The sequence below is a fragment of the Enterococcus sp. DIV0901a genome, from assembly GCF_051711525.1.
In the GTDB taxonomy this organism is placed as follows: Bacteria; Bacillota; Bacilli; order Lactobacillales; family Enterococcaceae; genus Enterococcus_B; species Enterococcus_B faecium.
In genome coordinates, this window is sequence record NZ_JBIOMW010000001.1 from 959043 (window position 1) to 1016713 (window position 57671).

General features: G+C 37.2%; 57 protein-coding genes, 1 other RNA gene and 1 pseudogene (2 of these 59 cut by a window edge). 43 read left to right on the top strand and 16 right to left on the bottom strand.

The annotated features are described in order from the left end of the window. The 5 genes from IGL70_RS04505 to IGL70_RS04525 form a co-directional block, all read left to right on the top strand. On the top strand, positions 1–266 hold the 3' portion of the coding sequence (locus IGL70_RS04505; RefSeq protein WP_002332509.1) for a WxL domain-containing protein. 394 nt of this gene lie to the left of the window's left edge; only the last 266 of its 660 coding nucleotides appear in the window; its start codon lies off the left edge, out of view; it ends in the stop codon at positions 264–266. A 41-nt stretch (positions 267–307) separates the two neighbouring features. Further along, the gene (locus IGL70_RS04510) at positions 308–1018 is read left to right on the top strand and encodes a WxL domain-containing protein (RefSeq protein WP_002306293.1); all 711 of its coding nucleotides are present in this window, start codon (positions 308–310) and stop codon (positions 1016–1018) included. A gap of 13 nt (positions 1019–1031) precedes the next feature. Then, a complete protein-coding gene (locus IGL70_RS04515) occupies positions 1032–2048 on the top strand; it encodes a DUF916 and DUF3324 domain-containing protein (protein ID WP_002331508.1) in 1017 nt (338 codons plus the stop codon). 13 nt (positions 2049–2061) lie between these two features. After that, positions 2062–3789 (top strand): hypothetical protein, encoded by a 1728-nt coding sequence (locus tag IGL70_RS04520; protein WP_104873887.1) that lies wholly within the window; start codon positions 2062–2064, stop codon positions 3787–3789. Between the two features lie 75 nt (positions 3790–3864). After that, positions 3865–4632 carry a hypothetical protein gene (locus tag IGL70_RS04525; protein WP_240187443.1) on the top strand — a complete coding sequence of 256 codons (768 nt, stop codon included), beginning with the start codon at positions 3865–3867 and terminating at the stop codon, positions 4630–4632. 187 nt (positions 4633–4819) lie between these two features. Here IGL70_RS04525 and IGL70_RS04530 read toward each other — a convergent pair whose 3' ends face one another. Continuing rightward, the gene (locus tag IGL70_RS04530; protein WP_104873965.1) at positions 4820–6139 is read right to left on the bottom strand and encodes an IS1380-like element IS1678 family transposase; all 1320 of its coding nucleotides are present in this window, start codon (positions 6137–6139) and stop codon (positions 4820–4822) included. Between the two features lie 123 nt (positions 6140–6262). Between IGL70_RS04530 and IGL70_RS04535 the strand changes: the two genes are divergently transcribed. After that, entirely contained in the window at positions 6263–6808 is a 546-nt protein-coding gene (locus IGL70_RS04535; protein WP_240187444.1) for a GHKL domain-containing protein, read from the top strand. Positions 6809–6891: 83 nt separating this feature from the next. On the opposite strand, the gene IGL70_RS04540 is transcribed toward IGL70_RS04535, so the two are convergent. Together IGL70_RS04540 and IGL70_RS04545 are read right to left on the bottom strand one after the other, a co-directional pair. Continuing rightward, complete coding sequence (locus IGL70_RS04540; protein ID WP_002306297.1) at positions 6892–7641, bottom strand: LytR/AlgR family response regulator transcription factor; 750 nt, start codon at positions 7639–7641, stop codon at positions 6892–6894. 119 nt (positions 7642–7760) lie between these two features. Further along, positions 7761–8906 carry a helix-turn-helix transcriptional regulator gene (locus IGL70_RS04545; RefSeq protein ID WP_002306298.1) on the bottom strand — a complete coding sequence of 382 codons (1146 nt, stop codon included), beginning with the start codon at positions 8904–8906 and terminating at the stop codon, positions 7761–7763. 206 nt (positions 8907–9112) lie between these two features. Here IGL70_RS04545 and IGL70_RS04550 point away from each other — a divergent pair, with 206 nt between their 5' ends. From IGL70_RS04550 to IGL70_RS04665, 24 genes are all read left to right on the top strand, one after another. Then, on the top strand, positions 9113–11317 hold the full coding sequence (locus IGL70_RS04550) for a glycoside hydrolase family 3 N-terminal domain-containing protein (protein WP_104874016.1): 2205 nt from the start codon (positions 9113–9115) through the stop codon (positions 11315–11317). A gap of 15 nt (positions 11318–11332) precedes the next feature. Then, entirely contained in the window at positions 11333–12679 is a 1347-nt protein-coding gene (locus IGL70_RS04555; RefSeq protein WP_002302944.1) for a PTS sugar transporter subunit IIC, read from the top strand. Further along, positions 12679–13593 (top strand): ROK family protein, encoded by a 915-nt coding sequence (locus IGL70_RS04560; RefSeq protein ID WP_104874017.1) that lies wholly within the window; start codon positions 12679–12681, stop codon positions 13591–13593. The genes IGL70_RS04555 and IGL70_RS04560 overlap by 1 nt, the downstream gene beginning before the upstream one ends. Next, entirely contained in the window at positions 13577–14944 is a 1368-nt protein-coding gene (locus IGL70_RS04565; RefSeq protein WP_002332499.1) for a glycoside hydrolase family 1 protein, read from the top strand. Before IGL70_RS04560 ends, IGL70_RS04565 begins: the two co-directional genes overlap by 17 nt. A gap of 4 nt (positions 14945–14948) precedes the next feature. After that, a complete protein-coding gene (locus IGL70_RS04570) occupies positions 14949–15914 on the top strand; it encodes an alpha/beta hydrolase (RefSeq protein WP_104874018.1) in 966 nt (321 codons plus the stop codon). Between the two features lie 37 nt (positions 15915–15951). Next, entirely contained in the window at positions 15952–17508 is a 1557-nt protein-coding gene (locus tag IGL70_RS04575; RefSeq protein ID WP_104874019.1) for a DUF5597 domain-containing protein, read from the top strand. After that, positions 17477–19189 (top strand): DUF4091 domain-containing protein, encoded by a 1713-nt coding sequence (locus tag IGL70_RS04580; RefSeq protein WP_010728268.1) that lies wholly within the window; start codon positions 17477–17479, stop codon positions 19187–19189. The genes IGL70_RS04575 and IGL70_RS04580 overlap by 32 nt, the downstream gene beginning before the upstream one ends. Positions 19190–19508: 319 nt before the next feature. Then, positions 19509–20546, top strand: a complete 1038-nt coding sequence (locus IGL70_RS04585) for a phosphate/phosphite/phosphonate ABC transporter substrate-binding protein (protein WP_002306305.1) — start codon at positions 19509–19511, stop codon at positions 20544–20546. Positions 20547–20570: 24 nt separating this feature from the next. Further along, entirely contained in the window at positions 20571–21323 is a 753-nt protein-coding gene (phnC, locus tag IGL70_RS04590; protein WP_002302937.1) for a phosphonate ABC transporter ATP-binding protein, read from the top strand. Between the two features lie 11 nt (positions 21324–21334). Beyond that, positions 21335–22132 carry a phosphate/phosphonate ABC transporter permease gene (locus tag IGL70_RS04595; RefSeq protein ID WP_081156825.1) on the top strand — a complete coding sequence of 266 codons (798 nt, stop codon included), beginning with the start codon at positions 21335–21337 and terminating at the stop codon, positions 22130–22132. After that, a complete protein-coding gene (locus IGL70_RS04600) occupies positions 22132–23019 on the top strand; it encodes a PhnE/PtxC family ABC transporter permease (protein WP_002331497.1) in 888 nt (295 codons plus the stop codon). The genes IGL70_RS04595 and IGL70_RS04600 overlap by 1 nt, the downstream gene beginning before the upstream one ends. 26 nt (positions 23020–23045) lie before the next feature. Continuing rightward, positions 23046–23861 carry a PHP domain-containing protein gene (locus IGL70_RS04605; RefSeq protein ID WP_002306310.1) on the top strand — a complete coding sequence of 272 codons (816 nt, stop codon included), beginning with the start codon at positions 23046–23048 and terminating at the stop codon, positions 23859–23861. Positions 23862–23955: 94 nt separating this feature from the next. Continuing rightward, on the top strand, positions 23956–24450 hold the full coding sequence (locus IGL70_RS04610) for a GNAT family N-acetyltransferase (RefSeq protein ID WP_010728272.1): 495 nt from the start codon (positions 23956–23958) through the stop codon (positions 24448–24450). A 367-nt stretch (positions 24451–24817) separates the two neighbouring features. Further along, positions 24818–25705 carry a polysaccharide deacetylase family protein gene (locus tag IGL70_RS04615; RefSeq protein ID WP_113809447.1) on the top strand — a complete coding sequence of 296 codons (888 nt, stop codon included), beginning with the start codon at positions 24818–24820 and terminating at the stop codon, positions 25703–25705. 162 nt (positions 25706–25867) lie between these two features. Continuing rightward, positions 25868–26758, top strand: a complete 891-nt coding sequence (locus IGL70_RS04620) for an LCP family protein (protein ID WP_104873903.1) — start codon at positions 25868–25870, stop codon at positions 26756–26758. A 16-nt stretch (positions 26759–26774) separates the two neighbouring features. Beyond that, entirely contained in the window at positions 26775–27626 is an 852-nt protein-coding gene (locus IGL70_RS04625) for a polysaccharide deacetylase family protein (RefSeq protein WP_010728274.1), read from the top strand. Between the two features lie 22 nt (positions 27627–27648). After that, positions 27649–28347 carry a DUF1361 domain-containing protein gene (locus IGL70_RS04630; protein ID WP_010727571.1) on the top strand — a complete coding sequence of 233 codons (699 nt, stop codon included), beginning with the start codon at positions 27649–27651 and terminating at the stop codon, positions 28345–28347. After that, positions 28322–28978 (top strand): response regulator transcription factor, encoded by a 657-nt coding sequence (locus tag IGL70_RS04635; protein ID WP_104859065.1) that lies wholly within the window; start codon positions 28322–28324, stop codon positions 28976–28978. The genes IGL70_RS04630 and IGL70_RS04635 overlap by 26 nt, the downstream gene beginning before the upstream one ends. Beyond that, entirely contained in the window at positions 28975–30363 is a 1389-nt protein-coding gene (locus tag IGL70_RS04640; RefSeq protein WP_240186779.1) for a HAMP domain-containing sensor histidine kinase, read from the top strand. The genes IGL70_RS04635 and IGL70_RS04640 overlap by 4 nt, the downstream gene beginning before the upstream one ends. After that, positions 30353–30949 (top strand): hypothetical protein, encoded by a 597-nt coding sequence (locus IGL70_RS04645; protein ID WP_002302581.1) that lies wholly within the window; start codon positions 30353–30355, stop codon positions 30947–30949. Before IGL70_RS04640 ends, IGL70_RS04645 begins: the two co-directional genes overlap by 11 nt. 211 nt (positions 30950–31160) lie before the next feature. Continuing rightward, positions 31161–32825: an acetolactate synthase AlsS gene (gene alsS, locus IGL70_RS04650; protein WP_002297645.1), complete on the top strand. Its 1665-nt coding sequence runs from the start codon at positions 31161–31163 to the stop codon at positions 32823–32825. A gap of 12 nt (positions 32826–32837) precedes the next feature. Beyond that, entirely contained in the window at positions 32838–33548 is a 711-nt protein-coding gene (gene budA / locus IGL70_RS04655; RefSeq protein ID WP_002289619.1) for an acetolactate decarboxylase, read from the top strand. Positions 33549–33677: 129 nt separating this feature from the next. Continuing rightward, positions 33678–34175, top strand: a complete 498-nt coding sequence (locus IGL70_RS04660) for a GAF domain-containing protein (RefSeq protein WP_010728277.1) — start codon at positions 33678–33680, stop codon at positions 34173–34175. A gap of 185 nt (positions 34176–34360) precedes the next feature. Further along, positions 34361–34621 (top strand): hypothetical protein, encoded by a 261-nt coding sequence (locus IGL70_RS04665; RefSeq protein WP_002289617.1) that lies wholly within the window; start codon positions 34361–34363, stop codon positions 34619–34621. Positions 34622–34797: 176 nt separating this feature from the next. Here the strand turns inward: IGL70_RS04665 and IGL70_RS04670 are convergent, their stop codons facing one another. Both IGL70_RS04670 and IGL70_RS04675 read right to left on the bottom strand, forming a co-directional pair. Further along, entirely contained in the window at positions 34798–34926 is a 129-nt protein-coding gene (locus IGL70_RS04670; protein WP_002293948.1) for a hypothetical protein, read from the bottom strand. Between the two features lie 56 nt (positions 34927–34982). Then, a complete protein-coding gene (locus IGL70_RS04675; RefSeq protein WP_002321266.1) occupies positions 34983–35222 on the bottom strand; it encodes a hypothetical protein in 240 nt (79 codons plus the stop codon). A 284-nt stretch (positions 35223–35506) separates the two neighbouring features. Between IGL70_RS04675 and IGL70_RS04680 the strand changes: the two genes are divergently transcribed. Beyond that, positions 35507–35821, top strand: a complete 315-nt coding sequence (locus tag IGL70_RS04680) for a hypothetical protein (protein WP_010728278.1) — start codon at positions 35507–35509, stop codon at positions 35819–35821. Positions 35822–36255: 434 nt separating this feature from the next. Here the strand turns inward: IGL70_RS04680 and ssrA are convergent. Both ssrA and IGL70_RS04690 read right to left on the bottom strand, forming a co-directional pair. Beyond that, positions 36256–36622: a transfer-messenger RNA gene (ssrA, locus tag IGL70_RS04685) on the bottom strand. Between the two features lie 170 nt (positions 36623–36792). After that, positions 36793–37566, bottom strand: a complete 774-nt coding sequence (locus IGL70_RS04690; protein WP_002288592.1) for a Cof-type HAD-IIB family hydrolase — start codon at positions 37564–37566, stop codon at positions 36793–36795. 159 nt (positions 37567–37725) lie between these two features. Here IGL70_RS04690 and IGL70_RS04695 point away from each other — a divergent pair, with 159 nt between their 5' ends. Genes IGL70_RS04695 through IGL70_RS04705 form a run of 3 tightly spaced genes read left to right on the top strand, consistent with a single transcriptional unit; the run spans position 37726 to position 40206 of the window. After that, the gene (locus IGL70_RS04695; protein ID WP_104873901.1) at positions 37726–38061 is read left to right on the top strand and encodes an SdpI family protein; all 336 of its coding nucleotides are present in this window, start codon (positions 37726–37728) and stop codon (positions 38059–38061) included. Beyond that, positions 38042–38758 carry a response regulator transcription factor gene (locus tag IGL70_RS04700; protein WP_002293942.1) on the top strand — a complete coding sequence of 239 codons (717 nt, stop codon included), beginning with the start codon at positions 38042–38044 and terminating at the stop codon, positions 38756–38758. The genes IGL70_RS04695 and IGL70_RS04700 overlap by 20 nt, the downstream gene beginning before the upstream one ends. Next, positions 38758–40206, top strand: coding sequence for a sensor histidine kinase (locus IGL70_RS04705; RefSeq protein ID WP_104765341.1), 1449 nt, complete (start codon positions 38758–38760; stop codon positions 40204–40206). Before IGL70_RS04700 ends, IGL70_RS04705 begins: the two co-directional genes overlap by 1 nt. 69 nt (positions 40207–40275) lie before the next feature. On the opposite strand, the gene IGL70_RS04710 is transcribed toward IGL70_RS04705, so the two are convergent. The 3 genes from IGL70_RS04710 to IGL70_RS04720 all read right to left on the bottom strand — a co-directional run bounded on the left by IGL70_RS04710 (position 40276) and on the right by IGL70_RS04720 (position 43843). Continuing rightward, positions 40276–40785 (bottom strand): hypothetical protein, encoded by a 510-nt coding sequence (locus IGL70_RS04710; protein WP_104765342.1) that lies wholly within the window; start codon positions 40783–40785, stop codon positions 40276–40278. Continuing rightward, positions 40775–41500, bottom strand: coding sequence for a hypothetical protein (locus tag IGL70_RS04715; RefSeq protein ID WP_002293939.1), 726 nt, complete (start codon positions 41498–41500; stop codon positions 40775–40777). Before IGL70_RS04715 ends, IGL70_RS04710 begins: the two co-directional genes overlap by 11 nt. Before the next feature lie 222 nt (positions 41501–41722). Beyond that, positions 41723–43843, bottom strand: coding sequence for an LTA synthase family protein (locus tag IGL70_RS04720; protein WP_010727578.1), 2121 nt, complete (start codon positions 43841–43843; stop codon positions 41723–41725). Between the two features lie 229 nt (positions 43844–44072). Here IGL70_RS04720 and IGL70_RS04725 point away from each other — a divergent pair, with 229 nt between their 5' ends. The 3 genes from IGL70_RS04725 to ybaK are packed head-to-tail and all read left to right on the top strand — an operon-like array spanning position 44073 to position 46533. Then, the gene (locus tag IGL70_RS04725; protein ID WP_002293936.1) at positions 44073–45251 is read left to right on the top strand and encodes a class I SAM-dependent rRNA methyltransferase; all 1179 of its coding nucleotides are present in this window, start codon (positions 44073–44075) and stop codon (positions 45249–45251) included. 15 nt (positions 45252–45266) lie between these two features. Then, positions 45267–46025: a type I 3-dehydroquinate dehydratase gene (gene aroD / locus IGL70_RS04730; protein ID WP_104873900.1), complete on the top strand. Its 759-nt coding sequence runs from the start codon at positions 45267–45269 to the stop codon at positions 46023–46025. A 22-nt stretch (positions 46026–46047) separates the two neighbouring features. After that, entirely contained in the window at positions 46048–46533 is a 486-nt protein-coding gene (ybaK, locus tag IGL70_RS04735; RefSeq protein ID WP_104765344.1) for a Cys-tRNA(Pro) deacylase, read from the top strand. Between the two features lie 70 nt (positions 46534–46603). On the opposite strand, the gene IGL70_RS04740 is transcribed toward ybaK, so the two are convergent. Beyond that, positions 46604–47857 carry an NAD(P)/FAD-dependent oxidoreductase gene (locus tag IGL70_RS04740; RefSeq protein WP_010727580.1) on the bottom strand — a complete coding sequence of 418 codons (1254 nt, stop codon included), beginning with the start codon at positions 47855–47857 and terminating at the stop codon, positions 46604–46606. Positions 47858–47973: 116 nt separating this feature from the next. Between IGL70_RS04740 and gdhA the strand changes: the two genes are divergently transcribed. Together gdhA and IGL70_RS04750 are read left to right on the top strand one after the other, a co-directional pair. Beyond that, a complete protein-coding gene (gene gdhA / locus IGL70_RS04745; protein WP_002306402.1) occupies positions 47974–49323 on the top strand; it encodes an NADP-specific glutamate dehydrogenase in 1350 nt (449 codons plus the stop codon). Between the two features lie 111 nt (positions 49324–49434). Continuing rightward, positions 49435–50781, top strand: a complete 1347-nt coding sequence (locus IGL70_RS04750; protein ID WP_002288574.1) for a glucose-6-phosphate isomerase — start codon at positions 49435–49437, stop codon at positions 50779–50781. Between the two features lie 103 nt (positions 50782–50884). On the opposite strand, the pseudogene IGL70_RS04755 reads toward IGL70_RS04750, so the two are convergent. The 3 genes and pseudogenes from IGL70_RS04755 to IGL70_RS04765 form a co-directional block, all read right to left on the bottom strand. Beyond that, a pseudogene (locus IGL70_RS04755) lies at positions 50885–51028 on the bottom strand (integrase); the annotation flags it as partial. 111 nt (positions 51029–51139) lie between these two features. Further along, complete coding sequence (locus IGL70_RS04760) at positions 51140–51526, bottom strand: YxeA family protein (protein WP_104765345.1); 387 nt, start codon at positions 51524–51526, stop codon at positions 51140–51142. A gap of 267 nt (positions 51527–51793) precedes the next feature. Continuing rightward, positions 51794–51943: a hypothetical protein gene (locus tag IGL70_RS04765; protein ID WP_002293931.1), complete on the bottom strand. Its 150-nt coding sequence runs from the start codon at positions 51941–51943 to the stop codon at positions 51794–51796. A 460-nt stretch (positions 51944–52403) separates the two neighbouring features. Between IGL70_RS04765 and IGL70_RS04770 the strand changes: the two genes are divergently transcribed. Together IGL70_RS04770 and IGL70_RS04775 are read left to right on the top strand one after the other, a co-directional pair. Continuing rightward, positions 52404–52616, top strand: a complete 213-nt coding sequence (locus tag IGL70_RS04770) for a hypothetical protein (protein ID WP_002297633.1) — start codon at positions 52404–52406, stop codon at positions 52614–52616. A gap of 367 nt (positions 52617–52983) precedes the next feature. Further along, positions 52984–54300 carry an ISL3 family transposase gene (locus IGL70_RS04775; protein ID WP_104770650.1) on the top strand — a complete coding sequence of 439 codons (1317 nt, stop codon included), beginning with the start codon at positions 52984–52986 and terminating at the stop codon, positions 54298–54300. A 118-nt stretch (positions 54301–54418) separates the two neighbouring features. On the opposite strand, the gene IGL70_RS04780 is transcribed toward IGL70_RS04775, so the two are convergent. Together IGL70_RS04780 and IGL70_RS04785 are read right to left on the bottom strand one after the other, a co-directional pair. After that, the gene (locus IGL70_RS04780) at positions 54419–56218 is read right to left on the bottom strand and encodes a glycerophosphoryl diester phosphodiesterase membrane domain-containing protein (RefSeq protein ID WP_002293929.1); all 1800 of its coding nucleotides are present in this window, start codon (positions 56216–56218) and stop codon (positions 54419–54421) included. 123 nt (positions 56219–56341) lie between these two features. Next, a complete protein-coding gene (locus tag IGL70_RS04785) occupies positions 56342–56938 on the bottom strand; it encodes a TVP38/TMEM64 family protein (RefSeq protein WP_002287776.1) in 597 nt (198 codons plus the stop codon). Between the two features lie 350 nt (positions 56939–57288). Between IGL70_RS04785 and IGL70_RS04790 the strand changes: the two genes are divergently transcribed. Then, positions 57289–57633, top strand: a complete 345-nt coding sequence (locus tag IGL70_RS04790) for a carboxymuconolactone decarboxylase family protein (RefSeq protein ID WP_002293927.1) — start codon at positions 57289–57291, stop codon at positions 57631–57633. Continuing rightward, positions 57634–57671 carry the 5' portion of a cupin domain-containing protein gene (locus tag IGL70_RS04795; RefSeq protein WP_002306407.1) on the top strand. Its footprint extends 382 nt past the window's final position, so only the first 38 of its 420 coding nucleotides appear in the window; the start codon lies at positions 57634–57636; its stop codon lies off the right edge, out of view. It begins immediately after the preceding gene.

The following is a 57671-nucleotide window of genomic DNA, read 5'->3' on the forward strand; positions in this document are numbered from 1 at the left end:
ATAAAACATTGAGTGGTGCAGAACTAACATTACCTAGCGGAACTGCTAAAAGTGTTGCAGATAACAAGGCTACACCTCCTGCTACAAGCGAAGTAGTAGTTAATGATGCCGCACAAAACATTATGACAGCGGCTGCGAATACAGGATTAGGGACATGGGCAGATGAAATGGACACAGCAAATGTTTCGCTTAAAGTCCCATCAGGTAACTTAGTGGGTGATTACACAGCTACGCTTGTCTGGACTTTATCAGACGCACCAGCTTAATGAAACATTTATCATGAACGAATAAGGAGAGAAGAACAACGATGAAAAAACAAGTATTCTACACATTAGCAGCGACAGTATTGCTATCAAGCTCATTATTAAGCGCATTGAACGTACAAGCAGATGAAACAGAGCCGGCAAAAGATTCTACCACTTCGACAGCAAAGATCACATTTACAGGAGATAACACTGATCCTGTAGATCCAGTAAACCCAGATGATCCTGATAATCCAGTGAATCCAGTAGATCCGGACGACCCAGATAACCACGGGACTGGAGATAACGGACCTTTGTCAATTGACTATGTCTCAAATATTACATTTGGCACACAAGATATCTCAACGACTAGCCAAGTATACAACGCTGAAAATGCAGAGCCACATGTTCAGATCACTGATAAACGTGGAGTAGAAGGTGGTTGGACATTGACAGCCGCAGCTACAAAATTTGTTGCTAGTGACCATTCAGAGTTAAAAGGTGCAGAATTATCATTTAAAAATGGGGTAGCAGAAAAAACTTCGGATAATACAAGTGAAGCACCCGCAACAAGTGATTTGATTTTTAACAATACTGAAGCAAAAACAGTCATGACAGCTGATAGTTTGAAAGGTCAAGGGACATGGTTGGATGTCTTTAAAGGAGAAGAAGGAAACAATACAAATGTTCAATTATCAGTCCCTTCAGGATCTGCGCAAGCAAAAGAATACACAGCAACGATCACTTGGACACTAACAGCAGGGCCAACTGTTTAGGATGGAGAGAAAAATGAACAAACTTCAATCATTGTTTGTTGCTGCTCTTAGTTTATTAAGTGTTGTAGTCGTGCCACTGACGACATACGCTGATTCGAATGAATCAGCGTACAGCGTCAGTGCGAATATTCCCGACTTTCAAAAAAATAAGAACGTTTCTTATTTTGATTTGCAATTAGGTCTAGATCAAAAAGAAGAGATTTCGATCCATTTAGCAAATTCAGCAAAAGAAAAAGCAACTTTTAGCGTAGACGTTAATAATGCTGCCACAAACAGTAATGGGGTCATTGATTACGGACAAACAGATCTAAAGAAGGACTCTTCTGCTAAATATGTATTGAATCAGCTCGTTACTCCTAAAAATCAAGAAATCGAATTACAAGCTGGTGAATCCAAAGATGTGACTTTCCAAGTTCACATGCCAAAAAATCGTTTCAAAGGAATTATCCTTGGCGGAATACACATCAGCAAAAAAGATAATGTCAGTGAAAAAGTAGACGGGACAGCTATCCGCAATAAATATGCATACGTGATCGGTGTAAAATTGCAAAACGATACAGATGCTGTCACACCTGATTTGAAGCTGAACTCAGCAAAAGCAGGTCTACAAAATTCATATACGACTGTGTTTGCTAATGTACAAAACCCTACACCTGGAATTATCAGCAAAGTCAAATTCGATGCAAAGATCACAAAAAAAGGATCAAAAGATGTTCTTTATGAAACAAAAAAAGAGAACATGTCGATCGCTCCTAATACGAACTTCGACTTTCCGATCAGCTTGAATAAGGAGAAGATCGAAGCTGGAGATTACACGGTAACAATCGATGCCAGCGAAGGCAACACAGATAAAACATGGCATTTGACAACTGATTTTACGATCCAGTCAGAAAAAGCCAAAAAGATCAATCAAGAAGCAGTGACAGAAGATAAAGGAATCCCGTATCTCACAGCTATCATTACAGTCGGAATTTTGTTATTATTGATCATCGCATTTTTAAGTTACAAATTACTTAAACAAAAAAAGTAGGTGAGTCTTTCAAGTGAAATTGAATCAGCCACTAAATAAGTTATATATATTAAGTTTGTTTTTTATTTGTGTTTTAGGAAGTATCTTTTTTCATTCTATTGAGGTTTCAGCAGCAGATTATACAGAAGTGAGTGAGGGGCCGATTCTTGGAGGACATGTTGAAGCATCGATTTCTTACAAAAAAGATCATTCCCCTCATTATACGGCTGTTGGAGATACGGTGACGGTTACGACCACTTTAGAAAAGTTAGATGATGGTGCTTTGCCCGATCAGTATAAACAATCTTCTGTTCTTATGTTGTTCCCTGATAAGACACAAGGCTTAGAATTACAAGGAGAGCCTGAATTTAAATATGAGATAGCAGGGATACAAGATACGGGGAGATTTGTTGAAATAACCAAATCATTACACATTTATCTATTGATGATGTTTAATGCATCGGCCAATTTAGAACACGGTGACCCGCTGACTTACGATGGCCGAATGACAGAGATTCCAATCACCACTGAATATGACGATGGCCCATATGAGGATGGATATGCCTTATCGAATTTATTAGCTCTAAAAGGTTCTAAAGTCATTTTAAGCTATAAAGCGACCGTGACAGAAGAAGCATTGAAGAACGATAAATTTATGCTTCATGCCGCTGTTTATGACAGTAAGGCTGGTAATTTTGACTGGGATCATTTTCTAACAGCATCTATGCCAAGCATTCAAGATCTAAGAGTCTCTTTTGATGAAGCAACTAAAAACAAAAAGATCGATATCAAAGACGATTCTTCTTACCAAACTACTTTAACCGGTTTTTGGGCAGGGGCAAAAGATGATATCCATCCTGTGCTGACAGTAGATGGTAAAGAATTACCTATACCAGATGGTAGTTTTAAAGAGGACGGGACATTCGCGATTCCGATTGATCTGAAAAATGTGGGGAATATCGGAACGAACAATATCCATATCAAGCTTTCTGATAGTAATGGCCAAGTCGCGGAAGACGATGCAGTCATTACACTTGCCCAACCATTTGTTCCACCACAAATCAAACTTTCTGATTCTTTGGCAAATGCTACTGTCAATGTTTTTCCAACAGATCAGTCATTGACGATCAATGGGGAATGGAAGGATAAAGACAGTAATACGGTTACATTGTTTTATAAACTAAATGGTCAAGAAAGAGTCTTACAAGACAACGTTAGCAATACAGCAAAAGACTCATGGCTTCCTTTTTCACAAGATATATCTCTTACAGATTTGAAACTTGGCGATAATCAAGTAGAAGTTTATGCTAAAGATGCAGAAGGTCAGCTATCTAATCACGAAAGTTTTAAAATCATATTGAATCAAGGAAAGGTAAGCTTTAAATCGATCGATCCGGAGATCCAATTTCAAAATATGGTTATTTCTGGTAGCACTGTTTATTCTTCACCACAAGCAACTGTTGGGGTAGTTGTAGAAGATACGACAGGAATTACGAAAGATTGGCAGCTTAAAGTCAAACAGACCTCCTCTTTTTCTGACGGAACAAGAGAGTTGCCTGCGCAATTAACTTATCTAAATGGCGAAGAAAAATTGCCAATAACGAATAGTTCAGCAATAGAATTACCAGTAGTCCAAAACAATACGACAGATTATTCTTTGCATCAAGATGCGAACCATCAATTCCAGTTAGCTGTTTTACCAGGTGCTTATGCTGGTGAATATCAGTCACAGTTGGAATGGACGATCGAAACAGCGCCATAATAATAAGAAGGGGAAACGCGGCTGTTTTTCCTTCTTATTTTTGTTATGATAAGGACGAAAGGGTGGGGTTAGTTGATGGAGTCAATCATGTTTGTTCTTATTGCTTATTTAAATTTGTTTATTTGGATGAGTATGTTATTTAAAGGGACGTCAAAATGGCGATTCATCTTATTATATTTGGGGTTGATGATGGCTAATATGTTCTTTGTTCCATATACGTCATTTTTCTTTGCAATCGCTTATATTGTGACATGCTGGTTCTTGTATCTTTTGGTAGAAAATATTTTTTTATCGGTCCTGCTACAGAATTTTCTATTGAATGTGATAGGTATTTCCTTTTTCTTAGCAATCGATATTCCAAGATATTTGGGATTTTATACAAGTTATTTGGACCTTTCAGTAGAGCTAGCGTTAGCAGCTTGCTTATTTTCGATCATCAGAAAAGCAGATCAAAAATATGATATATTCGATTATTTCAGCGGTTACACGAAAAAACTGAAAGGACTGACAGTTTTATCCGTTGTTATTTATGTGCTGATTTACATCTTTCATTTAGGTATTAGTTTTTATTCATTGGATTACATCCTTACTTCGATCATCACACTTTTATATAGTATTTTTTATACGGCTTTTTTTATTGTTTTTATTATATACAAGAAAAAGTTCCAAGTGATCGAACTTTATTTGAAAGACAATCAGGAGACAAAAGACTACTACGAGAAATTGGATGATTTCCGTCATGATTATTTGAATTATATTTCTGCATTGGAATACAGCTTGAAGAATGACAGTCAGGAGAATTCTATCAAGCTATTGACACATTTAAACCTGAATAATTCATAGCTTTAATTCTTTGGCACATTTTATTGAAATATGTATCACTAATATCCCTATCAACTGATTTTGACTAAAAAGTTACTTCAAACATTCACTGTTCAAAAATATTGAGGAATAAATTTTGGGTGTAAGGCATTTTGAGCATACTTCTCCCTGGATAACTTCCCAGTAAAAAAATCGTTAGATTGTTGGATTAGATCCATTGACTGGCTCGCCTCAGGCGAGCAAAGACCCTGTAGAATTCATTCTGATACACATGATAACTAGATAATTTGAGATAGACTCGTCTACCCGTTTGGACTAATTTCCCAGCAACTTTCAGAAACTTCAATCGAATAGAATGAATGGTCATTCCCTTTTGGACTTCTTCAAAGCCAATCGTTCTTAAGAAGTTGACTAAGTTGTAAGCTATCAAGCTGAGCATCATTCGGACATGATTCTCCAAAAAGCGAGGACTGTCTGTTTTGTCAAAGTAAAAGCCAGCTTTCGCTTCTTTAATGAAGTTCTCCATTGTGCCACGTTTGGCATAGATAGAAAAGATGGTATCAGGAGAAACATTTTCTGATAGATTCGTCACGATAAATTCATGTCGAAAGAGTAGTTCGCCCGCTTCACGTGTTGAGCGTATACACACGCGACGACTTTGTGACCAGGATTGTGCTTGATAAGTGGTCGAGAAGTACTGAACTTCTCGTTCTTCCCACTTTTGATTATCGCCATAAAGTACTGATTTCTCAGCTATTTGACCTAGTCTACGATTATTCTTCAGTCGAATAACATAATGACTCTTTTTTGATTCACACGAATCATACACACCAGGTGTAGCGAACCCGCTGTCTCCACGAACCAAGATGTCAGTGTTTGGTAGAGAGTGATTATAGTGCTCTAATAAAGGTGTGAAAAACTCCTTTACGCCTTTTGATGTATATTGATTTCCTGAACGTAGTTCAGCTTTTAAGAAGTCACCAGTCAATCCGTCAAAAGCTACCAATGGATGGTAACCATAGGTTTGGTAGTGTGTATTATAATCCGTTTGTTCTTGGTGACCAAATGTATCTGAATGGGTCGAATCTAAATCAATGATTAACTCCGTATCATTACGGATGAGGCGTGCTTTATCGATAAGTTCTTGGTTCAAAGCTTGAAGTTCATGGATATTCTCCTCAGATAGTCGATCTAAAAATCGGGAAAGTGAAGATTGAGAAGCGAGTTCTTTCCTATCTAAAACAGCTTTAAACACAGGATCTTGTCTCAGGAGATTAGCTGCAGAATCAGCTGAGTAACCAGCAATTAATTGCATAATGAACTGCTCAAGTATGGATAAGTTGTCATGAGTAAAATACGCTCGTTCGTCTTCAATGTGAATGTGTTGCTTAGCTAGTTCAGAAAAACCAAAGATGTTCATTAGCTCTTTCACTAGGACGAGACCCGAATCACTCGATAATTGACCACCTGTATGAGAAATAGTGATATTTGAATTGAATTTTACTTGGTTTTTGTGTAAGCTAGTCATGAAAAGAACTCCTTTCTTTTGGTTGGTTTAGTCACTTTAACCATAGCAGAAAGGGGTTCTTTTTTCATCACTTAACGGGTGAAGATGAAAAAGTAATTGTAAGCTGCCGTGAGGCAGTTTCACATGGTTTTAATTAAAAGTATGAATTATTCAGGTTTAAAGGATTATTCTTTAGAAGCGATCGATGATGCCAGGCATAATCCTCTGAAGCGAATCGGCGATCCAGCGGTACGCGGGCTTTTTTATCATTTTATGGAAAAAGCAAATCAATCAGGTGTTTCTTATGATATCCAAGTTCTAAATATCATCAATAATATCAAAGCAGATTACATCGATGTTCTTCGTCTTTTATCTATCGCACTGAATAATGCCATTGAACATTGTGATAAAACAAGAAAAGAAGTGCCCGTCAGTATCACGATCAATCAAACAAACGAACGGTTTTATTTCAAAATCGAGAATCCAGCTGATATGTCATCAACAAGTTTATCTAAGTTGATGAAAAGAGGAAGCTCAATGAAAAAAAATGGGGGGCTCGGTCTTTATAACTTCTCGAAAATCACGGATAAATATCTAAACGCCAATTACGGGATCAAATATTTAAAGCGCACGAAAATGTTTGTCTTGGAATTAGCAATCTATGAGAAATCTATCAGTAAAATTGTTTGAATAGCTAGTAAAGTAGCCTATTGAAGTTAAAACGGGTAGGACATCTCTGTCCTGCCCGTTTTGATGTTTGAAAAAAGGAATCGTCAGCTGTTCGTTTGTTTCAGCTGGTCAATATGGCGCAATAGTTTTTTTACACTAGAAGAACTTAAAAAAAGCGTATCTTTATTTTTGAAATGGACTTCCATCATTTGTTTATCTACTTCTTTGATATTGAACGGGTTGATAGAAAAACTTTTCAGGTCATTAAAGAAATGATAATTTTGAAATTTTTGTTTGATATTTTTCATTTTATCATGAATAACGAAGTTCTCGTTTGTTCCATAAAATTCTAATGTGGAGCGAGAACCATTAATCGTTGAAATATAATTGACTTCGTCTGGCGCAATCAAAAAGACTTTTGCGGCACCTTGCAGTTCAATGATAGAGGACGATTGTTTATGAGCTTCCAGTTTTTCTAAGAGAAGTTGTTTCAATGTTTGCGCAACTTCATCTAGGTTCGTTTTATCAAGGTAACAATCGGGACGAATCTGCTGATTAATGATTTCTAATCCGCGTGTATTATCATTTGATAGGAAGATAATGGAGCATTCTGGGTTTTTGTTCCGTATTTTTTTAGCAAAATCAATACCGCTATGCAATGTCTTCAGATCAATGTCAATAATAAACAAATCAGAAGAAGAAAAGACCAGTGTATCTAAGCGCTTATAAATCGTTTCCAACTCATTGTTCGGGAATATTTGAAGAGAGATGACACTCAGCTCTTGATGTTTCATTAATTCTTTCTTAAATAGTTCCTGATGAAACAAGTTATCTTCAATGTAGTAGATTTTCATGATTCGATTCCCCTAAGACAGATTTCATTACGGTTAGTATAACAGATTTTTTCTATAAATTTCATCATATAATTGATATTTGTTTTTTTATTAATTAGAGAATATATCATTTTATCTTTTTAATGGACGGAATAAGCATAATGTTGATCGCGATATTCTCTTGGCGTAAGGGAAGTTGTTTTTTTAAAGACTTGAATAAAATGGCTTTGACTCGCAAATGAAAGCAATACGCTGATTTCTTTATAACTCTTGTCCGTAAAAAGCAATAAATGTTTACTTTCATTGATCTTCCGTTCTTGGATATAGGAGTGGATCGTTTGTCCCATTTCTTTTTTGAATAAAGCAGAAAGATGTGTCTTGTGCTTATCAAATGTCTCAGCTAGCTCGTCAAGCGTTACACGATCGTAAATATGACTGTCTATATAATTGATCAGTTGCTTGACTAGCATGGATTTATCGGCTAGAGGCTGCTGATGGATCAGTTGCATGAAACGATAAGTCGCTTCTTTCATATATGTGTGCCATTCACTAGAAGAATGGATGCGGAACAAGCCTTGGATCAAAGCATCAGATAAACTGAAGGCCTGATTGATCGGGACTCCTTCATCGATACTAATACGCGTCAGGATGGCAACGAAAGCAGAGAACTTCAGCTTCAAACCTTCTAATTCATTTTCGGACAATTCGACATGATACGTTTCTTGCATCTTTTTAAAGAGCCAATCAATCTTTTCTGGCTGATTCCGTTTGATATACTCCGTGTATCGAAGCTCGAATTGATAAGAATCAAAAGTGGCTTCTTGCATCCGGCGGTCGTACAAACTGTCCTCTAACCGTTGATCCGTGGTAGATCGCTGCTTGATTTCTTTTTGGTAAACCCAGTGCAATTCCTCTTTTTTCAAGAGTTCGTGTGTTAGAAAAGCATAGGTAAGCTGGACGAATTCTTCAAAAGCTGCAGTTGTTTCTTTCGTATAGTGAATACCATAGTGATAGCTATGTCCTTTGAAAAGGAAAGTATCAGGAGATTCTCCGATCATACCGCAAGGGCCGATCAATAAGGAATAGGGCTTGCTGTCTGTAATAAAATCTAGTTTAGCAAACATAAAAGGAAAGTGATTAAATAAACATACGGATTGATTCTCTTTAGGCGAAATGAATTTTTCCATGATAGGCTGTATCTCCCATGAAATCTTCGGGTGGCAAACTTCGCCGCTTGAATCGAATAAAACCATGGGGATCAGATATTTTTTGTATAACAAATCCATTATTTTAGAAATCGCTGTCTGTTTCAATTATTTTCCTCCTGTCTATCCTTTTTCTTCCATTGTATCGCAAAAATAACATGTTGAATATTAATTTTTTCAGGTATCTCTCTTCTATTTTTATATAAAGTCTTCTTTTGTTGTATAACAAAGAAAATTTTATCGTTATAATTAAAAGTGTAAAAACGGTTACAAAAAAGGAGAAAATAATGGATGAAAAACAATTAAAGCAATTAGTCGATTCCTTGACAATAAAAGAAAAAATCGCACAAACTGTCCAGTTGAACGGCGACTTATTTACTGATAGCAATGTGATGAATACCGGACCAACAAAGGAATTAGGCTTTCCTGATGATTTTGATTTAAGTCAGATTGGTTCCATTTATAATATAAATGAACCTGAAAAACTAAAAAAAATCCAAAAAAAAATAATGGAAGAAAGGAATAAAAAAATTCCGCTCCTCTTTATGTCAGATGTTATTTATGGTTTCCGAACCATTTTTCCTATTCCGTTAGCACAAGCTGGATCGTATGATTTTGACTTGATTCAAAAAGCCGCACAAGAAACAGCGAAAGAGAGTTATTTAAGCGGACTGCATGTTCTATTTTCACCTATGCTTGATTTAGTAAGAGATCCTCGCTGGGGACGGGTGATGGAGTCTCCGGGAGAAGATGTGTATACTGCAAAAGAATTTGCTAAACACGCTGTCCAAGGGTATCAAGGAGACAATCTCCAGTTGATTGACAAATACCGAGTGGGCGCATGTATCAAGCATTTTGCAGGATACGGGGCTCCAGAAGCTGGGAGGGAATACAATACGGTCGATATGTCCAACCAACGTCTCTTCAATGAATATCTCGCTCCTTATCAAGCGGCAGTTGAAGCCAATTGTTTGCTAGTCATGACCGCGTTCAACGTTTTGAATGGCGTGCCTTCTACTGGTAATCGCTGGCTTAATCGGGATATTCTTCGAAAAAGGTTCGGCTTTAACGGCGTACTGGTATCTGATTATGCGGCTATTGAAGAGTTGCAAGTACATGGCTATGCGAAAGATCAAGCAGATTCAGCTAAAAAAGCATTAGAAGCCGGTGTGGACTTCGATATGATGACTTCTGTCTATGCCAATTCTTTAGAAAAATTAGCAGAAGAAAATAAAGAGATCTTGCAATTGTTAGATGAAGCAGTGTGGCGGATCTTAGATTTAAAGAACAAACTTGGACTATTCGAAGATCCTTATCGTGGGCTTGAAGAAGAGAACACGGGAGAAATCCTGACGGAAGAATCGAAAGAAATAGCAGTCAAGTTAGTGGAAAAGAGTTGTGTCTTGCTGAAGAATGAGGATACACTTCCATTAAAAAAACACCAGAAAATCGCAGTTATCGGTCCTTACGGCAAAAGTCGTCTGACGATTGGATTCTGGGCTTCTGTCAGTGGTAAACCTCAAGATAGTATTCCACTAAAAGATGGACTAGAACAGCATTTTTCAAAAGAACAGCTATTATTTGCAAAAGGATTCAACCTGTTTGATTCTTATGAACCATTTGGACCGTTAAAAGCTGGAATTGAACAACTGAATGGAACAATCGAAGACGAAGAAACATTATTCCAAGAAGCATTGGAAACTGCTGAAAAATCTGACGTGATTTTACTGACGATCGGAGAACAATTTTTAGAAAGTGGAGAAGGAGCTTCTAAAACTAACCTTCGATTGCCTGAAAAGCAAAAACGGTTGATCAAAGCGTTAGCAGCATTGGGCAAACCAATCGTGGGGATTTTATATACCGGACGTCCGCTTGTCCTAACGGAGATCGAACCTTATTTCTCTAGTTTGCTGCTCGTTTGGTATCCTGGAACGATGGGAGGCATCGGTATTGCCAATCTTCTTGCAGGAAAAGCAGCGCCAAGTGCTCGACTCAGCATGACTTTCCCACGGAGTGAGGGACAGATTCCAATCTATTATGCACATGCTTCAACTGGCCGACCTTTAGAAACAAGTACGCATTCCACTCGCTTTGTGTCCAAGTATATTGATGAATCCAATGAGCCACTGTTTGCTTTTGGCACTGGTAAAACGTATGGAAAAGTCGAAGCAAGCTGGCAGGAGATACAGGATCAAGAAGATAAGTTGCAACTTGTTTATGAAGTAATCAATCATTCAGCAAAACCAATAGAAACAGTTATCCATATTTATGTAAAGGACAAGACAGCTTCTATTGTGCAACCAGTTAGACTGTTGATTGCTAGTCAAGTCGTTTCTATACATGCAGATGAGAAAAAATCGATTAACTATACATTATCAAAAGAAGCACTTATGTTTTATAACAATCAAGGGGAAAAAATTTGGGAGTCTGGCGAATTTACTTTTTCTCTCTCGACAGTAGATTCAGAAGATGACCGTACAATTCAATTATAAAAAAGGAGAAGAAAGATGGAAAAATTAGAACAGTTTTTAAGTAGCAGACTATTGCCGATGTCGGAGAAATTACAAAAGAACAAAGTGTTAGCCGCATTGATGGAAGGGTTTATCCGAACAAGTCCAATTACATTAGGGATTGCCTTCATTACAATTATTGGTAATTTCCCATTTCCTGGCTGGATCGATTTTTTGAAAAATGTGGGGATTTTTCCTCATGTAGAAGCAATCACTAATGGTGCTACAGGTGTTTTCTCGTTGTATGTCGTATATAGTTTAGCTTTCTCTTATGCAAAACAATTAGGGACCAATGAACGGAATGCCTCGATCATCTCTTTGGCAAGTTTCATTATGCTGATGCCGCAATCCGTCATGACAACTGTCACACAAGATGGGAAAGCAGTTGAACAAGCTGTCGGTGCGTTACGATTGGATTATCTGGGCGGACAAGGATTATTTATCGGTATGCTTGTCGCTTTGCTCATTACCCGCTTCTATGCCTTCTTAGCTAAGAAAAATATAATGATCAAATTACCGGAAAGCGTGCCGCCAATGGTCACACAATCCTTGTCACCAGTATTTGTCGTTACGATCATTTTTGTTGTTGTATTTGCTTTGCGAGTATTGTTTGGCTTGACACAATCAGGAACGATTTTCCAATTCTTTATCGACGTAATCAATGCCCCATTGAACTCTTTAGTAGCGAGTCCGTTATCGATCATCATTATCATGGAATTATTAGCTGTTTTATGGTTCTTCGGTATCCACAATGCTGTTTTGCAAGGACCTTTAGGCGCAATCAGTATGACGATGGTCGTTGGGAACATTGCTGCCTTCCAAGAAGGAAAAGCATTACCCTATTTAGTTCCGTCTGTTATCTACATGGGGATGTACGCAGCTGGATTCATGGGATTCGTGACATTTTTCATGATCAAAAGCAAATCAGCCAAAATGCGCCAGTTAGGTAAATTATCTTTTGTTCCATCCTTATTCAATGTGACAGAACCATTGATGTTTGGGATGCCGATCATCTTGAATCCGATTTTCTTTATTCCGCAAATCTTTACACAATTGATTGCAGGATTCGTTACGTGGGGATTAACCACTACCATATTGCCGATTTCTTTGAATCCGACTATGTCGCTATTACCTTGGACAACTCCTACATTTGTGAAGATGCCTTTATCAGGCGGATTGAACTACACGATCCTAATGGTTATTTGTATGGCAATCGGTGTGGTGATGTGGTACCCATTCATTAAGATCGCAGATAAGAAAGAACTAGAGTTAGAAGCGGCGCTGGAAAAAGAAGAAGCAGAAACGAAAGCAGAAAAAATCATCAATGCAGAAGTCGAAGCATAATGAAGGGGAAAAGCATGTGGACATTAAGTATCGATATCGGTGGAACGTATATCAAGTCAGCTTTAATAATGGATACGCAAATAAGAGAAAAAAGACAAATAGAGACACCAAAAACAGATAAGGACAATTTTATCCTTGTCCTTGTCGAATTGATCCGTTCTTATCAGCAGATCGAACCCATTGAATTTGTCGTATTTTCTGTTCCTGGTGCGGTGAAAGAAGCGTCAACCGTCTTTTTTGGTGGAGCAGTCGCATGCCTGAATGAAGTCAATTTAAAGCAAGAAATAGAAAAACATTTGCCCGTTCGTGTGTTCGTAGAAAATGATGCGAAAGCTGCTGTATTGGGAGAAGCAAGTTTCGGTCATTTAAAAGGGATTGAAAATGGTGCAGGAATTATTCTAGGAACAGGCGTCGGCGTTGGACTTTTGCTAGATGGGCAGGTAAGAAAAGGACCCCATTGTCAAGCTGGAGAGGTTAGTTTCTTGATACAAGATCGTGGGATAAATGGGGCTGAATCATTTGCAGGGATCAATTTGTCAGCTGTTCGATTAGTAAAAGAACTGGCAAAATTATTTCAGTGTGAACCAGAAGGACCTCTTGTATTTGATTATCTATATCAAAAAGAAGATGATCAAGCACAAACTTTATATCGCACATACTGCAATCAAGTAGCGATTCTTTGTTTCAATATCCAGTGTTTGCTGGATTTGGACAAAATAATTATTGGCGGTGGAATCAGTAAACAAAAAAGGCTGATCAGAGATATCCAGAAAAACTATGAAGCCATCTTTTCTGTGTCGCCGATGATCGAACAAACGATTACGAAAATGACGATAGAAGCTGCCGCCTTTGAGTCTGAAGCAAATCTGATCGGTGCAGCGAAAGGAGTACGATTGAATGAGATTTCCAACTGATTTTTTATGGGGAGCTTCCACTAGTGCGTATCAAACAGAGGGAGCTTGGGATGCAGACGGTAAAGCGCCGTCTGTTCAAGATATGAAAGAAATACCTGACGGAACAAGTGATTTCAAAGTGGCGGTAGATCATTACCATCGCTTTGAAGAAGATGTTCGTTTATTTAAAGAGCTAGGATTAAAAGCTTATCGGTTCTCGATTTCTTGGAGTAGAGTCATGTCTAATGGAAAAGTTAATCCAAAAGGGCTGGAGTTTTATAAGAAACTCATTGCTTTATTGAAGGAAAATGAGATCGAGCCGATCGTGACGGTATTCCATTTTGATTTGCCTTATGAAATCCATGAAAAGGGAGGCTGGGAAAATAGGGCGACGATCCAAGCTTTCGCTGATTACTGCCAGCTGCTTTTTGACACATTCGGTCAAGAAGTAAACTATTGGCAAACAATCAATGAACAAAATGTCATGGCTTTAGCTGGTTCGATCATTGGTACAAGTAATAAATCAATGAAAGAAAAGTTTCAAGAAAACCATCATATGCTCGTTGCTCAAGCCCTAGTCACGAAAAATTATCATGATGGGAATTATCCAGGAAAGATCGGACCCGCGCCGAACATTGCCAGTGTATATGCTGCTTCTGATAAACCAGAAGACCAGTTGGCTGCAATGAATATGAGTGCTTTAAGAAACTGGCTGTTTTTAGATGCTGCGGTTTATGGTGTCTATAACCATAATGCCTGGCACATTTTGTCAAAAATCAATGCCTGTCCTGAAGTAACAGAAGAAGACAAAAAAATCATGCTAGAAGGTACATGCGATTATATCGCTTTTAATTATTACAATACCATGACTGTGTCAGCCTATTATCAAAAAGAAAACAAGATCGATCAGCAATCTGGCTTTGGTATCCCGGATTTCTTTCAAGCAACAACGAACCCACATTTGCCAATGACTGAATTCGGCTGGCCAATCGATCCAGAAGGGTTCCGTTATACGTTAAATGAGATCTATTCAAGATATCGTCTGCCGTTATTGATAACCGAAAACGGAATAGGAGCAAAAGACCAATTAACAGAAGATGGAAAAATCCATGACAAGTATCGCATCGACTATTTGAAACAGCATATCCAGCAAATGTATCTAGCAATGGAAGATGGTGTAGAGGTGATCGGTTATTGTCCGTGGAGCGCGATCGATTTGATCAGCACCCATGAAGGAATCGAAAAAAGATACGGTTTTATTTATGTTGATCGAACAGATGATTCTTTGAATACTTTGGATCGTTATAAAAAGGATAGCTTTTATTGGTATCAAAAATTGATTGCTGAAAATGGATTAAACGAAGAGGAGTAAGCCTATGCAGATCAATACGATGACTATTGACAACGAAGCCAATACGACTCTAACGGTTTATCTTCATGAAGAAAAACCCGAATTTCACCGTATTGACAAACGTCCGTTTATACTAGTGATTCCAGGAGGAGGGTATGGATTTTGCAGTGAAAGAGAAGCAGAACCGATTGCATTGAAATTTGCTGCTGAAGGTTATCATGCGGGTGTGCTGCGCTATCACGTTGGAGAACACCGTGATTTCCACAAAGCACTGGCGGATGCAGAAAAAAGCATGGATCTGATTGCCTTACTAGCTGAAAAAGCAAAAATCGATCAATCCAAAGTTGCAGTGATCGGTTTTTCTGCCGGTGGGCATTTAGCAGCCGCTTTGTCTACTTTGTCCGATCGAAAACCAAGTGCTTGTATCCTTGCCTATCCGGCTATTTTAAGCTCCTTTGCAGAAGCGATGAAGATCAAGGCTCCTTCTTTAGACATGTGTGTGACACCGCAAACGCCACCTACTTTTTTGTTTTCTACATTCGAAGATAATGTGGTGCCTATCGAGAATTCTATTTTGTATTTGAAAGCGTTAGAAGAAAACGATGTACCATTTGAAACACATATTTTTCAAAAAGGAAAGCACGGATTATCATTAGGAAATAAATGGAGTGGAAATAGTGAAGAGATGGTGGACCCACGATTTGCCAAGTGGTTTGAGCTTTGTATCGAGTGGCTGGAAATCATTTGGTCACAAGCCGCTGTAGAAACTACACAAAAAATAGAAGACGTTTGGCAAGTACCGATCAAAAATTTATACGCCATTGAAGCAAATCGTTCGATCTTACTTGAACATTTGCCATTTTTAGCCGATAAAAGTAGGTACAAAATCATTCGAAGTTTGTCCCTCAACCAGCTGTGTGAATTTTCGCCAGAGAAATTTACAAAAACAAAGATCAGTCAATGGGTAAATGAATTGACTTGGAATCTTTGAACTTTTCCATCAAAGAATCGATGATCGGAGGAAATAAATGAAATATGAAATAATCAATAAGAACAATCGGTTCTATTTTCTCATGGATGAAAAACCCTGTCTTCTCTTAGGGGGAGAAGTGCATAATTCAGCAGCTTCCACGGCACTTTCTATGGAAAAAAATATTTGGCCATTTGTGAACAATATTGGATTGAACACCCTGCTTGTACCTGTTTATTGGGAAAACATTGAGTCAATTCCGGGAATATTCAACTTTGATTTGATAGAAGCTCAGTTACAAAAAGCAGCTGAAAATAAGATCAAGCTGGTTTTTCTGTGGTTCGGTTTATGGAAAAACGGTTTATCTACTTATGTTCCTCCGTGGATCAAGACAGACACAGAAAATTATTTTAGAGTAGTCAACCAAAAGCAAGAGCAGTTAAATTGTATCTCACCGTTTTGCGAGAAAGCAATTGAAGCAGATTGTCGCGCATTATCTAGCCTATGTCAATTTATCAGTCAGCATCCGCTGAAAGATCAAGTATGCATGATGCAGATCCAAAATGAGGTTGGCTGTCTTGAAACGGCAAGGGATTACTCTAGAAAAGCACAGCAAATATATGGATCCACACTTCCAGAAAGAATCAGAGAATTATATCCTCAAGCAAACAGCTGGCAGGAACTTTCAGACGAGACATTCATGGCCTATGCCTTTAGTCATGCACTGGAAAAGATGGCATTAGAAGCAAAAAAATGGTTAGATATCCCGTTGTTCACCAATGCTTGGCTACATAAAGAAGGAAAAAGCGCGGGCGACTATCCTAGCGGTGGTCCTACAAAAAATGTATTAAACGTATGGGAAAAAAATGCACCTAGCTTAACGGCTTTTGCTCCAGATATCTATGAAGAAAATTTTCGGGAAATCATTCAAGATTATCAAATGATTGATCAACCCCTTTTCATACCAGAAACAAGAAAAGATCTAAGATATCTATCTAATTGTTTCTATGCATTTGGGAAAGGCGCACTTTTGTATTCTCCATTTGGAATCGAAGATCTTAGAAAAAGTACGGAAGCTATAATAGATGAGGATCAGGCTTTTTTGAAAGAGTTAGGATTAGACCAAGCGGCTTTTGATCCGACAGGAAGTTTGCCTTATTTTACTAAGTGTTATCAAATAATTAAAGAACTAACCCCGTTTTTAACGGATGAAACAATCAAGATCCATTCTTTTAAAAAGGAAAAGGACATGACGTATCAGTATCAAGATGAAAATTACCGATTTTTGATCAAATATTTAAGCAAAGACAAGAAAGAGCAGCTGAACACTGCTGGCCTCTTTTTTCAATTAGAAAATGATTATTTTTTTGCTGGATGTAACTTTGCGCTATTCCACGATGCAGTAGATGAAGAGCTGTGTTCAGAAATTTTGAATTTTGAAGAAGGATATTTTGAAGGAAAAAAATGGATCACAGAGCGTGTTTTAAATGGGGATGAGCGCTATACGCCATATATCGGTAATATGCCTAAAATCATCAAATTCTCTTTATATACCTATCCGAAAAAAGAACAGGAGGTTGTCCATGAATATCTTGCTGACGAACGAAACCTTTAAGCCATCTACTAGTATGTTTGCCCAAGAACCGGAGCCACTCGAAAATCTATCTGTTTATCGAAATAGTACAGCCGCATTTCAGTTATTGCTGCATGATGGGAAGAAAAACCATTACAGCTTAGACGATCAATTTACGATCCCAGATGCGATTGAAATACCTATATACCGAATAGAAATCAACTCAGAACTGCCCATCAAGTCGAATTTTATTGAATATTATTGCGGAAAAGACGACATTTTCTACGGAGATAAACTGTTAGAAGAAAAAGCACATACTTATTCTGGTGATCGCTTTACTCCTATTTACGTAGAAATCCCGGTTGATGGTCAACAAAAAACCGGCACCTATCCAATAGATATCACGATTTATCAAGCAGGAATAACAACAAAAGAAACAGTCATCGGACAGAAACGATTAGAAGTAACTGTAGAAGCATTTACTTTCAGTGATAAAGTAACTGACTCCTTCCATTTAGACATTTGGCAGCAACCTTCTAATCTTTCTCGTACATTCCAAGTGCCTCTTTGGAGTAATCAACATTTTGAACTGATTCAGACAATGGCTTCAACTTTAGCTGAATTAGGCCAAAAAACCATTACAGTCATTGCAGGAGAAATCCCTTGGAAAGGATGGTTCAATTATATTGTCAAAGATTTCCCAGCTAACTTGTATGAATACTCAATGGTCAAAGTTCTCAAAACAAAAGAAGGAAATATCCAGTGTGATTTTTCAATTTTGGATAAGTATTTAGCTTGTTTTTTTGAAGCAGGGATCGATAAAGAAATCGATGTGTTCGGCCTTTTAGGCGTCTGGCAGCCACCCTTCTTCCCTTTGAATAAAGCAGTAGAACATCCAGAAAAACTTGTGATCCGTTATTATGATGAGGAAATAGAGCAAATGGCATTCATCGAAAAACAAGAAGAGCTTAGACAATATTTCCAGCAATTGTTTACCTATTTTAAGAAAAAGAACATTTGGGACAAAGTTCGTCTCATGGCAGATGAGCCAAAAGCACATGAAATCGCTACGTTTAAAGAAGCTGTCAAGTGTCTAAAAGAAATTGAACCAACATTACAGCTGAAAGTGGCATTTGACAAGGAACCAGTCTTACAAGCCTTGATTTCAGAGATCGACTATCCAGTCACATCTTTTTATTGTACTTGTCAAAATTATGAATGGCTGAAGGAACAGTTTCCTGGAAAAACACAATACTACATCTGCAATTATCCAGATAAACCAAACACATTCTTGCACAGTCCCTTGACAGAAAGCCGCTTACAAGGAGCATTAGCTTATTATTTTGGAACAGATGGTCTGCTGAGATGGGCATATAACTGCTGGCCGGAACATGCAAGAGAAGATATTCGTTACAATACCAGTTCACTTCCAATTGGTGATTTGTGCTTGGTTTATCCATCTGTCTCCGGCAGCCTGCTCTTGTCTCTTCGCTATAAAGAACTGTATCGTGGTGTAGAAGACTTTTATCTGCTAAAAGAAGCGGAGAAAATAAACAAAACAAAAACAGACCAGCTCCTAGCTGATTTTCTTGGAGAGAAAAAGCCAGAAAACTGGATGGAAAACAGCCATCAGTCTGTGCAGAGATTATTCAATCAGTCTTACAGTCAATTCGATCAGTTAAGAAAGAAATTGATTGCGATCATCACAGAAACTTCTATTTAATTAAATAATAGTGAATAAAAAGCATGACCTGCATATTGCAGGGCATGCTTTTTATTTTTAACCGAGATAGGAAAGAATCCACCGTAAAAATATTTCCAGCACAGCGAGTTTTGTAAATCTTTGTTTAAACCAGTTTAGATCTAGCTAGCTGAAAAGAGACAAAGAACCTTGTTCCTGCTTAGATAAACTTTTGGGATAGAGAAATCACGAATTTACATAGTTTTTACAATCTTTATTTGAATTAAGAAAGATACAAATTAGAACTTTACAAATAGAGGGTACACTAAAGATGTAGCAAATAAATAAAAGGAGCTAAGATATGTTTGAGTTGAAAAAAATAGAAAAAACGATGGTGAGTATAGTATTAATAGCAACTCTAATGGTATTAGCAGGTTGTCGTTCGTCCAATCAGACAGTAAGTGGTAATCAAAACCAATCCTCTGATACGATCAAAATTGCTTTTTACCCTAATGAATCTGCTGCAGAGTTTGAACCGGCAAGAGAAGCGGTAAAAGCGGTGGTTGAAAAAGCTACAGATAAGAAAGTTGAATTAGTGACAAGTACAGATTACAACGTGGTCGTGGAATCTATTGCAAATGGACAAGTAGACTTAGCTTATATGGGTGCAGAAGGCTATATCGAAGCAAACAAGAAAAATGAGCAAGTAGAAGCCATATTGACCAATTCTGGGCCAAGCGGAACGCTGGAAGATGCGTTATATTACAGCTTTTTAGCGGTGAAACCAGAAAACAGCAAAGAGTATGAAGAAACAGGTGGCTATACGATTGATCCAATCAAAGACAAAACGATTTCTTTCGTCACGAATACCTCAACTTCTGGTTTTACTGTACCGAGCAACAAAATCGCTGAACATTTTGATTTAAAGAATACAGATGATCTTATCATGGATGGTCTATTCTTTGAAAAAGTGTTGTTTGGCGGGTCTCATCAAGGATCCATGATCAATTTATTAAAAGGCGACGCGGATGTAGCTGCTTTTATGAATATGCCGCAATATTTTGATGTGATCCAAGGAGAAGAAAACAAGGCAGGAGTCATTTACGAAGTAAAAAAAGATGCTCAAGCTCCTTTTGACACGGTACGAGGGGAACAAGCACAAGTTATTCTTTCCATACCGGTCTTGAATGGACCAATTGCAGCAAACAAACAGACGTTGTCTGAAGCAGATATTGATAAGATCATCAAAGGAATGACTGCTGATAGTACAGCTGAAAATAAAGCTATTTTTGCACCAAAAGATGCTGATGTCCCAGGTATGTTCACAAAAGAAGGAAATGAGCGGTATGTGGAAGTCTCAGATGACTTTTATGATGAGATCAAAGAAATGAACAAATAAGAAAAGACTGGAAAGGAAAGCCAAATGCTATTAGAAGTAAAAAACATCACGAAAACCTATCCAAACGGAAATCAAGCATTGCAGGATATTTCATTTTCACTTGAAAAAGGAGAATTTGTTTCGATTATCGGGCCGTCTGGGGCGGGAAAATCAACCATCTTGCGTACGATCAACCGATTAATCGAAGCAGATAGTGGTACGATTCGATTTGAGGATAGAGAAATGAATGAACTGAAAAGAAAAGAACTGCGAAAGAAAAGAAGACGTATTGGTATGATTTTTCAGCATTATAATCTTGTCAGTCGCCTTACCGTGATCGAAAATGTATTGCATGGCTGTTTGGGTTATAAAACAACACTCAGTGGAGCTGCTGGTCTTTATCGAGAAGAAGAAAAAGAACAGGCTTTTGATCTTATAGAAAAGGTGGATCTTTCGGCATTTGCGTACACTCGATGTGACGAATTAAGTGGTGGACAAAAGCAGCGGGTCGGAATCGCCAGAGCACTCATGCAAAATCCGGCACTCATCTTATGTGATGAACCAATAGCTTCTCTTGATCCAAAATCTGCTAAAACGATCATGGATTACTTAAAAAGAATAACCAATGAATTGGCGATTACTTGCCTTGTCAACTTGCATCAAGTGGAAACAGCCATCGATTATTCCGATAGGATCATTGGAGTGAATAGCGGAAAGATCGTATTTGAGGGAAGGCCATACGAGTTGACAAAAGAAAAAATAGAAACGATCTATCAATCTAAAAAATTATTAGTGTAAAGGATGAGAGAATGGAAAAAATAGAGGCAGAAAAATTTTTCAGACAACAAAAAAGATATCGCTTGTTTTATATTTTGCTGATTGCTTTTCTTTATTTTATTTCAGCACATGGCGTTGGATTTCGGGCAGGAACAGCTTTTTCTGCTGTGCCAAAAAGTTTTTTCTGGCTATTCTCCAACTTTATTCCGACAAGTGATTCCCTAGCCTATTTATCGATCATCATATCTAGACTCGTCCAGACGATACTGATGGCAGTGACTGCTACGACATCAGGTGCTATTTTTGCCTTGATAGCAGCTGTGATTGGATCAAGAGAAATCGGTTTGAATCGTTTCACAAAAGTGATCGCTAGAGGCATGGCGAGTTTTTTCAGAAATGTCCCTATTGTTGTATGGGCAATAATCTTGTTGTTAAGTTTCAAACAAAACGAGTTTACCGGATATTTGGCGATTACTTTTACGACATTTGGTTATTTGACCCGTTCATTCATGGAAACAATCGATGAAGTATCTGGCAGCGTCATTGAAGCGATGATGGCATCTGGAGCTTCCTATTTGCAAATCATTTGGCAAGGTGTTTTGCCGATGTGTTTGAATCAGCTCCTTAGCTGGCTTCTTTTTCTAATAGAAAATAATATTCGTGATGCTACGCTAGTCGGGATACTGACAGGGACTGGTATTGGTTTTTTATTTGACTTTTATTACAAAAAATTCCAATACGATGTGGTCGGGATGATTACGCTGACTGTCATTATTGCAGTTATCTCACTGGAGGCAATTTCGAATACAGTAAGGAGGATGATCCGCTGATGATGGATTATCAGACAAATGAAACGAATGCCATATTTAATCCAACCTCTTATTCAAAGGTGGCATTCAGGAAAAGAAATCAGAGGATAAAAGTTAAACTATGGCGTCAAGAACGGATCATTGTAAGGCTCATGCTGCTACTTTTATGTTTGGTTTCTGCATACACTGTGATCACAATGGATTACGGGAATGTCAAGTTAACAGAAGCAGTTTCTGCTTTTTTTTCCAATATGTTCAATATTTTCTTGCGTCCGCAGTTATCTGGAAGATTTACGACGTTTTCTTTAGTAGAAAGTCTTGGTATAACGATTGGTCTCTCTGTTTTAACAACTGTGATTGGTGCTTTTCTTGCTTTCTTTCTTAGCCTGTTAGCTTCCCGAAACTTAAGCAGTGGCTTTCTTTCCAATACGATAAGAGGGCTGATGTCTTTTATTCGAGCAGTTCCCACGATTTTATGGGTCATGATTTTTTCTATTTTGATCGGATTAGGAGCGAATGCTGCAATTATCGGGATGTCTTTTCACAGCATTGCTTATTTGACAAAAGTTTATTCTGAAAGTATTGAAGAAATGGAGTCTGGCATGATCGAAAGTTTGAAAGCGTGTGGAGCGAGCTGGTGGCAGATTGTTTTTCAAAGTGTTCTCCCTCATTGTTTCACGACATTGCTTTCTTGGACATTCATTCGGTTTGAAATCAATTTTACAAATGCGATTGCGGTAGGAGCTGCAGCTGGTGCAGGAGGATTAGGCTTTCAGTTGACGATGGCTAGTAACTTTTATTTTGACTTTCGAGAAATCGGCGTGATGGTCTATATGATCTTGACGATTGCTGTACTGTTAGAATTTATTTCTTTGAAATTAAAAGAAAAATATATTGTCAAAACATAAAATTTTATAGAAAGAGGAGAACGGGAATGAAGGCAGACTTACATGTGCATAGCTGCTATTCGAATGGTTTTTTTCATCCAAAAGAACTTTTGTCTTTAGCGACAGCTCAAGAAATAAACCATTTAGCAATCGTGGATCATCATACATTCGCAGGGATAGAAGCAGTAAAAGAAGTATTCTTTGAGTCGCCTGTTAATTTGATCGAAGGAATCGAAATTAGTGCTTTTGACTTGAAAAGACAAAAACATGTCCGCATATTGGGATATAATCTTTCAAATCGGAGCTATATCAAGCAGTTGTGCAGACCGTTACTTCATTTTCAAACCAATCAAACTTTATTTAAGTTAAAAAAACTGCAGGCAGAAGGTTATCATCTGAAGGAAGAGGAACTTTGGAAGGAAGCAGAGAAGGCAACTGCACTTTATCCCTGTCATTTATATCGTTTATTGAAAAAAAGAGGCTATGGTACACAGATGGACCATACGTTTTATCAAAAACTTATGACAGCAGAAGAAGTTTCTGATAATCGAAAAAAAATAAATGTATATGATGCCATAGAGGCAATCAAATACGGTGGTGGATTGACTGTTCTAGCCTGTCCAGGAAAATTTGATAACTATGATTTAATCCCAGAACTCGCTTCATTCGGGATTGATGGTTTGGAGAAGTATCATCCAGCTCATCGTATAAGAGACCTTAAGATCCTTTCAGATCTCATCAAAACATATCATTTTTCTTGTTTTGGCGGTTCTGATTTTCATGGAATAAGAGGGACTACAGGATTTGGCAGGACATTGATCACAGATGCGCGAGAATTTCCCGATCAACTACTCTATAATTGAATAAACTACCTGTTTCAGAAAAATGAAAAAATGATTGCAGCAACTAAAGATAATGATATAATAACCTCAACTACGTATGAGGGGATTGTGAACGATGATCAACTTTTCTTTATCACAGATCCAGGATTTGCCTAGAATCGTGGAAATTTACAATCAAGCGATTCCAACTCGCTTATCTACAGCTGATTTAGAACCAGTTACAATAGAATCGAAAAAGGCATGGTTTGATGTCCATCAATCAAAAGAACGTCCGATATGGGTCATGAAGATCGATCAAAATATCGCAGGATGGGTGAGTCTTAGCGATTTTTACGGGAGACCAGCTTATGCAAAAACTGCAGAGATAAGTATTTATATTGATTCAAATTACCGAAAACATGGATTAGGACAAAAAGCATTATCATTTGCTGAATCTCAACTTTTAGATTGTAAGATCGATACACTTTTAGCTTTTGTGTTTGCTACCAATCAAGCGAGCATCAACCTATTCCGCAAAAACGGATTTGAGCAGTGGGGGCATTTACCTAAAGTTGCAAACATGGATGATCAGTTGACTGATTTAACTATTTTAGGAAAATCTTACGAATAATAATAATGACCGCTTTCAAGTGTTTTTTACACTTGGAAGCGGTCATTATCATAGAATGTTTCAATTGAAAAGAGTAAAGTGAGGATGAATTTTTTTAATTATCATATTAATTAATCAAATAACAGTAAAAAAAAATCATTTTTATCTCATATGCCATTCATTTCTCATTTATCCTAGTATCAATGAGAAATAGCAGAAATTTCTAAAGAAATGTTAGCCCTTTATTTTAGGCTGAGTATTATCGAACGCTGATTTTGAACTAACTGACGATAATATAACAATAAAGTGATAATAAAGTAATTATAAAGTAGCAAAAAATTTGTTTCTTGAGAATTCTGCAAAAATAAGGATTAAAGGAAGAATGTGTATGTCAAAACAGTCTTTTTTAGTTATTGGGTTTATTGCTTTGCTAGGTATTTTATTTTTCGAAGTTACTTCGGTGGCCTCCTTGATCACCGAAGTGAAAGGACAAGCACATTCTTCGGAGCATTCGTCACAATCTTTCAAACAATCAGAACAATCAACCTTTAAAAGTCAATCAACTGAAACAGCTAACGTCAAAGAAGCCATTCAAGAATCAGCGAAAAAGGTACAAAGTCAGTCATCACAATCAACACAAGATAGTACAAAAACGAGCCGAGATACGGCTGTCAAAAGTATTGCCATCAGCTTTGATGATGGACCAGGAGCGACCACAACGCCGCAGCTTCTGCGAATCTTAAAAGAAAAAAACGTGCATGTCACTTTTTTCGTCTTAGGAGAAAATACGGCGCAGCATCCTGAAATCGTGAAGCAGACAGCTGAAGCAGGGCACGAGATTGGCAATCACACATACGATCATCAGAATCTGGCCACTCTTTCTGCCCAGTCGATGACGGAGGAAGTGACGAAAGCAGACACTGAGATCAAAAAAGTCACTGGTAAAACCCCCGCTTTTGTTCGTCCGCCCTATGGTTCTGTCACGAATGTAGGAGCAACGATCATCCAGCGACCGATCATCGAATGGTCTGTTGATTCAGAAGATTGGAAGACAAGAAATCCTGATTTGATTTTGCAGAAGATCCAAGCAACAGTATACGATGGGGCAATTATTTTATTCCATGATATCTATCCTGAAACGATTCGTTCCGTTCCTCAAGTGATCGATTATCTGAAAGAGCAAAGCTATCGCATCACGACAGTGGGGGATTTATTAGGACATCCAACGGCTGTCGAGAACTACTATGGCAGAAACGATCATCGGCCAGTTCAGTAAATAAATTATTTTTCGAAAAAGCTACTTTTAGAATACCGTTTATCAAGAGGTTATGACAAGAATTTTGGCACAACCTTTTTTTAATTTCTCTAAAGTATGGTATTTAGATACAAATCAGATAGATTTTGCTTCTATCCTTAACAGCAAAGGAGGAGAAGATAAATGTATAAAACGTTAAAAATCATATCTATTTTTCTATTGATGTTTATTATAGCAGCAGGTGCTTATGGTGTAAGCGAATATATGAAATTGCAAAACCTGTCTGAGGTTTCAAAAAAAACAGCCGCCAACATGAATGTGAAATATTCAGCCGATACAGACACACAATTACCCGATCGGTTCAATGTACTGCTATTAGGTGTAGATACTGGAGAATTTGGAAGGACGGAACGAGGAAGATCGGATTCAATGATTGCTGCTCATGTTGATCTGAAAAATGAAGCAATAAAATTGATTAGTCTAGAGCGAGATACCTATGTTCAAATCGCAGGACAAAACAGATTTGACAAATTGAATGCCGCTTATGCTTACGGAGGAGAACAAACTGCTATTCAAACGACAGAGAGTATGCTTGATACTACTATTCCCTACTACATGGCAATGAATATGAAAGGGCTGGAGAGTATTCTAAGTATCGTTGGCGATATTGAAGTGGACAATGATTTTGCTTTCAGCTTTGATCACTATGATTTCCCAAAAGGCTCCCTTACGTTATCTCCAGAAGAAGCACTTGCCTGGTCAAGAATGAGATATGACGATCCTAATGGTGACTATGGGAGACAAATTCGACAGCAAAAAGTGATCAAAGCGATTATGCAGAAGCTATTGACTCTGGAATCCATACCTAAAGTAGACAAAATCATCAATGTTTTAGGCAACAATATGAAAACCAATTTACCTTTGGGAGAATTGCTGAAATTATATATAACGAAGAACAACAAATTTAAAATGAGTACGGATCAATTAAAAGGGGAAGAAGAAATAATTGACGGCATATCTTACCAAAAAATGACTGATGCAGAAATCAAACGAATCAGTCAGCAATTACAGTAAAGCAGGAGAGAGGAATATGATTAAAAAAAGTTTGATAGCCTTTGGAATAATCATCCTTCTAATAGGGATCACAGGGGGAAGCGTCTATATGGCAGACAGAGTCTTCACGCCCTCAACGAACGAAGACAAAACAATAGAAAATACTGAAAGCTCCAGGAAACAAGAGCAAACAGAAATACAAAATTCTACCAGTCCAACGATCACCACAAAGGAACAGCAAACAAAAAATGAAAAAAATAAAGAAACGGAAGATACAATGAAATCATCAAAGACCATTGCTCTTACCTTTGATGACGGGCCTAATCCGTCCACAACGCCGAAACTTTTAGAAGTTTTAAAACAAAAAGATATACATGCCACTTTTTTTGTTCTAGGAGAAAATGTTTCCCAGAACGAACAACTTTTGAAAAAAGAGGTACAAGAAGGTCATCAAATCGGCAGCCATACATTTTCACATAAAGATTTAGCAGGTCTATCTGACCAGGAAATCAGTGCTGAAATTACTCAAACAGATAACGCTATTTTGAAAGCAATCGGTAAAAAGCCAGCATATGTCCGACCTCCGTATGGCTCTATCACAAAAAAAGGAGCAGGAATCATTAATCGCCCAATGATCGAATGGTCTGTTGATTCGAAAGATTGGCAATCTAGACAAAAGGAAAAAATTCTGCAGCAAGTAAAAAGCACAGTATATGACGGTGCAATTATCTTACTACATGATATCTATCCTGAGACCGTAGATGCTGTTCCTGTGCTGATTGATGAATTAAAAAGAGAAGGATATACTTTTACGACCATCAGCGATTTATTAGATAATCCATCAAAAGCAGAAAATTATTATGGGCGCAATGATCACCGACCCGTTTAGTTTAAAAAAGGAGAGATGTCCAATGATTCAAAAGCAGATGTATTTTATTAGAGGATATTACATTTTGTTGCTGCTCGTTCTTTATCTTTCTTTTTATGAAAAAAGTGTTTTTTATTTATTTTTTACTAATACGATTCTGGCATATATCCCGATTGAATTAGCGATGTGGATAAAATCCAGCAGATCCAAATTAGTCTCTCTCGTGCTGATCTTATTCTGGTTACTGTTTTTTCCCAATAACTTTTATTTGTTCACCGATTTATTCCATCTGTCTTTGCTTTCACCTTATGATCCATCAACTATGATGATAAGTATGGAGATGGAAATCTGGTATAAATTGTTGCTAGTCGTTCTTTCTGTCTTTCCAACCACATTTTTGGGTTGTGAAAGCTTATGGATAGTTACCGATATAATCGTCAAAAAAATCGGAATAGGCGTCTATCAATGGTTAGTTGTCAGCATCATCTTGTTTATCAACGCCATAGGGATTTACTTCGGTCGCTTTTTAAGATTGAACAGTACAGACGTCTTCACCGACAGCAAAGAAACGCTCATGAGATTGATCGAAGCATTTACCAGGATAGACAGTCCATCTTTTTTATTGATCGTACTCATCTTTTTCTTTTCACTGATATTCGTGTATATTTATAAGTTAGGGATAAAATTTGCTCTATTGGCAGAAGGTGAGGATCTGTATGAAGATACTAGTAGTAGAAGATAATCTTGCAATCAATAAACTTTTAGTTCGTACATTAGAAAAAAATGGCTATACGGTCTATTCAGTATTCACAGGAAAGGAAGCGGCAGATATCATCGAGCAGCAGGAATTTGATTTGGCGTTGTTGGATATCATGCTTCCTGAAATCGATGGTTATGAAGTATTTGCGTATATGCGTGAGTATGATCTCCCCGTTATTTTCTTGACAGCCAAAGACCAGATTTCCGACCGAGTGAGCGGATTAAGGTCAGGAGCTGAAGATTATATAACAAAGCCATTTGATCTAGAAGAATTGCTGGCACGGGTGGAAGTTGTTCTTCGAAGAAACGGAAAATCTAGCTCAAATAAATTATTGAAATGGAAGTATATCGAAATCAATGAAAAAACAAGAGCCGTCACTGTAAGAAATCAAGCTGTTTCTTTGACTCCTAAAGAATATGAATTACTTCTTTACTTAATTAGAAATAAAGCAATTATTTTGCCAAGAGAAAAAATCTATCAAAAAATCTGGGGAAGGGAAGAAGAACCCAACTCCAGAACGCTTGATTTACACATCCAACGAATCAGAAATAAATTGCAATTAGGACAGGACTTGCGTACGATTTATGGTGTAGGTTACCTATTGGAGGGGTGAACTTGAAATATACGAGCAAAGTTTTCTTTTCATTATTATTCTTCTTTTTACTCATTTATTTGGTGGTCAGTGGTTTTACACTGCATGCGATTTACCAGCGCACAGTTTCTCAAGAAAAAGAAGTGCTAGTCAACCAGCAGAAAAATCTCTTACTGCTTTTGTCGACGAAAACAGACGGAGATGAAACAACAGATGAAATGAGAAAAAATGGTGAATTCGTAGCTGCAGCCAAAATCGGAGAATTTGAGATTCTAGACAAAAAAGGTAAAACGGTTTTTAGTACAAAGCCTACTTTGTTTGAAAAATACGATTCTCCAAAAGAGTTGTCTAATCATATTGTAGAAATCAGTGATATGGTTACTGTTAAAAACAAAAAGATACTTTATTCGACTTCAAAGATACCCGACACTATCTATCGTTTAGCTACTTACCATCAAGCAAAGAACTATGAAGAAATCGCGAAAGATTCCCTTGTCTATTTTCGGCTGATTTTACTCTTTTTGCTTTTGGCTATCATTCCCGTCACTTATTTTCTAACAAGCATGATCTTGAAGCCCATCAATCAGCTGATTTCTGTAGCCCAGCATATCACAGAAGGTAAGACGAAAGAACGGGCAATAGTCAATACTCAAGACGAAATTGGGAAATTAGGGAACAGTTTGAACAATATGGCTGATAAATTGAACTACGATTTAGAAACTCTCCGTCAGGCAAAGGAAAAGCAAGATTTATTTGTTTCTAGCTTTTCTCACGAGATTCGAACGCCGCTGACTTCCATTATCGGCTATGCGCAAATGCTGAAATGGGAAAAATTGGACCAATCAGCCAAAGAATCTGTCGATTATATCCTTGAAGAAAGCAACCGGCTAAAACATTTGTCCAATGATATTTTGAAATTGATAGAACTGGAAAGAACAAATGTCTCTCTTGAAGAAATATCGACCAGCATGATCAGCAATGATCTAAACAAGTTTCTTAAAGGAATGAAACAAGGATTTACTTATACTATCGAACTAGAACCTGCCAATATTTTGCTAGACATCAATCTTTTCAAGTTACTAGCAATGAATATTCTGGCGAATTCATTAGAAGCTATAGCAGAAGATGGAAAATTAGTGGTCAAAGGAATAAAGAAAGAAAAGCGTTATATTCTGCAGTTTTCCGATAATGGGAGAGGGATACCAGCAGAAAATTTGTCTAAAGTAACAGATGAATTTTTTACAGGAAATCCTTCAAGGACAACGAAACATTTAGGACTTGGATTAGCTTTGGTAAAGAAAATAACCGAATTGCATAATAGTTCTTTTGACATAGAAAGTACGCTAGACTCAGGGACAATGATCACGATCGATTTTGCTTTAGGAGGGGAAACAGATGAAAATTAAATTATATCTTCTTTCTGCTTTCTTTCTGGTATTCAGTGCAGGATTGTTTTTTTTACCAGATATTTTAGCGAGTAGTATTACTGCAAAAGAACAAAGAACAGTAGATATCTCTTCTTTAAGTTCAGCTTCTTCTCCCTCTATCGAAACAGCAATGAGCCAAGCCCAATCTTTTTCTATTATGGAAGAATCAGATCAGAGCCAATTAGATATGGTCAATCGGCTGCGAGAGGAATTAAATCAGCTATTTCAAAAGCTATCCATGCCAAAAGAGCCAGTAATTGTTCAAGACTATGAAGTTTTGATCTCAGAGGACAGCGTATTTTGGCAAATGGAATTCCTCACGCAAACAGGCTACGGAACGGCAATCATTGATGAAACGAACAAAAAAGTTGTACGGTTATCTTATTTTGATGAAGATCAAAATAACCGGGGGAAAAAACAAATTATAGATGATTACTTGAACTATCTTCCTCTAAAAGCAGATAAAATCGAAGAAGATGGTGAGATGATTACTGTCACTTTGAAAAATGGACAGAAATTAAACTTTCTGATTGATGAGACACGATTGTTGCTGAATTATATATGACCTTTTGTGAAATTGGTTGAAACTTTCAATTAAGAATGACAGTTTTTTATGTAAAAACTGTCATTCTTTTTCATTTTTTGAAACATATGGCTAAACAAATGAAATAAAACGTGCTATACTTCTGAATGAAACAGGTTTAGAAACTGTATCACTTATTTGTGATTATTTCTAACTAATAATTAAAAATAAACCATAAAAAGGACGATGTTCAATGGCTGAAAAAATGAAACAAGGTTCGAAATCTGTAGTAGAAAGTTTGATTAATCATCACGTTGATTATGTATTCGGTATACCAGGTGCAAAAATCGATGGTGTATTTAATGAATTAGAGGATCAAGGTCCTGAATTAATCGTGACTCGTCACGAACAAAATGCTGCATTTATGGCACAAGCAATCGGACGTATTACAGGAGAGCCAGGAGTAGTTATCGCAACAAGTGGTCCTGGTGCTAGTAACTTAGCTACAGGTTTGGTAACAGCGACAGCAGAAGGTGACCCAGTTTTAGCAATTGCCGGACAAGTAAAACGAAGCGATCTATTGAAGTTGACCCATCAAAGCATGGATAATGCAGCACTGTTCCAGCCAATCACAAAATACAGTGCAGAAATCCAAGATCCAGAAACAATTTCAGAAGTGATTGCCAATGCTTATCGTATGGCTAAGAGTTCAAAAAAAGGCGCGAGCTTTATCAGTATCCCGCAAGATGTAGTGGATGCACCTGTCCAAGGTAATGTCATCAAGCCATTGAGCGATCCTAAATTAGGTTCTGCTTCTGCAGATGATATCCGTTACCTAGCTGAACGCATTAGAGAAGCAAAACTACCGGTACTATTAGTAGGTATGCGAGGATCAAGTGAAAAAGAAACGTTAGCCATCAGGCAATTAGTTGAAAAGACAGCATTGCCTGTTGTAGAGACATTCCAAGCAGCTGGAGTGATCTCACGTGAATTAGAAGCGCATTTCTTTGGTCGTGTGGGTTTATTTAGAAACCAACCAGGAGATATGCTTTTGAAACGAAGTGATCTAGTTATTGCAATTGGCTATGATCCAATCGAATATGAAGCAAGAAACTGGAATGCGGAAAAAGATGCGCGGATCATTGTGATCGATGAAGCGCCAGCTGAAATCGATCCTTTTATGCAGCCTGAAAGAGAATTGATCGGTGATATCTCAGCCACTCTTGATTTATTGACAGGTTCATTAGAGCCTCAACAAGTGTCAGAAGATGCAAAAGAATATTTAGCATCTCTTCAAGCAAAATTAACGGAGCGGGACATTGTTCAATCAAAAGGAGAAGCAGGTATCTTGCATCCTTTAGAAGTCATTAACACGCTTCAGTCAAAAGTAACAGATGATATGACTGTTACCGTAGATGTAGGTAGTCATTATATTTGGATGGCACGCCACTTTAGAAGTTATGAACCTCGTCATTTGTTATTCAGTAATGGTATGCAAACGCTTGGTGTTGCATTGCCATGGGCGATTTCTGCTGCATTGGTGCGTCCAAATACACAAATCGTATCAGTTTCCGGCGATGGGGGATTTTTATTCTCTGCCCAGGATTTAGAAACGGCTGTACGTAAAAAATTGAATATCGTTCATTTGATTTGGAATGATGGACACTACAATATGGTAGAGTTCCAAGAAAAAATGAAATATCAACGGGCGTCAGGTGTAGACTTTGGTCCAGTTGATTTTGTGAAATATGCAGAAGCTTTTGGCGCTAAAGGAATCCGAGCTACAAGTGTAGAGGAATTAGAAAAAGCTTTAGAAGAAGGATTTGCGACAGAAGGACCCGTAATTATTGATATTCCGATTGATTACCGTGATAATGAGAAATTGGGAGAAACAATCTTACCAGATCAATTCTATTAAGGAAGTGTCGACATGACTGAAAAAATCTTATACCAGCACGGGACATTAGGAGCTTTGATGGCCGGCTTGATGGATGGAACAGAAACGATTGCTCATATATTAGAAAAAGGAACTCTGGGATTGGGAACATTGCATGGACTTGATGGTGAAGTCATCTTTTTAGATGGCGTAGCTTATCAAGGAAGATCAGATGGCTCAGTTGCCCAATTAGATGGAAGTGAACTTACCCCCTATGCAGCAATTACAGATTTTACGCCAGATACTAGTTTTTCTGTCTCAAAAACTGCAGATGGAGAACAATTGAAAAAAGACATATTAGTAAGAGAAGCCGGGGAAAACCTATTTTTGGCAGTGAAGATAACTGGATTATTCAAAAATATGCACATCCGTATCATGCCGAAGCAAGAAAAACCTTACAGAAGACTAGCAAAAATTTCAGAGTCTCAACCAGAATTTCAACAAAGCAATGTCCAAGGAACATTAGTCGGGTTCTTTACGCCTGAATTATTCCAAGGAGTTGCTGCAGCGGGATTTCACCTGCATTTTATCGATGATACACATACATTTGGCGGACATGTAATGGATTTTGAAGTGGCTGAAGGAAAAGTTGAGATTAGCCGCATCTCGTCCCTTGTACAGCATTTTCCAGTTGATGATCCGACTTTTGTTCACGAAACGATTGATTATGCTGATTTAGCAGCAGAAATCCAACAAGCAGAATAGAAAAAGACAGCGAGATGCGTTCAAGGTGATCAACCTGACGTATCTCGTTTTTTTAAGGAGGAAACCTAGCGTTTACAAAAAAACTGAGCTATAATCTTCTCCATAGATCAAAAAGGAGCGGTTTTTATCATGTGGACAGAAAAACAGAAAAAAGATGCATACGAAATTTTATTATTACAGCAACAAGGATTATTAGAAGCAGAAGATAACTGGTTAGCAAATTTAGCAAATTCATCTGCATTGTTGAATGAGACTTTGCCTGAGACTGTCTTTGCAGGATATTATTTATTCGATGGTAATGAATTGATTTTAGGACCGTTCCAAGGGCGAGTTTCTTGCACACGTATCAAGATGGGAAAAGGAGTTTGTGGAGAATCAGCTGAAAAACAAGAAACATTGATCGTTGATGATGTCAAAACCCATGCAAATTACATTTCCTGCGATTCAGCCGCACAATCAGAAATCGTAGTGCCAATGGTAAAAGAAGGTAATTTAATCGGTGTTTTAGATATCGATTGCAGAGTAACGAAAGGGTATGATGAAATCGATCAAGCATTTCTAGAAAAATATGTAGATCTTTTATTAGCAAATTTTAATATAAATGCTTTTTCATTTATTAATAACTAAAATCGTCTATTGAAACAAAAAAGAAGAGAAATCAAGAATAAAAAGAGCCGGAAAGACAGTGGGCATTTCTGTTTTTCGGTTTTTTTATTTTTTTATAAAATCACAAGTGTTATTGGTTTTCATAATCATATTTTAATGGTATTATCATTTTAAATAATGAAAAACACATTAAGGATGGATGAAATATGAATAACGAAACTATCATTTTAGGAAAAAAATATATTTGCCAACCTATTGGCTTGAAACAAAAAGTGGTTGGAGAAGTAATCAGTAAATTAGAAAATTGTGTTGTGATCTGCGTAGACGAATATCATGACGTCGATCGCAATGAAATATTAGAAAAATGCGGAAAAGTAGTGGCAAAATACACTCACGTTTATGAGTTGGAAACAACAGAATATCTATATAACTACAGCAATAAATATGAACATACTTTAGTTTCATAAAGATTTAAATAAAGTGCCTTCAAAAGCGAGAAGACCAAGCTTTTGAAGACACTTTATTTAGTTGGCAGTGATTGTTCATGATTTTTGATTTATTCAAAAGGTTCGCCTAGAGAATCTGTTTCTGTAACGAGGCCTGGTGGAGAAACTCGATAAAAACCTATACCGCCAGAACTGTCCTATTTTCGGATAGACAAACTAGTAGTTTTAAAAAGATCATCCGATCCAATCATTTCAAAAAATGCAAAACTGATATCAGGATCATTTAGCTCAGGCTTGTTATCGTAAAGCATTTGTAAAGGTTGCATTTAGTTAGGAGTAAACGCGAAACTATCATCATTATTTGCTGAAAAAGATGAAGAGGCTAATTCAGAGTTTGTTTGAAATAAAGGAGACGTGCTGACAGTTTCTTTACCCTGTTTTTTGCAGAGGTAGAAACTTTTATATCGGAAGTTTCTACCGGAGAATTTTTCTCATTTGTAGAAATTGTTGAATCGATACTATTCGAAATTTGCGTATCTGAAGGTATGTTCTTTGATGCAGAAGTCCCACAAGCAGTAAGTAACAATAAATTTGATAAACTGATAAACAGAATTCTTTTCATTATGTACACACTCCTTATAGTATCGTTTAGCATACACCTATGCTCAGTATTAGGCAAAATCAATGCAAAACTATCAAGTCTTTTATAGTATCTATTAGTCTTAGCAATACATATATGGAGAGGATGATATCCCAGTTCAAACCAGTTACATTGGTTACCATCTGTATTAACGATTATGCTTCTAAACGCTTTTTTTATGAAAAATTTATAAGTGAAAACGTAGGTATGATATTATCTAGACGTAATTTTTTTGGGCATTTAAATAGTTGCTAGGAGGATAGCTTTTGGATTTTTACAGTAATTTTATCTTAATAATAGCAATATTATTACTTCTAAATATTTGGTTTTTTGATAAGAGTAGAAATGCAGGGATAGGTTTTAGAACCAAACGAAGTACGTCTTCTGAAAAAAAGTGGGTATATTCACAGACTATTTTTTACGGAGGGGTTATTTCAATCAGTTTACTTTCTTCAACACTTTATTCTTTTAATGTTATAGACGTTTCCATGTCAAATTTTATATCTATTATTGGAATCCTTATTTCTGCAATTATTACACAACTACTTCTTGTGTTTGAAGAGAAGTCAAAAAATAAATAAAGCAATTATGCCTTTTAGTACAAGAATTATTGCTTCTTACAAATGTATAGCGAATGTGAAGCCTGCTGTTTTAATTGTTTTAGAAAAACTTTTGAGTGAACAATTATTTTATGTTAGGATGAATTAATTTCTCTAGAGTTTATAATTAAAAAACTTATTTGAAGGAACATGCTTAAACCATAATTGTGTTTTTCCTTCCATTAACATATAAAGTTCACCTCGAAAAGAGTATACAAACTAATGTTTGTGTTGTAAACCTTAAAATAGATTTTCCTGAATACGTATTGGGGATTTCTAAATGTTTGAATGCTTTTTTGAATGCAAAATCAATGCAAAAAATTTTGCATTTCTCTACTTTTCTCTCCTTGACCAAAATAAAAAAACGTTGATTTAACAACGTTTTTCATACATGTTTATCTGTCTCAACCATACATATATGGAGACGGCGGGAGTCGAACCCGCGTCCAAACACATCGCCACTTAAAAATCTACGTTCATAGTCAACTCATTTAAGGATTCGCTTTACAGCTTGCCGAGTGACAGGCATTCTGTATCGCTAGTCTGATGTTCTCTTTTTCAACTTACAGACGGAAAGTTGAAACGTATCCCACTAAAGTTAGGACCCTTACTCGAGCACATGGGCGATGCCGAGAGGATCTACGCTAACTGTTTTTAGGCAGCTAAAGCGTAAGAGTTGTTTTCGTTTTTAGCAGTTATATTTAACTGTAACGTTTTTACGTAGACGTAACCTACGAAACGCAATTCAAGCTCGACTGTGCCTGTCGAATCCGTAACGTCCCCGTTAGCTAACAAGGGTTACGTGTATTTTTCATACAAAATTATTATAGCATATATTGGGATAAATTCAATAAAAAAGCGAATCATATCCCATTATTTATATAATAACTGCCCCTTTCTTAAGAAAAAATAAGCGATTTTCTTAAGAAAAGAGGTAGCTTCAAAAAAAGATCTTAAATCAGATCAAAATACTTCAATGCGTGGACAATTCCGCCTTCTGTATTTTTCTTTGTGATAAAGGTAGAAAGTTCTTTTAATCCGTCATAGGCGTTGCCCATAGCGATTTTGTTGTCGCAAGCTTCCAACAAGGCAAAATCATTCGGACCATCGCCAAATCCAAAAGTAGGAACTTTTTCCAGCTGAAGTTCTTTTTGCAGACGTTTGACACCTGCCCCTTTTGAGATTCCTTTCTTCACTGTATCGATCGAGTAAGGACCATTCCGATAAAAAGTTAGCTCAGGAAAATGTTCGTGATAGTATTCGTCACCTGATTGAGATAAGATCAGCAACATATTTACTGTGTTTTCTTTAAAGCCTAAAGGATCAATTTCCGGAACATCTGAATGAATGAAGTCGTAAGCATTGATCATTGTTTGGCTATGACCGGTACACCAGATTTTCTGATCGTTATAGTAAGAAAGTTCATGACCGTTCAACTGTACATGATCATACATTTTTTGACATTCTTCTGAAGAAAATGTTTGAGAATAGATTTCTTCGCCGTCTACTCGAATGAAAGAACCATTCATGGTGACCGCAGAAGTAATGCCCGCATCTTCCATGATAGAGTGGATTTCTGCTTCTGTACGTCCTGTAGCGATGACGGGGAGAACATTGTTTTCTTTTAATGCGTTCATAGCTTTTGCCACTTCGGGTGTGATTTTTGATTTCGCATCTAGTAATGTTCCATCAAGATCAAAGAAAGTGATTGCACGATAATTTGACACAAATAAAACTCCTTTTTTATTGGAATAAGTTTATCTTAACAAAGAATGAACAAAAGACAAACCTTTCGTGAAGAATTCCTGAACATATTGGTTCAGTCAACAATTTAGAGTATACTATAAGAAGAGAATTTAGGAGGGAAAGAATGATTTTTTTTCAGTATTGGTATCTTATTCTTAATAATTGGCAGTCTTTTTCGGATTCTGCCCTCAAAAGGAAATCTGCCTTTTTATGGGTACCATTCGCCTCTTGCCGCAAAAACAGACGCTCATTGGCGGCTGGCTCAAAAGACAAGCGGAAACTGGTTTTTTCTTATGGGCTTACTGATGGCATTGATCGGCTATTATTTAAAGACATCTGGGCATACGAATTATTTTCTGATTGAAATGCTTTTGCTAGTATTTCCAATTATGCCTATTTTTATTATGACAGAAAAGAAATTACAGAAATATGACCTGGAAACTGGAGGGAACGATAATGAATATTTTAATGATTGAAGATAATCAATCTGTTTCTGAAATGATGCAGATGTTTTTCTTAAATGAAGGTTGGGAAGCAACTTTCAAGTATGATGGAAAAGAAGGGCTCGATGCCTTTTTAGAAAACCCACAACATTGGGATATGATTACACTAGACCTGAATTTGCCCACACTGGACGGTATGCTAGTAGGAAGAGAGATCCGCAAAGTTTCAAGTACTGTGCCGATTATCATGCTGACAGCTAGAGATTCTGAAAGCGATCAGGTGATCGGCTTAGAGATGGGGGCAGATGATTATGTCACAAAACCTTTCAGTCCTCTGACGCTTATTGCTCGAATGAAAGCTTTGCATCGCCGTAGTGAGTTGGCAGAAGCAAGAGAAGAAGCAGCAGTTTCAGATGATCATTTTGATATCGAGACTAGTCATTTCAAGATGAATACGAAAACACGAGAAGCGTATCTGGACAACCGGCCAATTGAAGGACTGACGCCTAAAGAGTTCGATCTATTGTTTACTTTAGCAAAAAAACCACGTCAAGTATTCTCTCGGGAGCAGCTGCTTGAATTAGTCTGGGATTATCAGTACTTTGGTGATGAACGGACAGTGGACGCCCATATCAAGAAATTACGACAAAAAATCGAAAAGGTCGGACCACAAGTCATCCAAACTGTTTGGGGAGTCGGCTACAAATTCGATGATTCTGGTGTTGCCTAATGCGTTATTTGTATCAGCAACTCTTAGCTTTTTGCGGAATGGTCGCGTTGATCTTATTGATCGTTGGAGTTTCTTTTACACAACTGACAAAACAAACGATTGAAGAAAACAATTACCAGCAACTGTTTGGATATGCTGAATCAGTTGAAAAGACAACGCAAACCTATGCCGATACGCTCCCGCAGTTTAGTCAAGATCAGGCGTTTCAAAATGCATTGCTGCTGACAGAGCAAGTACTGACAGAACAAAATGTGAACTTTATATTTATCGATAAAAACGAACGTGTCATTTATCCGACTAATACAGCTTTACTGAATTTTACCTTAACAGCTGATCAATGGAAAAATCTGAGGAATGGACGTCAAGAAAAATTCACATCGAATAAAAATATTTTAGGACAAGCACAGGCGACCTCTTACGCACTTGTGCCATTTAATTTGAATCATGAATTCTATGGAGCACTTGTAGTTAGTCAACCTGCGCGAAATATCGATAACAGCGTTCGTCCAATTACACTGAACCTGTTCAAAGGATTTATTTTTTCCAGTATCGTTGCAGTCATTGCCAGCTATGCTTTTGCAGCATTCCAAGTTAAGCGTATCAATCGGTTAAGGAATGCGACGAAAGAAGTGACGAATGGTAATTTTGATGTACAGCTCCCCGTACATGACAAAGATGAATTTGATGAGTTAGCAGATGATTTCAATAAAATGACGAATTCATTGAAAGAATCTCAAGCAGAAATTGAAGAACAAGAAAATCGTCGAAGACAATTTATGGCAGATGCTTCTCACGAGATGAGAACACCTCTTACGACAATCAACGGACTTCTGGAAGGGTTAGAATACAATGCAATCCCTGAAAACCAGCGAGAAAACGCGATTAAATTGATGAAAAATGAAACAGAGCGTCTGATCCGTTTGGTGAATGAAAACTTGGATTATGAAAAAATCCGTACGAATCAAATCAGTATGGTCATTAAAAAATTCAATGGAACAGAAACATTGAAAAATATTGTTGCACAGTTAGAAGCTAAAGCAGAAGCAGCAGGAGATACATTGATATTGAAAGCCGTTGATGATATTGATGTTTACGCTGATTATGACCGATTTGTCCAAATCATGGTCAATATTATTCAAAACGCGATACAGTTTACTGAAAACGGCCAAATCACGATTACTCTAGAAAAAGGCTATCTTGAAACGATCATCACGATTGAAGATACGGGAATTGGAATGTCTGAACAACAAATGAAAAGTATCTGGGATCGTTATTATAAAGTAGATCCTTCAAGAAAAAATACAAAATATGGTGAATCAGGATTAGGTTTACCAATCGTGCAGCAACTTGTACGCTTGCATAAAGGAAAATTAGAAGTAGAAAGCGAACTAGGAAAAGGAACAAAATTCACTGTTCGTTTGCCTGACGTAGAAATCAAAGAAGAGTAAAAAACAAGCGGTATAAAAGATCATGAATCGATCTTCTATACCGCTTGTTTTTACTATAAAATGATTGATTTAGCCCGCGGGCTCTAAACGATCAATATAAGGACTTTGGGCAATAGTAGCATCATGAGTAAAGAGTAAGATACCTTGATTTTCTTCATGAGCTAAATAAGAAAGCAAGTGGAGTAGCTCTTGGATCTCCAATACACTAAGTTCATCAAATGTATCTTCAATAACAATATTGTTTCGCTTGGAAAGCAAGGCATGAAGTAATTGCAGCTTTACTTTTTCAAAAGACGTCAACTCAACTGCCGCACAATTAAGCAAGGAAGGAGAGATATCAAGTTTTTCTTGATAGGCCAAACGATCTTCTTTGATTTCTTTTTCCGGTACATCCAACAGGACATGGTCTTTAAGATTCAGATAAGGAAACATCGGCCAATTTTTTTGGATGATCGCAAAATTATCCAGTTTTGCAACAAGAACCTCTTTTTTCAAGTGCTCCAATATTTTATGCTGTTTTTCGAGAGGACACAAAATAACGGTCAAGTGTTCAGCATGAATCAAATATTCAGGTTTCATTACGTCCAGGCCTCCTACTTTGCAAATGATGGATAAAAAAAGTGAAAGGGAATAGACTAAGAATGAGACAGCATCCACTGAGCCCAATAAGAGTTTGGGCAAATCCCTTAAGTATATCTGTGAAAAAAAGATCATTTTGGAAATCGATGGTAAAAAAAGTCTGTTGATCCATCGGAATTGTAAGTCCGCTTACCGAAGTCAAGATATCACGGATATCTGGCAGTTCAGTAGTCTTTAAGACAAAAAAATTGATCCTTTGAAGAAGCGCTTCATAAACTGACTGGAAGCTGACGATCCACAATAAAACCAAGATACAACAAAGAAAGAGAGGAAAGAACAGCTGCCAGAAAATAAAAAGGAATAATTTGGTTTTAGAAAGACCAGTCAGGCGCCAATTGATCAATTCCTGCTTGTTTTGCCTGACTGAATAGTAAAAGAAAAAGATAAAAAGGAAGGCAAATAGAAAAAATAAACTGAATATGCCTTTTATATAAAATCGGCTAGCTAATTCTAAAGCCGGAAGAAGCTCTGTAGATGCAGAAGCGCCAATAAATGAAAGCCGATCTTGGACTTGATTGGCTAAAGCCGATTGCAAATGGTAAAGAGTCAGGCATGCTATCAATAAAAAAGCAGAAAAGCTTGAAAATAAACAATAGAGTATTGTCTGCTTTTTGTAATAAATTAATCGAGCAGTAGCATAGCGGATTATTTTCATACTTTTCACCTCTATAAAAAGTATAGAAAATGAATATGAATAAAGTATGAAATTCCTTTAGTGAAATCACGAATTAAAACCAGAAAATATTTTGTAAAAAGCAAGAGGTTGTGAAGAAGCTGCCCTATTCTATTACCGTAGATGCAAGCTTTTGAACACTGTTTATTCGAAAAAAGGAGCAACGACAATAATTTTGTCGCTGCTCCTTTTAAATTTATTTTATCATTCGGAAGAACTTGTGGTCGTTCCGTGAAGTTCTTGGTACGTTTGCGTTTTATAAAGATCAACAGTTGATTGTCCGTTGTGTTCACTAAAGACACTAGTTGACTTGTCACCAAGAGATTTTTCAGCTTCTTTTAATTTCTCTAAGCCATTCTTGTAGTCATAATCACTGGTATCAATTGGGTCTAATCCACTATTCGTATAGAACCGAAGAAGATCACCGTTATTGATTTGATCAGAAACAGCTAACTGTTTATCAACTTTTTCTTTGAGTGAATCAATTTCATTTTGTACTTCCTCAGTAGGTTCAGTAATGGCTTCACCAGTTTCATTACTGTAGATGGTACCACCGTAGTAAGTATATTTTGGAGTAACAAAATCGCCATCACGGAAAGAAACAAGCTGTTCATGATCTTTCGAGAATAGATCTTGTCCTAACTGAATATAATTTTTTGTATCTACACCTAGTAAGTGAAGTAATGTAGGCAAGGCATCAACTTGTCCGCCGTAAGTGTGATTGATTCCGCCCTGTGTTTGTCCAGGGATATGGATCATATAAGGGACACGCTGCATTTGTGCATTGTCGTAGTTTGTCCAAGTAGAACTTGTTTTTCCAACTAATTCAGCTAGATTTTTATTTCTTGAATTCGAGACACCGTAATGGTCACCGTAAAGGACGATGACTGAATTATCATACAAGCCGCTTTCTTTCAAATAATTGAAGAATTCTTGTACGGCGGTATCTAAATAATTGGCTGTCGCAAAGTAACCGTTGATCGTTTCATCATTTGTATTGGCTAACGGGAATCCTGCTTCGTCATTGGTGAATTTTGAATAAGGATAATGGTTAGATACAGCAATGAATTTTGAATAAAATGGTTGTTGCAGACGTTCCAAGTATTGTACGGATTGTTGGAAAAATGGTTTATCATGCAAACCGTATTGGAACGAATTGTCATCATTAACATCATAATAAGAAGAATCAAAGAAATAATCATATCCTAAATTCTTATATGTCTCGTTTCGATTCCAGAATGTACCAGCGTTCCCATGGAATACCGCACTAGTGTAACCTTGTGTTTGACTTAAAATATCAGGTGCAGCTTGGAAAGTATTTTTTCCGCCTAATTGTGTGAACAAGGAGCCTTGATTCAAGCCAAACAATGAATTTTCCATCAGCGTTTCCGCATCGCTTGTTTTTCCTGCTTTTACTTGATGGAAAAAGTTGTCAAAACTGAACGTGCTATTGCTGTGGTAAAGACTATTGATGAAAGGTGTAACTTCATGCTGGACACCATTCTCATCTGTCAATTTATAATCGATCAAGAATTGCTGGAAGCTTTCTAAATGGATATAAATCACATTTTTTCCTTTAGCAAGCCCGAACAAATCGTCATTTGGTGCTGCATAATGTTCTTTTACATAATTTTCTACTTCTTTCATATCATTGGGACTTGCTTCTGCTCGCACTTGGTTTGTCTGGTAAGTTTGAACACCGTCATAAACCATGAAAGCATTCAAGCCAAGATATTTGACCAAATAATCACGAGAGAATGTTCGAGTCAATAATTCTGGACGATCAGCTTCCGCCATAAAAAGATTTCCTGAGAAAATCATAACTGCTAATGTAGAGATCGCAAAAGCCATTCTTGCTCGAATCGGGCGAGGGTCCAACTTGATTTTTTTGGCAATCAGCAGAACAGTCAAGATAATAAAATCGATCCAATAGATCACATCATATGGGCGAAACAGTCGAATGGCACTTTCTCCCAGACCACTCGCTACTTTCCCAGCACCTAAAATCGTGTTGATCGTAATGAAGTCCGTGAATTCTCGATAATAAGTGACATTCGAAAAAACAAGCAATGTCAAAAGAAAATAAATGACCATCATCGTGATATAAGCAACTCTAGGGCGTCTGATATAAAGAGCAATTCCAAGTAATAACAATGTAGTTGCAATAGGGTTGATAAACAAGATAAAGTATTGAATGCCACTTTCGATTCCGAGATGGAAATCAACTAAATAGGCAAAAATCGTTTTCAACCAAAGTAAAACGACTAGTAAAGAAAAAAATCCGAGCCTCTTATTCAAAAAGGCAGGTGTTTTTATATATTTCAAGATAATCTTCCTTTCTGCACTTCTTAATCACAGAAGTGTCATGAAACCATGTTACACAGCTCACTTATTCTCATTTATTTTACTAGTATGACAATATAGTGTCAATTGAAACCAGAAGTTTATGCTGTTTCATTAAGGTTTTCTTTAAGCTTCATGAAAAAATGAGCAGTAAGACAAGTCCTATGTTTTTTGTTATACTTGGGAAGAGAAAGCTAAAGCAGGTGAAGGAATGAAAGTACAAGTAAAAAAAAGAGCAAGCAATCGATTGAAAAAAGGATATCCACTGATCCAAAAAGAAGACCTTGCTCATCCCCAAAAAGAAACCACGCAATGGGTGGAATTAGTTGATTCGCAAAACCAATTTATCGCAAAAGGGTATCTAGGAAAGCAGAATAAGGGAATCGGTTGGGTATTGAGCCAGCAGAACATCCCATTTGATCAATCATTTTTTGAAGAACTTTTTGTGAAGTCAAAAGAAAAAAGAACTTTCTTTTTTTCAGATGATTCTACTACCGCTTTTCGTATATTCAATGGAGAAGGAGACGGGATCGGCGGTCTGATTGTTGATTATTATGCAGGTTATGCTGTTTTTTCTTGGTATAACGAAACGTTATATGCACATCGTGAATTATTGATTCAAGCTTTTCGTGAAATCTACCCGGAAATCATAGGAGGCTATGAGAAAATTCGATTTGAATCAGTAAATCTGCCTGAGAGCCAGTTCATTTACGGAAAAGAGGCACCGGAACCCTTGATCGTAAAAGAAAACGGAGTAAAATTTGCCGTTTATTTAAATGAAGGATTAATGACTGGGATCTTTTTAGACCAAAAAGAAGTACGGGGATCATTAGCAGAAGGTTTCGCTTCTGGGAAAACAGTTTTGAACATGTTTAGTTATACCGGCGCCTTTTCTGTTGCTGCCGCAATGGGAGGGGCAATCGAAACAACAAGTGTCGATCTAGCAAAACGCAGTTTAAAAAAAACACAGGAACAGTTTGAAGTGAATGGTTTGGATGTCGATCAGCAAAAAATCATTGTTATGGACGTATTCGAGTATTTCAAATACGCCAAAAGAAAACAATTTTTATATGACATGATTGTATTGGATCCACCAAGTTTTGCCAGAAATAAGAAAAAAGTCTTTCGCGTAGCAAAAGATTATGGGGAACTGGTCAAGGATAGTCTGGATATTTTAGCAGAAGACGGGATACTTATTGCGTCTACAAATGCTGCGAATGTCTCGATAGAACAATTCCAAACAATGATTGAAGAGGAATTCCATGCCAAAAATGTTTCTTTTGAACAACTTGCTTTATATCGTCTGCCAAAAGATTTCCAGACGACGGATACCTTTTTAGAAGGCAATTATCTGAAAGTGTTTGTTTATCAAATTAAAAATAACCATTAGAAGGAGCGATGCAGAATGGTTCGGGTAAAGGGATTGAATATAGGAAGCGGTAGACCAAAGATTTGTGCGCCTCTTATCGGGGCCGTCCGAGAGGAAGTATTACGTGAAGCAGTTCTTGCACGTGAAGCAGGGGCCGATTTAGTCGAATGGCGAGTCGATCATTATCGTGAAGTTTTTTCTTTTGATGAAGTAGCAGAAACATTGGTTCTTATCCATGAGATGCTTGACGGACTGCCGTTATTATTTACGTTTCGTACCTTAGCTGAAGGCGGAGAACAAGACATATCGATCCGTCAGTATCGCGACCTTTATGAACATGTGATACACACAGGATTAGTAGATATGGTCGATATCGAGTTGTTCAAAGTAGAAAGTCTAGGAAAAAGACTGATAGAGGAAATCAAGTCTTTAAACATTCCTTTAATTATCAGTAGTCATGATTTTAAAGAAACACCAGCAGACCCTGTCTTGCTTTACCGATTGAATGTTATGGAACATTTTGGAGCCGATATCGGAAAACTGGCAGTAACTCCTAATAATGAACGAGATGTTTTGCGGTTGATGGAGTTGACTAGACGGGCAAATGCTTTTGTCTCCATGCCTATTATTACGATGTCCATGGGAAATCTTGGTAAAATTTCTCGTCTGGCTGGCGGAACGACGGGTTCCGTTATGACATTTGGTTCCTTAAGCAGCGATTCTACTTCTGCTCCAGGACAATTACCGGTCAAAGTATTGAAGCAAATTATTCAATTATTAAATGAACCGTTGTAGAACAAGTTTGAGGTGATATTTTTTGGCAAAGAAAAAAATAGTAAAAACGAATGCAATCCGTATGGTCGAACAAAAAAAGATTCCCTATACAGAACACGAATATGAATGGGACGAAAACCACCTAAGTGCGTCATCGGTCGCTGAACAGCTTCCAGAAAGCCAATCTCGTATATTTAAAACACTGGTTGCTTTGGGCAATGTGACGGGGCCTCTTGTTGCTGTGATACCGGGAGAAGCCGAATTGAATCTAAAAAAATTAGCAAAAGTTTCAGGGAATAAAAAAGTAGAAATGCTCCATTTAAAAGATTTGGAAGCAACGACCGGATACATACGTGGTGGCTGCTCGCCTATAGGTATGAAAAAACTATTTCCTACTTATTTAGATCAAATTGCAGAAAGCTATGAACAAATCATTGTCTCGGCTGGCAGAAGAGGGCTACAGATGGAGTTAGCACCTCAAGATATCTGTGCATTAACGAGCGGACAATTTGCAGATATAAAACAATAAATCATACGTATAAAAGAAAGAAGGAGGCCGGGATGTTGTTTGCCCAGTCTTCTTCTTTCTTTTTTATACATTATGCTCTTTGCCCAGCATTCATTCCTGCTACATGCCCTGTAGCGAAAGCCGCTGTGATATTAAAGCCGCCAGTATAACCATTGACATCCAGTAATTCTCCCGCAAAATACAGACCATCAATGATTTTACTCTCCAACGTTTTAGGATGAATTTCCTTTAGAGAAACCCCTCCGCCAGTTACAAATGATTTCTCAATAGGAAAAGTCTTGTTGATTGATAGCTTAAACTCTTTGCATAATTGAACGAAATCTTGAATTTGTTTTTGAGAGGCTTGTTGTCCTGTCAGATGATCCATTTCAAGCCGCTCAAGAAAGAAAACTAACAATCGCTCAGGTAATAAACCGTGCCAGGCATTTACCAAGTTCTTTTTGGTGGTTTTACTTTTTTCTGTCAATAAATGAATAAGCTCTTGTTTGGTTTGTGTAGGGAAACAATCCAGAGAAAGTGTCACTGGTTCTCCCGTTTTCTCTAATTCTTTATTGACAAAACTTGAACAACGCAGTGCAGCCGGACCAGAAATACCGAAATGGGTGAAAAGTAAATCCATCGTATGTTCAGTCAATACACGACCTTTTTTATTTAAAACGCGTAAAGTGATGTCTTGTAAAGAAAGCCCTTGAAGTGTTTTCTCCTGAATATACGGTTCATCCGATATCAAGGGGGACTCTGTCGCATAAAGAGGCGTCACCGTGTGACCCACTCGCTTCACGATCTTGTACCCATCTCCAGTAGAACCAGTAGATGGATAAGTCCGTCCACCAGTTGTTAAGATAACGGCAGGAGCATGGAACTCTTCGAATTCCGTGCGTATACCGTAAATTTTATGTTCTTTGTGGATCAATTTCTCTACTCGAGTAGAGAATAGAAGCGTCACATCTAGTTCTTTCAGACGATTGAGCAATGCTTCGATAATCGTTTTTGATTTATTTGTTACAGGAAACATCCGTCCATGATCCTCTTCTTTTAAATGTACGCCTTGTGATTCAAAGAAGTTCATGATATCGAAATTATTCCATTGCGCAAACGTACTATATAAAAACTTTCCATTTCCAGGAATATGTGCAATCAAATCATCAACAGGACGATTGTTCGTAACATTGCACCGACCACCACCTGTCATCAGTAGTTTTTTTCCTGCTTTTTTGTTTTTTTCGATCAAGAGTACGTGTGCGCCTTGTTCAGCTGCACTGATCGCTGCCATCATCCCGCTTGTTCCAGCGCCGACTACGATCACATCATACAGTTTTTCCATTCCCTCACCTCAAGGAAAGTGTAGCATATCTGAAGAAAGAAAACAGAAAAAAATGTTTTGAGCCAAAAGAGAAAATGAGCTAAAATGAGGGAAGATAAGCAAAGGAGCGTGGAACGATGACAAACGCAACAGAATATGTTCAAGCAATTCAAGAAAAGCTACATCAAAAGGATCAAGGGCAAGAAGAATTTTTACAAGCAATCGATGAATTCATGCCCACGGTTATGTCTTTTTTGGACACTCATCCCGAATATATCGAAAAGAATATCTTAGAACTTTTAACGGAACCAGAAAGAATTATTCAATTTCGAGTGCCTTGGCAAGATGATGAAGGAAACTGGCGAGTAAATAGAGGGTACCGTATCCAATACAACTCAGCTATCGGCCCTTATAAAGGTGGATTGCGCTTCCATCCTAGTGTCAATCTAAGTATCTTGAAATTTTTGGCTTTCGAACAGATTTTCAAGAATAGTTTAACCGGTCTGCCAATCGGTGGAGGAAAAGGCGGGAGTGACTTCGATCCTAAAGGAAAATCTGATAATGAGATCATGCGTTTTTGTCAAAGTTTCATGCTGGAATTGTCAAAACATATCGGCCCATCGATTGATGTTCCTGCGGGAGATATCGGTGTAGGAGCTAGAGAAATCGGCTATTTGTTCGGCGAATATAAACGATTGAAAAAATATGATACTGGTGTGTTGACAGGTAAACCTTTGGATTTTTGGGGAAGTAAGATACGTACGGAAGCTACTGGTTATGGATTAGTGTATTATGTCAAACATCTATTGAACGAAGAAAAAGATTCATTTAATCAAAAAACAGTTTTTGTTTCCGGAAGCGGGAATGTAGCCATTTATGCAATCGAAAAAGTGCAAGAGCTAGGCGGGAAAGTTGTTACATGTTCAGATTCTAGCGGGTACATCTATGATCCAGAAGGAATAGATGTGAAACTATTGAAAGAAGTCAAAGAAATCAATAGACAACGTTTGACGGAATACGCAAACCAACGTCCTTCTGCTATTTATCATGCTGGAGAATCTGTTTGGACATTGAAAGAAAAAGCGGATATCGCTTTGCCATGTGCTACTCAAAATGAAATAGACGAAAGCTTGGCCGAAATCTTAGTAGAAAATGGGATCAAAATCGTAGCAGAAGGCGCTAATATGCCATGTACAGTAAAAGCTGTTTCTGTTCTTCATGAAGCAGGCGTGTGGTATTGTCCAGGAAAAGCTGCTAATGCTGGAGGAGTGGCAGTATCTGCTTTAGAAATGAGTCAGAACGCCCAGCGATTGACTTGGGAAAGAGAGCAAGTGGATGAGCAGCTGGATCAAATCATGGAAACGATTTACCATACGTGTCGCCAAACAGCAGCCGAGTACGGCGACGAAAAAAATCTGCTTCTTGGAGCAAATGTTGCTGGATTTGAAAAAGTTGCCAAAGCAATGGCAGCAGAAGGTTTAGTTTGAAAAATGAAACTTTCTTGGAAATATTGTCAGCATTTTGTTTATTTGCTTGAAAAATAATAAAAAAAAACGTAAAGTATTACCTGTAGAGTAAACCTATAAGGAGGAGAACAAATGGCACACATTCATTTTGACTATTCAAAAGTAGCACCGTTTGTCAACGAACAAGAGTTAGGGTACATGCAAAGCCAAGTAACAGCAGCCCACAACGAATTACGGGAAGGTACTGGCGCAGGAAGCGACTTCCGCGGCTGGATCGATTTACCAACGAACTATGACAAAGAAGAATTTGCACGCATCAAAGAAGCAGCTAAAAAAATCCAATCTGATTCTGAAGTATTAGTTGTTATCGGTATCGGTGGTTCTTATTTAGGCGCTCGTGCAGCGATCGACTTCTTGAATCACACATTCTTCAATTTATTAGATAGCAACACAAGAAAAGCACCACAAATCTTCTTTGCCGGAAATTCAATCAGCTCAACATATATTGCTGACTTGATCGAAGTAATCGGTGATCGCGACTTTTCAGTAAACGTTATTTCAAAATCTGGAACAACTACTGAACCAGCGATTGCGTTCCGTGTATTCAAAGAGCTTCTTGTTAAGAAATATGGACAAGAAGAAGCAAACAAACGTATCTACGCTACAACAGATAAAGCAAAAGGTGCAGTTAAAGTAGAAGCAGATGCAGAAGGTTGGGAAACTTTCGTGATTCCTGATGACATCGGCGGACGTTTCTCTGTATTAACTGCTGTTGGTTTGTTACCAATCGCTGTTAGTGGTGCAGATATCGATGCATTGATGCAAGGTGCCGCTGATGCAAGCAAAGCATACTCAAGCGACAAACTAGAAGAAAACGAAGCTTACCAATACGCAGCAATGCGTAACATTCTTTACCGTAAAGGCAAAGTAACTGAGTTGTTGATCAACTATGAACCAGGAATGCAATACTTCTCAGAATGGTGGAAACAATTGTATGGTGAATCTGAAGGAAAAGACCAAAAAGGCATCTATCCTTCAAGCGCAAACTTTTCAACTGATTTGCACTCTTTAGGACAATTCATCCAAGAAGGACGTCGCAATATTTTCGAAACAGTTGTGAAGGTTGAAAAACCTCGTAAATCAATCACAATTCCTGAACAAGCAGAAGATTTAGACGGTCTAGGCTACTTGCAAGGAAAAGAAGTGGACTTCGTAAATACAAAAGCATTTGAAGGAACATTGCTTGCTCATACAGACGGTGACGTGCCTAACTTGCTAGTCAAAATTCCAGAAATGGATGCTTATACATTGGGTTATACAATGTACTTCTTTGAAATTGCTGTAGGTATTTCAGGTTACTTGAATGGAATTAACCCATTCGACCAACCAGGTGTAGAAGCTTACAAGAAAAACATGTTCGCACTTCTAGGCAAACCAGGCTTTGAAGATCTTGCCAAAGAATTGAACGAACGCCTGTAAGATAAGGATTTTTCGCTAAATTTAAAAAATCAGTGATAGAAACATGTTCGCTTCTAAATAAAATTAGTGATAGTTTTAGTGATAGCGAACTTAAAAAAAGCACTCAATTTGAGTGCTTTTTTATTTGCTCTTCTATATAGTTTTCTAGTTGATTCATTGATCTTTTTTTCACTTCGGGAGAAATATGGGCATAGACTTGTGTAGTAGAAATATCTTTATGACCTAAAAAATCTTTGATATCTTCTAATAAGGACTGGAAGAACAGGAAAGTGACTTCGAAGACCCATTCTATTTTTTGTTTTCTAAAATCAACAAAAAAGCACTCACTTCGAGTGCTTTTTTACGATATATTCTTAGCTTAAGATAGGCCTAATCTTTCTTTTACAGATGAGGGTACCTTATCGCTGGTAATTACTTTTTTCTCTATGATCCGCTTTTCGCTTGCTTTCAACTGCAAGATCGTTCCTTCGGGGTAAGCAGAACCATTGGCAGAGTCACCAGAAGTAATGACATCGAAATCTAACTGTCTTTTTTCACCGTTTTCAGCATAAGCATCTACGTTGTATTTAAAACCTCTTCCAATTACTTCCCCATTATCTGCTTTGATATCAGTTTCTGCAGGCATTGGAGCTTTGACTACCGCATAATAATCTTTACCTACATAAGTAGACTGATAGTAGTCCCAACCTTTCCATCCTATAAAAGCAATCAATATGATAACGATCAACCCTAAAATTTTTTTCATGAAAGATCTCCTTTTTTATTTTTATTATATTAAATATTATACAGATAATAACGGAATATTATCATCGAAACAGCTAACAAAATTGTCATAAAAAACGAGATGGTTGATATTAGAACTTGTGTTTTTGTTTAGATCTAGAGATAAAGAGAGACAATTTCCAAATATATGTAATGAATACAAAAAGACGTTTGTCGCGGATTACCGTTACAAACGTCTTTTATTGATTTTCCGAGATCTCATCAGTCGCCATTTGGAATGGTTCACTCCTTATCTAGATTCGTTTAATGCTCGGACTGCTTGTTCGATTGTAATACCAAACGCAACGTTATTTTCGTTTTGTGCATCAATCGCCATAAAACGGTTAGAAGTTGTATCAAAAGCTACGCGGTATTGCATATTTGTTTTTGTAAACGTCATAAAATCCATCTCCTTTGTAATGTAATTTAGTTCTTGAAAGTTTCCTTTAAACTTTCGAACTTATACCAAGTTTAGCATCGTACGTTTTTTGATGCAATTAAAAAGCATTTATCATTTTCCTTATTTATTTTTTCTTAAATGGTTTAGCTATTTTCTTTTAATCCGATAAGTAGCCCAATCATCAAGGTTACAAATACTATTGCTTGAATATAAATCATATGCTCACCTCTTTATAAATAACTTAGCAATATAAAGAAAAAAACGCACGAACAACATAGGAATATAAACAAACGTTTTTGTCACAACGTCTAAGATCGTGTTAAAAAATAGTTATCTAAAAAGCAGAAAGATACTCAAAATAAAAAATAAAAAAATGAATAAAAACGTTTTCAAATATAAGGTAATTTGTTATTATAAAATAAAGAAAAACAAAATAAAAATAAAGAAAAGAGGGAATGAAATGGTAAAAGCAGAAGTAGGAAGATCTTATATATGCAAACCGATCGGAGTATCTCATGAACTAATCGGCTGTATTGAACGTACATATATCAACACGGCTGTCGTGTATGTTGAAAGTTATGACCAACGAGACTATCAACTTATCAATGAAAGCAAGTATCGCATGCTCGTAAAATTCTGTGATATTAGCGCACCTGCTGAATTGGTTTCTTAAACAGTATTTTTGAGAATTCGCAAGAACTCCCTTATAATATAAATAAAGACAGAAGGGAGCGAGAAGATATGCCAAAAAGAAAAAGTTCAGGGAAAATGGGAATTATTCTTGCAGTGATCTCTGCAATTCCTGCTATTTTAGCTATTGTTCGTGCGATGAAGGAATCAAGAGAAAGTTAAGCACACATTATGAGCGTCAAACAAAAAACGCATATACCTGCGGTGGCAGGTTATGCGTTTTTTGGGTTCTATGATATTTGGTGTTGTTACTCAAATCGAGTAAGGACACCAAATATTTTTTTATAACAAAAAGACATTTGATTCCTCTATAATTAAGTCGCTGAACCACTTATAGAAGGAGAATCCAAATGTCTTTACCTAAGAATATCAAAATAAAAGATGAAAATACAGACCAAATGATCAAAGAATTGTTAAATATCAAAGATTCAAACATCGCTTTTCCCAAAGATGCGCTGACCAAAGAACGGGTCCATGGCCGAATGGCCAATGTCTTTACGGGAATATTGACTTATAAACCGCACCACTGCGAACTGTGCGGCTTTGAAACAGTGATTTATCATTCGTATAAAGAGAGCTTGATCCAGCTGATTCCTTATCAAGAAGTTCCTTCTTATCTTCGTTTATTCAAGCAGCGCTTTTATTGTAAACATTGTCGACACACATTTACAGCCAAAACTGATTATGTCGCTGAAAACTGCTATCTTTCGCAACCATTGAAATTTGCGATCGCTATTGATTTAAAGAAGAAGATCTCCATGAAAGATATTGCGGCTCGATACTTTGTATCGACCAAAACGGTCGAACGCGTACTAGACTCTTTCTTTGAAGAACCACAGTTAAAACCTGCTTACTTACCGAAACATTTGATGATTGATGAATTCAAAGGAACCAAAGATTGTGAAGGCGCGATGTGCTTTATTCTCAGTGATGCCGACACTGGAATGATTTTTGATATTTTAGATGATCGGAGAAACTTTAAATTAACCGCCTATTTCCAACGCTTCACCCTAAAAGCAAGGCAAAATGTGACTCATATCGTAATGGATATGAATGCTTCTTATCACGTAGTGACACGAGCTCTTTTTCCGAATGCCTGTGTATCGATCGACCGGTTCCACATAGTCCAACAATTGACTCGTGCCTTCAATAAGCAACGAATCCAAACCATGAACCAGTTAAAGAAAAACAATCCTAAAGCAATGAAAGATTATCGTAAATTAAAAAAATACTGGCGAACGATCTTGAAGAAAGAAACAAAAATCAACTATACTTCTCTTCGACAATTTCCGCTTTTCCAACGGAAATACGTGACCGAATCAGAGGTCCTAGACTATCTGCTCTCAATCGATAAGCACTTACGTGAAAGTTATGAAGTCTATCAGGAATTGTTGGCTGCTTTGGAAACAAAAGATTTTACTGCCTTCTTCGAGTTGATCGACACATTACCAGTATCATTGGATAAAGGATTTAAAAAAGCGATTCTTTCGTTAAACAAATATAAAAAAGGCATCATCAATGCTTTGAAATATCCCTATTCTAACGGCAAATTGGAAGGGAAAAACAATTTAATCAAGGTCATTAAACGCATCGCGTTTGGCTTTCGGACGTTTCGACATCTGCGTATGCGAGTCTTGATCCAACAAAATCTCTGTGAGATTATTTAATAACAAAAAAAAGAGGAAACGCCGAAACGTTTCCTCAAGGTGATTTAATTAAAACAACACCATTTGACAATGAGCCGTTTTTTGTTGTATAAAGACTTTTTTCATTAACGATTTTTGATTAGCCGACTCCCAAAACAAAATTTAGCAGTTTATCTGAATAAGTGATTTCTTCATCTGTTTGTTTCACACTTTCATTTAGTAGTCCCATCTCATCGGTTATGATACCATCCACACCATAAAACATCATGCGACTCATGGCATCTGAATCGTTGATTGTCCATACATATACTTCTTTTCCGTCTTGGTGGGCAGAATTAATGAAGTTACGGTTGATCGTACTATATTCCATTGTCAGAAAATCAGCAGGCGTCACAGGGGGCCCAACAATATTGAAAGGTAAGATGTAGCCCACATAAAAGTTTGGTTCTGCTTCTTTTAAATCTGAAACGGTTTGGTACGTCAAACTTTGCAAAATATGATGGTTCTCTAAGATAACTTTGCGGTATTTATGGACAAATCGTTCGACAAGGTCATCCGAATCTTTTTTAGAGGTCTTGATCTCAATAAGTAATTTTTGGTTTAGCTTATGTGCTTTTTCCAAATAAGAATCAAAAGAACAAACAGGGGCTTGCACTCCGTTTTCAGTAACTGTAAGATTTGTCAATTCTTTCAATGTAAGATCCTGTGGTGTTCCATTTACCCCTGTTAAGTGACGAAGATTTGCATCATGCATCACTACGAAATGACCATCTTTTGTTTCCTGAACATCCATCTCTACATAATCAGGATGATAGTCTCTGCTTGTTTTTTCAAGTGCTTCTAAAGTATTTTGCGCCCCATTTTGGGTACTCACACCTCTGTGAGAGACAGTCACTGGTTTTGTCTGAACAGCTGAAGTCAGATAATCCATATTGTAAAGACAGACGCCAATACCGAAAAAAACTGCAAAAAGAGTCAAACCAGTGTTTTTCAGCGCAGAGAAACGCAAGTTGGGGGCTTGTGGGATAAACCACTTAGGGATCTCAGGCAAGAAGCCTTCGTCATCCATGAAATCAACAATGATATAAAAAATCCCTACGGTAGACATCACGATATTGAATAATAAAATCCCTTGTAAAAGCGTCATAGCAAACACAGCGCTGATCAATGCATAGTCTGGGAAAAATTGTTCAACCATACTTTGTGCCAAAATAACAACGATATATCCTAAAGAAGAAAGGAGTAAAATCGTACCGCCAATCACAATAAATTGGCCCGTGATGGCCAAAAGACGCGATTTGGTCAATGACCAGCTTTCCCGAATGGCTGCTCGAAAAGGACGATCTCGTAGAATCATTTCCGGTAAAGCAAAAATCAGTCGAATCCCAATATAGCCAAGGAAAATATAAACGAGTAAAAAGGAACTGACGATGATCCAACGGTTAGCAAAAATAAAATCCATAATGAAAGCGGGGATTTTTATTTTTGACAGTAGATCAGAATTAAAACTTAATCCGCTGATCGGTAGAATCAATAAAAAATAAGCAAGGAAAAACAAAAAAGTAATGGGTCTCACTTTCTTCAGCTGAAGTATCGTCAAGTGTAAGAGTTGCTTCAAAGAGATTGGTTCTTTCTTTTTAATAAAAAAGACACTCATCAAAAGAAAAGTAAATTCGAAATAAACTAACAGTAAAATCATCATCAAAACTACGATTAACGAGAGTAGAACCCCAGGATGTTGAGAAAAAATTGAAGGAATATTGTCATAAGACAAATAGTCAATTGCCCCTCGGTGTAAAATAAAACGGGTCGTACTGCTCAATAAGGGTAAACAAATAAATAAAATAAAGCCATGCATCAGCAAGACATCACGGAAATAAGCTTGTGTTCCTTTTAAAAAGTCCCAAGCGTTACCTAAGCTACGTTTTAAATAATTCATCCTATCACCTGCTCTTCACATTGTAGCGCAAATCTAATGAAAAAGGAAAGGGTGCAGTGTGTTTTGCAGACCCTTTCCCAGATTTAACATTGTCAATCAATGACTAATTTTGCAAAATAAATATTATCCAAGAAGACCACTTAGATATTGGCCTCCATAAATCAAGGCCATACTATATAAGAAAATCGACAGTGGTTTAGCAATCAAAATGATTAGTGTATATCGTTTCACTGACATGTTTGTCAATCCAGCCATCAAACATAACGCATCGTCAGGAGCAACTGGAAGAAAAATAGCTAGAGCAAACAGCTTCTCAAAGCGGTTTTGATTATCCAGCCAGCCAATATATTTGTTATATGTCTTATCGCTAATCATGGAAAGTATGAATGGCTTTCCATAACGACGCCCTAGCAGAAAAATGATAATCGAACCAATGCAGATTCCAATATAGTTATAGATAAATCCAGCATAAGGGCCAAATATCAGGACACCAGCTGCAGTACTGATCCCTCCAGGAATGATTGGAATAACTACTTGCAGGATTTGGATGAAGACAAAAATAATCGGTCCTAAAATGATGGAATCACCTACTAATCCTCTTAACGCATTCAAATCTTTGAAAACACCTAAATTAATAAAATAAATCGTCAGCGCGATTGATAGGCCTAATCCGATAATGGATATGAAATTTATCAGTTTTCGAGAGGCAGCAATATTCATTATTCATCAACTCCTTAGAGGTTCTTTGTTAACTATACTTTACTAGAAAAGCAACTAACTGCGCCATTTTTTGATATGACAGAAAACAAACAATTTTGTAAGTTCATCATAAGTATAAAAGATTGATCTCAAAAAAACATCCAACTAAAGACTTATTTAATAACTTGTTTTTTTTTTAAATAAAAAAAGCGTTAGCAACTATGCTTAAAAAGCATATCGACTGAATAAACTAAGCATTGGACAGGCTGAAAGACTACATTTAAAATGAAATACGAAGAAACAATAGAAAATAAAGTTGCCTTAGAACCACAGTTGAATCACCTAACAGTCGTGAAGGGAGAATAAGAGAAATGGCAGAAAAACAAACCGCAGGACGAGATCAATTAGGAGATTTTGCACCAAAATTTGCAGAATTGAATGATGATGTTTTATTTGGACAAGTATGGTCCAGAGAAGAATTATCTGCTCATCAGCGTAGTATCATCACCATATCTTCATTAATTTCAGGAGGAAATTTTGAACAATTGCCAGCTCATCTGAAGATTGGCAAACAAAATGGCATTACTGGTGAAGAAATAGCAGAAATCATTACCCATTTAGCTTTTTATGTAGGATGGCCAAAAGCTTGGTCAGCTTTTAACTTAGCAAAAGAAATCTATCTAGAAGGAAACAGCGTAAACAAGAAAGAGGCGTAAATGATGACAAAATACGAAGAAATACACAATGGCGTGAT

Excerpts from the sequence above, each read along its gene's own strand:
- alsS (WP_002297645.1), top strand. The coding sequence starts at position 31,161 with ATGGCTGAAAAAATGAAACAAGGTTCGAAATCTGTAGTAGAAAGTTTG.
- IGL70_RS04725 (WP_002293936.1), top strand. The coding sequence starts at position 44,073 with ATGAAAGTACAAGTAAAAAAAAGAGCAAGCAATCGATTGAAAAAAGGA.
- IGL70_RS04675 (WP_002321266.1), bottom strand. The coding sequence starts at position 35,222 with ATGAAAAGAATTCTGTTTATCAGTTTATCAAATTTATTGTTACTTACT.
- IGL70_RS04645 (WP_002302581.1), top strand. The coding sequence starts at position 30,353 with ATGAAAATTAAATTATATCTTCTTTCTGCTTTCTTTCTGGTATTCAGT.
- IGL70_RS04620 (WP_104873903.1), top strand. The coding sequence starts at position 25,868 with ATGTATAAAACGTTAAAAATCATATCTATTTTTCTATTGATGTTTATT.
- IGL70_RS04540 (WP_002306297.1), bottom strand. The coding sequence starts at position 7,641 with ATGAAAATCTACTACATTGAAGATAACTTGTTTCATCAGGAACTATTT.
- IGL70_RS04705 (WP_104765341.1), top strand. The coding sequence starts at position 38,758 with ATGCGTTATTTGTATCAGCAACTCTTAGCTTTTTGCGGAATGGTCGCG.
- IGL70_RS04665 (WP_002289617.1), top strand. The coding sequence starts at position 34,361 with ATGAATAACGAAACTATCATTTTAGGAAAAAAATATATTTGCCAACCT.
- IGL70_RS04635 (WP_104859065.1), top strand. The coding sequence starts at position 28,322 with ATGAAGATACTAGTAGTAGAAGATAATCTTGCAATCAATAAACTTTTA.
- IGL70_RS04660 (WP_010728277.1), top strand. The coding sequence starts at position 33,678 with ATGTGGACAGAAAAACAGAAAAAAGATGCATACGAAATTTTATTATTA.
- gdhA (WP_002306402.1), top strand. The coding sequence starts at position 47,974 with ATGACAAACGCAACAGAATATGTTCAAGCAATTCAAGAAAAGCTACAT.
- IGL70_RS04515 (WP_002331508.1), top strand. The coding sequence starts at position 1,032 with ATGAACAAACTTCAATCATTGTTTGTTGCTGCTCTTAGTTTATTAAGT.
- IGL70_RS04575 (WP_104874019.1), top strand. The coding sequence starts at position 15,952 with ATGAAATATGAAATAATCAATAAGAACAATCGGTTCTATTTTCTCATG.
- IGL70_RS04565 (WP_002332499.1), top strand. The coding sequence starts at position 13,577 with ATGAGATTTCCAACTGATTTTTTATGGGGAGCTTCCACTAGTGCGTAT.
- IGL70_RS04750 (WP_002288574.1), top strand. The coding sequence starts at position 49,435 with ATGGCACACATTCATTTTGACTATTCAAAAGTAGCACCGTTTGTCAAC.
- IGL70_RS04715 (WP_002293939.1), bottom strand. The coding sequence starts at position 41,500 with ATGAAAATAATCCGCTATGCTACTGCTCGATTAATTTATTACAAAAAG.
- phnC (WP_002302937.1), top strand. The coding sequence starts at position 20,571 with ATGCTATTAGAAGTAAAAAACATCACGAAAACCTATCCAAACGGAAAT.
- IGL70_RS04625 (WP_010728274.1), top strand. The coding sequence starts at position 26,775 with ATGATTAAAAAAAGTTTGATAGCCTTTGGAATAATCATCCTTCTAATA.
- IGL70_RS04790 (WP_002293927.1), top strand. The coding sequence starts at position 57,289 with ATGGCAGAAAAACAAACCGCAGGACGAGATCAATTAGGAGATTTTGCA.
- IGL70_RS04595 (WP_081156825.1), top strand. The coding sequence starts at position 21,335 with ATGGAAAAAATAGAGGCAGAAAAATTTTTCAGACAACAAAAAAGATAT.
- aroD (WP_104873900.1), top strand. The coding sequence starts at position 45,267 with ATGGTTCGGGTAAAGGGATTGAATATAGGAAGCGGTAGACCAAAGATT.
- IGL70_RS04765 (WP_002293931.1), bottom strand. The coding sequence starts at position 51,943 with ATGACGTTTACAAAAACAAATATGCAATACCGCGTAGCTTTTGATACA.
- IGL70_RS04545 (WP_002306298.1), bottom strand. The coding sequence starts at position 8,906 with ATGGATTTGTTATACAAAAAATATCTGATCCCCATGGTTTTATTCGAT.
- IGL70_RS04560 (WP_104874017.1), top strand. The coding sequence starts at position 12,679 with ATGAAGGGGAAAAGCATGTGGACATTAAGTATCGATATCGGTGGAACG.
- IGL70_RS04550 (WP_104874016.1), top strand. The coding sequence starts at position 9,113 with ATGGATGAAAAACAATTAAAGCAATTAGTCGATTCCTTGACAATAAAA.
- IGL70_RS04785 (WP_002287776.1), bottom strand. The coding sequence starts at position 56,938 with ATGAATATTGCTGCCTCTCGAAAACTGATAAATTTCATATCCATTATC.
- IGL70_RS04570 (WP_104874018.1), top strand. The coding sequence starts at position 14,949 with ATGCAGATCAATACGATGACTATTGACAACGAAGCCAATACGACTCTA.
- IGL70_RS04630 (WP_010727571.1), top strand. The coding sequence starts at position 27,649 with ATGATTCAAAAGCAGATGTATTTTATTAGAGGATATTACATTTTGTTG.
- IGL70_RS04605 (WP_002306310.1), top strand. The coding sequence starts at position 23,046 with ATGAAGGCAGACTTACATGTGCATAGCTGCTATTCGAATGGTTTTTTT.
- IGL70_RS04740 (WP_010727580.1), bottom strand. The coding sequence starts at position 47,857 with ATGGAAAAACTGTATGATGTGATCGTAGTCGGCGCTGGAACAAGCGGG.
- IGL70_RS04555 (WP_002302944.1), top strand. The coding sequence starts at position 11,333 with ATGGAAAAATTAGAACAGTTTTTAAGTAGCAGACTATTGCCGATGTCG.
- IGL70_RS04615 (WP_113809447.1), top strand. The coding sequence starts at position 24,818 with ATGTCAAAACAGTCTTTTTTAGTTATTGGGTTTATTGCTTTGCTAGGT.
- IGL70_RS04585 (WP_002306305.1), top strand. The coding sequence starts at position 19,509 with ATGTTTGAGTTGAAAAAAATAGAAAAAACGATGGTGAGTATAGTATTA.
- IGL70_RS04775 (WP_104770650.1), top strand. The coding sequence starts at position 52,984 with ATGTCTTTACCTAAGAATATCAAAATAAAAGATGAAAATACAGACCAA.
- IGL70_RS04530 (WP_104873965.1), bottom strand. The coding sequence starts at position 6,139 with ATGACTAGCTTACACAAAAACCAAGTAAAATTCAATTCAAATATCACT.
- IGL70_RS04780 (WP_002293929.1), bottom strand. The coding sequence starts at position 56,218 with ATGAATTATTTAAAACGTAGCTTAGGTAACGCTTGGGACTTTTTAAAA.
- IGL70_RS04710 (WP_104765342.1), bottom strand. The coding sequence starts at position 40,785 with ATGAAACCTGAATATTTGATTCATGCTGAACACTTGACCGTTATTTTG.
- IGL70_RS04510 (WP_002306293.1), top strand. The coding sequence starts at position 308 with ATGAAAAAACAAGTATTCTACACATTAGCAGCGACAGTATTGCTATCA.
- IGL70_RS04760 (WP_104765345.1), bottom strand. The coding sequence starts at position 51,526 with ATGAAAAAAATTTTAGGGTTGATCGTTATCATATTGATTGCTTTTATA.
- IGL70_RS04770 (WP_002297633.1), top strand. The coding sequence starts at position 52,404 with ATGGTAAAAGCAGAAGTAGGAAGATCTTATATATGCAAACCGATCGGA.
- IGL70_RS04600 (WP_002331497.1), top strand. The coding sequence starts at position 22,132 with ATGATGGATTATCAGACAAATGAAACGAATGCCATATTTAATCCAACC.
- IGL70_RS04580 (WP_010728268.1), top strand. The coding sequence starts at position 17,477 with ATGAATATCTTGCTGACGAACGAAACCTTTAAGCCATCTACTAGTATG.
- IGL70_RS04670 (WP_002293948.1), bottom strand. The coding sequence starts at position 34,926 with ATGCAACCTTTACAAATGCTTTACGATAACAAGCCTGAGCTAAATGAT.
- IGL70_RS04610 (WP_010728272.1), top strand. The coding sequence starts at position 23,956 with ATGATCAACTTTTCTTTATCACAGATCCAGGATTTGCCTAGAATCGTG.
- IGL70_RS04700 (WP_002293942.1), top strand. The coding sequence starts at position 38,042 with ATGAATATTTTAATGATTGAAGATAATCAATCTGTTTCTGAAATGATG.
- IGL70_RS04535 (WP_240187444.1), top strand. The coding sequence starts at position 6,263 with ATGGTTTTAATTAAAAGTATGAATTATTCAGGTTTAAAGGATTATTCT.
- budA (WP_002289619.1), top strand. The coding sequence starts at position 32,838 with ATGACTGAAAAAATCTTATACCAGCACGGGACATTAGGAGCTTTGATG.
- IGL70_RS04525 (WP_240187443.1), top strand. The coding sequence starts at position 3,865 with ATGGAGTCAATCATGTTTGTTCTTATTGCTTATTTAAATTTGTTTATT.